Genomic DNA, 54,782 nt, shown 5'->3' on the forward strand with positions numbered 1-54,782 from the left:
ACGACTTAATATTTCAGGGAATAGGGCATATCCTTGGACTGTAAAATATGTTTTTGCATCAGGAGAAAGAACGCTCCATAATTTTACTGTCGCAGGAACTTCACTTGATTCAACATCCGAATCTGAAGCCCACCAAAGACTTTCGCCTTCTTTTAATAGGCTTTTGTAATATTTAGATACAGGTGCAACGGGATTATCCATTTTTCGTAAGGTGTCATAAGGGATTCCCATTTTATCAAAAATAGTTTCCCCTTGTTTCAATTCCATATCAATTTGATAACGAGGATAATGCGTAACCGATATTCCTGATAAGCATTCTTCATAAGGTCTGCTCTTAAATGCAATGGGCAAGCCTAATTTCCCAAATGTTAGATATATTCTTTCAACATTTTGATTTCTTGTTGACTCAAGTATGCTACTTCCGATAGATTTCCAATGGTTTTTATTTGTGCTTTTTACCTCTACACCATAATATTTATTTGCGACAATGTCTGGAAAAGACGCACCTGATACTAATTGTATTGTCCCTTCGAATGGAGTATGAATTGCACATCGTTCCAACGCATCATAAACATCTTCTTCGAGATCTGTGCCATTTCTTTTGGAATAATATTTCTCACGACCGACAGCTTCTTTGTTCAATAATTCATCTGTTGCAGTCATCAATTTACGAAATTCTTCAATAGGTGGTTTTCTATTCTCAGATATTATCATTCTTTTCATCTCCAAAATATAATGTCCAATTTTTTTCAATTTGTTTTGCAATATTATATGCTAAAAGTGGTGGCACAGCATTTCCGATTATCTTATAGGCATCGGAAGCAGATACTCCCTTTTTACCGTTTCTTGACGGTATAATAAAATCATAATCATCAGGAAATGTTTGTATTCTTGCACACTCACGGATTGTTAGACGGCGTTCTTTTAAACCATTTTCTAATTCTTTTTTATGCTTTCCACCGTGTTCTTCACTTAATCTGCGAAATTCAATATTTCCGTGATGTTCCGAACGAATTGTCGGGGAGATACTGTCCAAATTCACCTCGTTTTGTCCTTGACAATGTTTCCCCATAAATTTTGCTTTTGAATACCTCTGCTGTGATAAATCATCCGTTTCATTAGGTTCTTCCAATCCGTAAAACGCCTGGATGAGATTTGTCGGCGGTAATAGGTCTTTCCCCTGAACATTATATGCGTGTGTAGCCGGCGGATAGGGGTCATATTCAGGAGGAATGTTTGAAGATGATAACGCTATTTTCGCTTCTTCTGTGAGTTCCGATTTCTTAAACCCTATAAAAAACACGCGTTCTCTTGATTGTGGCACCCCATAGTTTGCAGCGTGTAAAACTCTTGCACTTACAACCAAATACCCATTGTCTGAAACCGTACGGAAATCATTTTCAATAATTTCTTTTGCATCCGCTAAATTGGTAAGACCTTTAACATTTTCCGCTATAAATACCTTTGGCTCTGTAATAGCAATTACAGCACGCATCCACATATAAAGTTGTCCTCTGCTTTCACCGCTCGGAACTGAATTGTCAAGAATCTTACTTCCTGTATGACTTTTATCAGAATCAAAACCTAATCTTTTGCCTGCAACAGAAAAATCCTGGCAAGGAAATCCTCCGGTTACAACATCGACATTTTTTGGGAAAACATTGATACCGTTTTCTTTATGAAGTTTAACCAAATCAACAATACTATCTAAACAGTATGTGCTCTCACTTATTCCTTTTTTTGAAAAATAGGCTGTCCAAGCAGTTCTAGCGTCTTCTCTAATGTCATTTGCAAATATACTATGAAATCTTGTTTTTGAAAGATGCGTCCACATTGGATTGGTATTTGATGGGATACCCCAATCAGGGTGTATTTTTGTATTCACAGAAGCGGAAAGCACATCAAAATCACCCTCAAAACCCAAATCCATTCCACCACACCCTGAGAATAGTGACAGAACATTTAGAGTTGACAATCTTTTTTCATTTGCTTTTAATTTCTTTTGCTTTGTGGGTTTTTGAGTGCTATACGGAATAAACCATACACCTGCTTGTTTTATTGCGCCTGCAATTCTATTTTCATTACATAAAACCTGAATACGACGAGGAGTTATAGCCCATTTATCTGCCGCCTCTTTAACAGTTATAAAATCCGTCATTTCAACATTGCTCCTTATAAATAGGTATAGTATTATTATATTCGTTTTGGCGAATATTTTCAATAGGCAATTTGTAAACTCTGGAGAACTTTATATTTTAAAACAACACCGTTGACGCCAATGACGCTTATTACATCCTGCTGTACTACGCAAAGAAATCTGTGGGTCAGGAAGTTTCCTGGGCGGAACTTTTCAACTGAACCCCTGTTTCATAAAGATCCCAAACCGGAGCGACACTGACCGTTCCGGTTTTTTGCTGTCCATCTGCAAGAAATGGTGCATTCCTGCATAGAATAAAGACAGATCATCAGAACAGGAGGCATTCTCTATGTGTGGAATCACCGGCATGGTGCATATGGAACAGGATTTGCGGAAACAAGAGACATTGCTGCGGCAAATGCAGACAACGTTAAACCGACGGGGTCCCGATCAGGAGGGCATTTTTCTGGAGGAACACTGCGCATTGGCGCATACACGTCTTGCAGTCATTGACGTGGAACATGGCAGACAGCCTATGGAAACTACCGTCAGCGGCGAGACCTATACCATCGTCTACAACGGCGAGCTGTACAATACTCCGGAATTGCGTGGGCAGCTGGAACGGGAAGGTGTACAGTTCCAGACCCATTGCGACACCGAAGTGATCTTGCAATCTTACGCCAACTGGGGGCCTCGGTGCGTGGAACAATTCAACGGCATTTTTGCCTTTGCCATCTGGGAACACCACGCCCAGCGGCTCTTTCTGGCGAGAGACCGCATCGGCGTAAAACCGCTGTTTTATGCGGAAATTCCGGGTGGTCTGGTGTTTGGCTCTGAAATCAAGGCACTTCTGAAACATCCAGACGTGCCCCACGAGATCGACAAGACCGGTATTTCTGAGCTGCTCCTTATGGGACCGGGACGCACGCCGGGTTATGGTGTATTCCGCACAGTGCGGGAGGTGAAGCCGGCGCATTGCGGCTATTATATGCAGGGTACACTGCATCTGCACCCTTACTGGGAACTCCACGCCGCTGTCCATACGGAATCCTTTTCTCAGACGGCGGAGCATGTCCGGGAGCTTGTCACCGATGCTGTCCGGCGGCAGCTGGTGTCCGATGTACCCATCGGTACGTTCCTTTCCGGTGGATTGGATTCCAGTCTGCTTTCGTCACTGGCGTGCCGGGAACTGCATAGCCGTGGGGAAGAACTGCATACCTTTTCCGTGGACTATCGGGACAATGACCGTTATTTTCAAAAAAGCCACTTCCAGCCTACCAGCGACCCTACCTATATCCGCTGTATGGAACGATATCTGGGCAGTCAGCACCACTGGACGGTGTTGGATACGCCGGCGCTGGCGGAGGCACTTTCTGCGGCAGTGGAGGCAAGAGATCTGCCGGGCATGGTGGATGTGGACAGCTCGCTGCTGCTGTTCTGCCGGGAGATACGTCAGGAAGTTACCGTTGCCCTTTCCGGGGAATGCGCAGACGAATTGTTCGGAGGGTATCCCTGGTATCGTGACCCAGATGTGCGCCGTGTGAATGGTTTCCCCTGGGCGCAGAGCACCGCCTATCGCAGTCAGTTTCTGCGCCCGGAGTTTGCGGCGGAGATCGACGCCCAGCAATATGTGCAGGATGCCTATGAACGTACCATTGCTTCGGCGGAAAAGTTGCCGGACGATTCGCCTCTGGAGGCACGGATGCGGGAGATGATGAAGATGAACCTGGATTGGTTTATGCAGACGCTGCTGGATCGGAAAGACCGCATGAGCATGTACAGCGCATTGGAGGTGCGTGTACCCTTCTGCGATTATCGTATTGCGGAGTATCTGTATAATGTGCCCTGGGAGTATAAGGACTGGAATGGCTATGAGAAGGGCTTGCTGCGGACTGCCATGCAGGATGCCCTGCCCCCGGAGGTGCTCTGGCGGAAGAAAAGCCCATACCCCAAGACCCACAACCCCAGCTATCTGGCAGCGGTGTCCCATATGCTGGAAGAGGTGGTGCGTGATCCCCAGTCTCCGGTATTACAGCTGGTGCGCAAGGATATGCTGGGGCATCTGCTGGAGAGCGAGGAGTCGGTGCAGTGGTATGGCCAGCTCATGACACGGCCGCAGATTATGGCGTATTTTGTGCAGATGAATGATTGGATGCTGCGATATCAGGTGAAGATTGTATGAATAAACGGTGCGCATTCTTTTGGGGTGCGCACCATTTTTGTGAAAATTTCTGCAATGAGATTGCAATTGTTCTGGATTTATGGTATAATATGAAAAATACGTCCGAAAAAAGGAGGATTCAAAAGATGAGGATGTGGAAAAAGATTTGTGCGGTGATGACGGCAGGGACGATTTGTGCCATGAGTTTACCGTGGACGGTCAGTGCGAAGGATTATACTTATGGTGATTTGACGTATACCGTGTTCGAGGGTGGAACTGTGGAGATCACGGACTGCAATGAAAGTGCGACGGAAGTAGAGATCCCGGCGGAGATTGATGGGATGGCGGTGACCAGTATTGGGAAGGAAACGTTTTCTGAGTGTACCAGTTTGACTGATATCACGATTCCGGACAGCGTGACTAGCATTGGATGGAGTGCGTTTTCTGGTTGCACCAGTTTGACTGAGATTACCATTCCGGATAGTGTGACAAGCATTGCAGGGCGTACATTTTTGGGGTGTAACAGTTTGACCCAGATTACCATTCTGGATAGTGTGACAATCATTGGAAGCTATGCGTTTACTGGTTGCACCAGTTTGACTGAGATTACCATTCCGGATAGTATGATCAGCATTGAACATGGTGCGTTTGGTAGTTGTACCAGTTTGACTGAGGTTATTATTCCAGATAGCGTGATCGGTATTGGATGGAGTGCGTTTGGTAATTGTACCAGTTTAACTGATGTTTATTACAGCGGTACAGAAGAAGAGTGGAATGCAATTGAATTATTTACTTCAGGAAATGACTATCTCCTGAACGCTACCATTCACTTCAACAGTACATCATTCGAAATCACCCCGTCCACCGGCGACATCGACGGCGACAACACAGTTGACGCAAACGATGCTTACTTCTGCCTCCTCGCCTATGCGAAAATGTCTGTGGGCAGCAGATCCGGTCTGACCGATGCACAAATTCAGGCGGCAGATGTGAACGACGACGGAACAGTCGATGCCAATGACGCTTACTATATCCTGCTGTACTACGCAAAGAAATCTGTGGGTCAGGATGTTTCCTGGGCTGAACTCCTCGGCTGAATCAGAACAAACTCATAAAAATAACCCCATGTGCAATCTGAACTGCACACGGGGTTTTTGTTTTGCTTGTAATTACGACGGCTGCTCTGCTTCGATCATGGGACGGTTCAGAATCTGCATGAACTCGTCTCCGGTGATGGTCTCGTGCTCGTAGAGATATTTTGCGATCTCGTGGAGCTTTCCCTGATTCGACTGGAGCATCTGCATGGCACGGTCGTACTGGGTCTGAATGATTTCCGTGACCTTCTTGTCGATCTTCGTCTGGGTCTCCATGGAACAGGTGAGACTTGCGTCACCGCCCAGATACTGGCTCTGTACCGTTTCCATTGCCACCATGCCGAATTCTTCGCTCATACCGAAGCGGCTCACCATAGAGCGTGCCAGCTTCGTTGCCTGTTCAATGTCGTTGGAGGCACCGGTTGTGATCTCGTGGAATATCAATTCCTCTGCGGCACGTCCGCCGGTAAGAGTGGCGATCTTGTTTTCCATTTCCGTTTTTGTCATGAGGAAATGCTCGCCCTCGTCCACCTGCATGGTATATCCCAGTGCGCCGGATGTCCGGGGAATAATGGTGATCTTCTGTACCGGTGCGGACTGGGACTGCATTGCTGCAACCAGGGCATGTCCTACCTCGTGGTAGGAAACGGTGAGTTTCTCCTTGTTGGAGAGTACCCGGTTTTTCTTCTGATATCCGGCAATGACCACTTCCACGCTCTCCATGAGATCTTCCTGTGTGGCACAGGATCTTCCCAGCCGGACGGCACGCAGTGCAGCTTCGTTAATGATATTCGCAAGCTCCGCACCGGATGCGCCGGCGGCTGTTCGGGCAATGGCAGAAAAGTCCACATTGCCGGCCAGCTTGATTTTCTTCGCATGGACTTTTAAAATGTCAATGCGCCCCTGGAGATCGGGCAGCTCTACGGGGATCCGCCGGTCAAATCGTCCCGGACGCAGCAGCGCCGGATCCAGAGACTCCGGACGGTTGGTGGCGGCAAGAATGACAACGCCCTTGGAACCGTCGAAACCGTCCATTTCCGTGAGCAGCTGGTTCAGGGTCTGTTCCCGTTCATCGTTGCCGCCCATCTGTCCGCCGTCACGCTTTTTGCCGATGGTGTCGATCTCGTCGATAAAGACGATACATGGCGCTTTTTCGTTTGCCTGCTTGAACAGGTCACGAACCTTTGCCGCACCCATGCCGACGAACATCTCTACGAATTCCGAACCGGAAATGGAGAAAAAGGGTACGCTTGCTTCACCGGCAACTGCCTTTGCCAATAAAGTTTTACCAGTTCCGGGAGGGCCTACCAGCAGTGCACCTTTCGGCATGGATGCGCCGATCTCCTTGTAGCGTTCCGGTTTGTGAAGATAGTCCACGATCTCGGCGAGCAGTTCCTTGGCCTCTTCTTCACCGGCGACATCCTGGAATTTAATACCTGTGGTGGACTTCACATAGACTTTGGCGTTGCTCTTGCCCATGCCGAACATCATGGAACCATCGCCGCCGCCCATGCGCTCTGTCATTTTCTTGCTGAAGAAGCGGAATATCAAGAGCATCAGGGCGATGGGCAGAACATAGCTGACCAAAATGTAAAGCAGAGGATTGGTGCCGCTGTCGATCTCTGACTTGAATTCCGCACCAGATTTGTAAAGGCGGTCGATGAGATCCGGATCATTCAAGGTGCCAGTGCGGTAAATATGTTTTTCGTCCTTATCTGTAAAGGTAATCTGGTTGGATTCGATTTGTACAGAACCGATCTCCTTATCTTCTGTCATGCTGATAAAAGTGTCATAACCAACTTCTTCTATCTTGCGGTTGAACAGATTCGGAAATACAAACGCCTGTAATAGCATAAATACGCAGAGGGCGATGATCCAGTAGGAGATCAATGGCTTCCGTGGTTTCTTTTGTTCTTCCATATACACGCTCCTGTAGAACGGTGCAGCAAAGCACCGAATGGCAATAGCCTATGATAATACATCATATCATATAAATTTGTCGAACGCAAGCGTTCTGTGTGAAAGTTTGATGATAAATTCAACTGGAGTAAATTCAACTGGTGCGCTGGATTTTCATAGATGGAACTGCTGTGCTTTCCAAAGCCGCTCTTGACAGTCATTTCAAAGAATGCTATAATGAAGAAAATAAAAACAACATCGGAACAGCCGTTCGGTATAATGCCCTTCGGCGGCAAGAAACGGAGGAAACAACATGGCAAAGGCAAAGAAAGAAAAAACACCATCCGAACCGGGCGGCACAAGATCCGGGAAGAAACCCGGCGGCGGTGCTGTCATTGGGTCGGTTCTACTGTTTATTTTGACATGTATTCTGGGAATTTTCTTCTTGTGCAGTATGACAATGCACACGGCATTGACCCAGGGCAGTCTTTCGAAGGCACTTTCTAAAGTAGATCTATCCCAGGCGGAGATCACAGAGGGCGGCAAGACTCAGAAGCTGGGTACGTGGATATACGACTGGTATCTGTGGGATGCACCCAATCTATCCCAGGAGTATGCCGAAACAGTCATGGCACAGCCGGAGGTCAATGAATTTTTCTGTGATTATCTGCACGAGCTGAGTGCCTATCTCAACAAGAAGACCGATACCCTGCCGGAACTGGATGTGAATGACATTGCAGATCTGATGCAGGTGGATCTGGCGACACGGATGCAGAAAGAGACCGGCGTGACCTTTGCAGAAGCGGATCGTCAGTCGATCCAATGGAGCATGGGCGATGATATTGCAGACTGGAACGAGAATCTTCAGGAGAAAATCGGTTCTGGTTTCGGGAAATTTTTCGTGCGGTTTTCCTGCACCATGTCAGGTGTGATCACCTTTGGTGTTTACCCAGTTGTTTGCTTTATTCTGTGGCTGTTTCTGGCGATCAAAGGGCACTGGCGCAAGGGCAGATTCCTTACAGGCTATGGCTGTGCAGTTGCCATTCCCAGTTTGCTTGTGCTGGCAGTCAGCGGTATTCTGCTGTTGCTGGTGAATGTGTTTGACATGATCCCAGCGCTATCTTTTGCAGCAGATGGACTTCCCACGCTGCTGCTGCCGGCGGTATGGTCCAGTCTGACAGTTGCACTTTGTGGCATGATCGTGGCATCCATCGGGATCTGCACCAATGCTGTTGTTAAGGCAAAGCGGAAAAAGGCAAAGATTGCGGAAATGCAGCCGGCAGCACCTGCAGCTGCGGCAGAACCAGAACCGACTCCGGAATTTGTCTACACCGAGGCACCGGAAACCAAGGCAGAAACCTCTGCTTCTGAGCCAACCGTGCAGCTCTGTCCTCACTGCGGTGTACAGAATGAACTAGGCAGTAAGTTCTGCGGCTCTTGCGGTCAGAAAATGTAAGGTCACACATACATAAGCATAAAAACAAAACCGGAACGATCGGTGTGGTCGTTCCGGTTTTTTGTGTTATTGTGGTTTTATCTCAGGACTTCCTCCCAAGTCACATCTTGTCCCACAGACTTTTTGGCGTAATACACCAGGATATAGTAGGCATCATTTGCAGTAACACTGCTGTCGTTGTCTATGTCTGCTGCTTTTATTTGTGCATCTGTTAGCCCGGAATCCTGGTTCACGGACATTTTTGCGTAGGCGAGGAGACAGAGGTAAGCGTCGTTGGCATCAATGATGGTGTTGCTGTCAGTATCCCCCAGAAGATAGCCCTCTTGTACTGTGCCGTCTGCAAAATGAATGGTGGCACTTGTTAGTGCTTGGTTGCTGTTTGCCACGCTGATGGCATCCCATGTTTCCTTTGTACCATCGTAATAAACATCTGTCAATGCGTTGCAGCCATAAAATGCACATTTTTCCACGCTGGTCACGCTTTTCGGAATGGTAATAGAGGTCAGACTGGCACAGGCATCAAATGTATAATCTTTCAGGCTTGTGATACCGTCCGGAATTGTAATTGTCGTCAGTCTGGTGTTATACGCAAATGCAGTGTCTCCAATGTATGTCACACTGTCCGGGATTTCCACCTTCGTCAGCCGGCGGCAGCCGTTGAATGCATAGTGTCCGATACTTGTTACGCTGTCTGGAATGGAAACATCAGCTAAGTTGCTGCAGGATAAAAAGGCAAAGCTGCCAATATTTGTGACACTGTTTGGGATGGTAACAGCGGTGAGACTTTTGCATCCACTGAATGTAGAATTTTTAATGCTTGTGATACTGCCGGGAATCGTCAATTCTGTGACAAGATTGTCATTGAGATAGAGCTTTTCTGCATAGTATAGGGGGCTGCTGTCATAGGAGCTGATGTTCATTCTGCACCATGCTGCCAGATCTGTAATATATACAGCCTCTAAATTGTCACAGTCGTAAAATGCGCTTGACGAGATTCCTACCACACTGTCAGGAATGGTGACCGTGGTCAGGCTTGTGTTCTTGTAAAAAGCCCTTCCTGCAACGCCCTTTGTTCCATCTTTGAGTGCTGCGTCTGTTACATCGCCATCGCAGCCAATGGCCCATGTATCTGCATATTTGATGCCAGTCTGATTGTTGAGCAAAGGTGTACCCGAAAACGCATCCTCTCCAATGTATGTCACGCTGTCTGGAATGATAACGGAGACTAAACTTTCACAGCCTGCAAATGCAGATTTGCCAATGCTTGTCACGCCGTCTGGAATGACAACAGAAGTCAGATTGGTGCAGTCCTGGAACGCTTCATTTGCAATTCCCCTTGTTCCGGCTTTGAATTCTGCGTCGGTCACATCGGTATCGCAGTCTATCACCCATGTATCTGCATATTTGACGCCAGTTTGCTCATTTAATAAGGGCGTATTCTTAAACGCATTCCTTTCAATTCTTGTGATACTGTCTGGAATGATGACAGAAGTCAGATTGCGGCAATATTCAAATGCCACATTATTAATAGCAGTTACCGCTAATCCGTCGATCTCAGCCGGAACTTCCAATTCTGTTGCATTGGAAATGCATTGTGTAATTGCAATTGTTCCGCTGAACATCACTCCATATTTGAAACCGTCATCCGTTTCCGCACTCGCCGTAATTTTCATCTCTGGCTGAGCCGTCTGTACAACAGGGGCAATACTAATACAAAGCAGACCGGCAGTCAAAGCTGCCATAACACGTTTCCAAAATTTCACTTTCAAAACTCCTTTTTCATAATCTCCAAATTACAGAATTTCTTCCCATGTGACATCTTGTCCCACAGACTTTTTGGCATAATACAGCAGGATATAGTAGGCATCATTTGCAGTAACACTGCTGTCGTTGTCTACGTCTGCTGCTCTCATCTGTGTATCGGTCAGCCCGGTGTCACTGCCTAAGGATTGTTTTGCGTAGGCGAGGAGACAGAGGTAAGCGTCGTTGGCATCAATGATGGTGTCGCAGTCGATGTCACCGGGCTGTATTTCCGGTGCAATGTCGCCGTCACTGCAATGGATCGTGGCATAGGAAAGTGTGCTATTTCCTGTATCTGAAATGGAAATTGTATGCCATTGATCTATCGTTCCGGCGTAGTATACATTCGTTAGCTTTTTGCAGCCGTTGAATGCATTCGATTCGATCTGGACAATGCTGTCCGACAAGGTCAGGCTGGTGAGATTGGACGCTGCAAATGCATTGCTGCTGATTCCAGTTACAGGCACTCCCATCAGTTCTGCGGGGATTTCCGTTTCTGTTATATCAGCATCACATCCGCTTACGACAAATGCATTGTTTTCTACCTGCTGATAAGAAACGCCATAGTGTATCGCTGCATTCTCCAATGCTTCATTTTCGCTATACAGCGTGATTTTTTCCCATTGGTCTGCGCTGCCGTTGTAGTAAATATCCGTCAGGGCAGCACATCCTGTGAACGCACGCTGCCCGATGAGCGTTACCGTATCTGGAAGAACGACTTCCTTGAGATTCTCACAACCGTAAAATGCCCCTTTCATAATGCTTTCGGTCTTCACCGGGACAATGAAATATTCCAGAGCCGTACAGTTATACAGCATCTCCGAGGGAATTTTCGTCACACTATCGGGAATAGAGAGCCGTGTCAGAGAAGTGCAGCCTCGGAATGCGCTTTCGCCAATTGTGTTAACGCCTTGCGGCAAAACAACTTCTGTCAATCCGATGCAATTCTGAAAGGCGCTTTTCCCGATGTAGACAATGCCTGTAGACATGGTGATCTGTGTCAAACTGGTACAATCCTGAAAAGCGCTGTTCCCAATACTGGTCACACACTGAGGCAGTACCATCTCTGCCAAACCGGTACAGCCTGAAAATGCACTTTCCTGAATGACAGTAACACTCTCTGGTATGGTAATGCCGGTCAGTGCTGTACACTCGTAAAATGCTCGAGGTCCGATTTTTATAACGTCTGCTGGAAGCACCACTTCGCCGGAACAGGTGGTGCCGTCAATCACTACGCTATTGAGGATGACCAGGGGACTTTCTGTACGCTTCATTTCCAGCCAGGCAGTTCCATCAAATACCTGATCGCCAAAATTCGTCAGCGTTTCGGGCATATTGATATCTGTCAAACTGGTACAATTCTCAAATGCGAAATTTCCGATACTTGTTACGCTGTTGGGAATGGTAATGCTGGTCAGCTGGTTGCAATTGTAAAAGGTAAGAAAATTTATGCTTGTGAGGGCTTTCGGCAGGATAATGCTGGTCAGATCTTCACAATGGCGGAATGCACTCCCGGCGATTTCTGTGACACTGTCCGGAATGACAAGGGAGGTAAAATCGCAGGAGCAAAAAGCGTCTGAACCGATATAGGTCAGGGTTCCCGGCAGATTGATCTCTGCTACGCTTGTGGCACGGAAGAGATCGTCTTCAATTCTCGTCAGATTTGCTGGAAGTGTGACATTTGTCAGGCGCAGGCATTCTGCAAATGCAGATTCTTCTATGCTTGTGACGGTGTCCGGAATGACGATTTCTGTCATGCTGGTGCAGTCGTAAAATGCAGAAGCGCCGATGCTCTCCAGACTCTCTGGCAGGATCACATTTCCCAGATCTTCATGAAAATAAAATGCTGCGTGCCCGATTCTTTTCAGACCCTCTGGTAGAACGATACTGGTCAGATCCCGATCAAATGCTCCGGCTGCAATGGTTTTTATGCCGATTCCCGCCGGAACAACCACATCACCCTGCTGTTCACTCTCCAGTAAGAAGCCATCCACCACCACGAAGCCGTCTACAGCCGCCGCCTCTGCCGCTGTTAGAAAAGGGGTGTTGGCAAAGGCATTGGCTTGGATGTCCAGAATGCTGTCGGGAATGGTCACATCCGTCAGATTGGTACAATCCTGAAATGCACCGCCAGAAATCCCTGTCACGGGAACACCGTTGATCTCGCTGGGAATCTCCACAGAAGTCACCGAAGCATCACAGCCGGTGATCCAGATATGCGTACCTGTGCCGGGTTCCAAATTTACGGCATCGTCTGAAAAATATTCATCAAAGTTGAAAATATCGTATGTGTCGTGATGAAGATAAGTTGCACTTGCAGTGAGCTCTGTCTCCGGCAAAATCGTCTGTATTACCGAAACACTGCCAACACAGAGTAATCCGGCAGTCACTGCTGCTATAGCACGTTTCCAAAATTTCATTTTCAAAACTCCTTTTTCATAATCTCCAAATTACAGAATTTCTTCCCATGTGACATCTTGTCCCACAGACTTTTTGGCATAATACAGCAGAATATAGTAGGCATCATTTGCAGTAATGCTGCCGTCACCGTCTACATCTGCTGCTTTCACTTGTGCATCTGTCAGCCCAGAATCCTGGTTCAAGGAAATTTTTGCATAGGCGAGGAGACAGAAATAGGCGTCATCTGCATCGATGGTGTTATCGCCGTCAATGTCACCAGACTGTATTTCCGGTATAATATCACCGTCACTGCAATGGATGGTCGCATAGGAGAGCGATTCGTTTCCTTCTTCAGAAATGGCAATCGTCTGCCACTGTGCTATAGTTCCCGTATAGTAGACATCGGAAAGACTGGAACATGCGGAAAATGCAAGTGCATCAATGCTGGTCACACTGTTCGGAATCGTGATTACCTCTAGCGCAGTACAATTGGAAAAGGTGCTGCGCTGAATGGTGGTGACGCTGTCCGGAATGACAAGCAGCTTTATCAAATTGCAATCCGCAAATGCGCTTTCTGCAATGCTTGTTACCGGAACGCCATAAGCCTTTTCCGGAATTGTCACTTGAGTGGCGTTTTTGGCACAGGAAACGACTTCTGCTGTACCATCATCCAAAATCCGATAAGTCAGAATGATGTCGCCGTCACTGCAATGAATGGTCGCAGCGAAGAGCGGCTCATTTCCTTCCTCTGCAATGGTAATCGTCTGCCACTGTGCCATAGTTCCGGCATAGTAGACGTCGGAAAGACTGGTACATGCGGAAAATGCAGATGCATCAATGCTGGTCACACTGTCCGGGATCGTGATTTCTGCCAACTCAGTACAATTGAAAAAGGTATTGGATTGGATGGCAGTGATGCCATCTGGAATGACAAGCCGCTCTATCAAATTGCAATCTGCAAATGCGCTTTTTGCAATGCTTGTTACCGGAACACCATAAGCCTTTTCTGGAATTGTCACTTGATCAGCATCTTTGGCACAGGAAACCACTTCAGCTGTATCATCTTCCAAAATCCGATAAGTCAGATTATAATGTATATTTGCGTTTAAAAGCGGTTCCTCACTTTTTACACTCCATGTCCTTTCATTCCACGAAGCTTCTGAGCCACCATAATACACGTCTGTCAGATTATCACACGCCTCAAATGCATTATCGCCAATATTGGTCAAAGTTGCAGGAAGAGTAATGGTAGTCAGTGCAGTGCAGTTAGAAAATGCATTGTACTCAATACGTGTCACACCGTCTGGAATGACGATTTCCGTTAAGCTGAAACAGTTTTGAAAAAAGCCATGAATATCAGAAGAAAGCAATTCCGTAATTTGATTTGAAAGTGTTACCGATTGTAGTTCAGAGCAACCGTAAAACATACCGAGGCCAACTTCTGTTACGCTGTCTGGGATGGCAATTGCAGTGAGACTTGTACAGCAGGCAAATGCTCTATTTCCAATACTCGTCACACTGTCTGGTATGGTGATGGAAGTCAATTTATAGCATTCATAAAATGCGAGGTTATCGATACTCGTCACATTGTCCGGAATGGTGATGGAGGTCAGGTTATAGCATCCAAAAAACATAGCCTCATGAATACTTGTCACATTGTTTGGTATGGTGATAGAGGTCAGGCTGGTACACGATTCAAATGCACTGCGTCCAATACTTGTCACACTGTTTGGGATGGTAATAGAGGTCAGATTATCGCAGCCTTTAAATGCAGAGCTTCCAACGCTTGAAATGCCTTCTGGAATGATATAAGTGCTTGATTTCTCGTTGGGGTAAGAAATCAGTTCTGTTTGATCTTTATTGAATAGTACACCATCTATACAGCAATAAGAAGTATTGTTATCTGATACACTGAAAGAAGTCAGGCTGGTGCAGTGACAAAATGCACCGTTTCCAATGGTTGTTACACTGTCTGGAATGGTGATAGAGGCCAGACTGGTACAATCTTCAAATGCCCCGCCACCAATGCTTGTTACATTGTCTGGTATAGAGATGGAAGCCAAGCGATAGCATTCAAAAAACGCATAATTATCAATACTCGTCACACTGTTTGGTATGTCGATAGAAATCAGATTGGTACATGCTTCAAACGCATCGTGTCCAATGCTTGTTACACCGTCTGGAATAATAATGGAGGTCAGTTTGTCGCACGAATAAAACGCTTTATATCCAATGCTTGTCACCGCTATCCCGTCAATCTCTGCAGGAATTTCTACTTCCGCAGCCGTTTCATCACAATCCGTAATCTCAATTGTCCCGTCATCCAATACAGAATACGACAAATCCCCATAAGTATACTCGTCTGCGCTTGTCGCAATCTCTACTTCAGGTAAAACTGTCTGCATTACTGGAACACTTCCCACGCAGAGCAGCCCGGCAGTCACTGCTGCCATAACACGTTTCCAAAATTTCATATAGAAAAACCTCCAAATCTTAATATAGCAATATTATACCACTTTGTCCTAGAAAAGACAAGATTATGACCAGAATTCATCTCTTTTCTTCTTTCGCATCTTTTTCCAGCACGGCAAATGCCTGGCGCAGATTTCGAACTCCAGCAATTTTGATTTGGTATGTACCGCCTTTTAACTCATGTAGGCACTGCTGCGGCACAATACACCGGGTGAAGCCCATGCGCTCCGCCTCCAGTACACGCCGCCGGATGTGAGATATCCCACGGACTTCGCCGCCTAAGCCCACTTCGCCGAATGCCACGGTTTTTTCGGAGATGGGCTTGTCCACCAGAGAGGAAAACAGGCACAGTGCTACCGCCAGATCGCCGGCAGGTTCATCCAGCTTGAAGCCGCCTACCACGTTCAAATACACATCTAATGTGCCGTAAAACAGCCCCAGATGCTTTTCTAGTACTGCAATGAGAATGATCATGCGGCTGTAATCGAATCCCTGAGTCTGCCGCCGTGGTGCGGAAAAACCGCTCTTTGTGGCAAGTACCTGAATTTCCGCCAAAATGGGACGAGAACCCTCTAACATGCAGGTGACGCAGGTGCCGGAAACGTTTTGGGGTCTGCCGTCCAGCAGCATTGCCGAGGGATTGGGTACTTCGTGGAGACCGCTGTCCTGCATTTCAAAGACACCCACTTCATTGGTAGAGCCGTAGCGGTTTTTCACTGCCCGGAGCATCCGGTAGGACAAGTTTCGTTCGCCTTCGAAGTACAGCACTGTATCTACAATGTGTTCCATGACCTTCGGTCCGGCAATGGCACCGTCCTTGTTCACATGCCCCACGATCCAGATGGGGATATCCAGCTGCTTCGCTGTATGCATAAACAGATTGGTGCACTCCCGCACCTGGGTGAGGCTGCCTGGGCTGGAGGAGATTTCTTCCATGTGCATGGTCTGGATGGAGTCGATAATGACAATATCCGGCTTGCAGGATGCAATGGTATCGCAGATGCTCTGGGCATCTGTGACGGTCAGCAGGTACAGGTTTTCTGTGGTAACACTCAGCCGTTGGGCACGAAGTTTGATCTGCTTGGCGGATTCTTCCCCGGAGACATACAGCACCGAGTGCTCTTCGCCGAAATACTGGCAGATTTGCAGGAGCAGAGTACTTTTACCGATACCCGGCTCGCCGCCCAGCAGGACAATGGAACCTCGTACCAGACCGCCGCCCAGCACACGATCCAGTTCACTTACGCCGGTATGATAGCGCACATCGGCAGAGGTGTCCACTTCCTGGAGCTCCTGAATGCGGTCGGTCAGGTCTACCGGTTTCCGCCGGGCATTGCCTGTGCCGGAGGGAACGGGCAGGGGAACATCTTCTTCCAGGGTATTCCATGCGCCGCAGGATGGACACTTGCCGTTCCATTTGGCGCTTTCATAGCCGCACTCGGTGCAGCGGTAGATGGTTTTGGGTTTTGGCATGGTTTATCTCTCCTATTTTGATTCATGTTGCGTCAAAAGTTCAATATGAAGCTGGCGGATGATATCCGCCCTGCAAAGTCTCACTATGATTATACCATATCAAGCCCTTGCTTTCAACTGCACAGATGCAAAAAATGCCGTACCGTTTTCCAACGATACAGCAATTTTACATATTCTGTTTTCTGTCACTTTTGGTCAAAATACTGGTTCAGCCCTGAAAAGATGGTAAATGCCACTTTCTGTTGATATTCCTCCGATTCCAGAAGGGCTGCCTCTTCCGGATTGGACAAAAAGCCGCATTCTACCATGACCGTGGGATTTTCGCTGAAATAGCATAAGTATAGTTCCTTGCCGCATAGCTTCACTTCTCGTGCGTTGTCTGGTTGAATTTGCGCCACAAAAGCGTTCTGCAAGGTCTGTGCCAGGGCACTGCTACCTTTCACATTGTCCGAATAGAACATCTGGGCACCGGAATATGCCGGGTCAGTGAACTGGTTCTGATGGATGGAAATGCAGACGGCGTTGTCATATTTGTTGAACAGCGCCAGCCGATTGTCCATATCGGAGCTTTTCTGGTTGGCAACGCCTTCGATTCCTTCATCGTGAATGCTGCGGTCGGTGTCCCGTGTGACCTCTACCGTATAGCCCTCCATCTGCAGCATGTCACGGAGACTGAGGAGAATGTTCAGGTTGATGCCCTTTTCCGGGACGTCGTTCACAGAGGAACAGCCCCCATCCATACCGCCGTGTCCTGCATCTAAAATGATGATCGGTGTTTCCTTTTCCGGTGCAGACATTGTGCTCACTGCACGCTGGATCCGGGTACCGCCGAAATAAATTGCCGTCACACTGATACCGCTGGCAAGCAGTACAATGCCGGTTCGTTTTGCAATGGATTTCCAAGTCAGTTTCATACCATTTCCCTCCTGCAAGCTGCCGGAATCCATCCGGCTTATCCTGCCTCATTGTATGAGACAGCAGGGGAGATTATGTCTTTTCCCAGCTGTATTGGCTGTACAAAAACGCTTGCCACTCCTCCATTGGCATTCAGAGCGATGCGGGAAAAGTGAGTGCTGCCTTTATAGAATTTTTTTCGTATAGCCTAAAGACAATACCGCACAAAGTATGCCTGACGACTTTGCACTATTGCCTAAATTTTATCTCTATTGCTCAAAACCTTGTTAGCTGCCATCTTACCCATGCTGTCTCCAGTACATCATAGATATACTGATTCGGCGTACCTTTTTCAAAATATTTCCGATTGTCACCGCCGAGCATCTCAACCACGAATGCGCCGACCGCTCTGGAACGTGACTGTCCGGCATAGCAATGGATCAATAAAGTGTCTACAGACTTATGAGATTTGATGAAAGCTATAATTTGATCTGCCATGTCATCAGTGAATAGGACAGCACCTTCGACCTCACGGACAATATCATCGAAATGGAGCGTAAGAACACCTTTGCAGTATTGATTCTCAGTGAACTGCACCCCAAAGCCCTGCGTGTGAGAATCCTGAATGGAGATCACAGCATAGGTATCACTCCGTTCAACTTCTGCCTCCTGACCGAAGGGATAGTAGTGCTGCATGACATATTCAAAAGCACCAAAAACGGATTTTACTAAGATACGTTTCATATACAATCATCCTCTATATTTATTTTTAACACTTTTCTGGCATAGGCAAGGCTCTGTCGAAGTGCATTTTCCTTGTCACAGCCTGCCAGCCGCAGTTTATGGGCATACGCCAGAATCTCCGAAAACTGCTGACAGGGCTTGAGTCCTGCCTCGATCAGATCTTTGCCCATGACATACGGCTTTGCCATTATTTCCACAAATATCTCATAGCGCTGCATGAGAAATTTTTCTGTATTGTTGCGCTGAGGAATTTTCCCCAGACCGTCGCAAATACTCAACTGTATCAGATCAAATGGCTCCACAGCCCGATCTAACAGCTTATTGGTAGATTTCAGCCGTGATCCTGCACCTGCCATCATATTCGGCTGCATATGCAATTTTGTCATATTCAGGACATACTGCACCAGTTTCGTTTCCGATGTGATTCGATGGAGGAACTGCCGAACCAATGGCAACCCCTCTGTTTCATGACCGTAGGAGTGAATTATCCCGTCAACCTCTGTGGTGCAGACCGCCTTGCCAAAATCGTGGCACAAGGCAGACAACATAAATCCCAGGGGATACCGCACCATGTTCCGTCTTTTCGCAGCTTCGTCCAGTACCATCATGGTATGTGTCCATGTGTCTCCCTCACGGTGATGCTCCCGATTCTGGGGGAGTCCGATAAGCGCTTGCAGTTCCGGAAACCAATATCCCAATTGCTCCATGTTTCTCAGTTCCTCAAAGAATACAGAGGGCTTGTCCGATTTCAACAGAGCTTTTTCCATTTCCAGCATGACACGCTCCTTGGAGAGGGGAGATAAGTCAATGCTTCTGCAAAGTTCTGCCGTCTCCGCAGCAATTGAAAAATGAAATCTTGCGGCAAATTGCGCCGCCCTGAGTACTCGCAGGGGATCTTCTGTAAATGTGGTATCATCAATGTGGCGGAGTACCCCTTTCTGCAAATCCGCCTGACCGCCGAATTGGTCGGTGATCTCGCCTGTAAGGACGTTCTCCATCAGGGCATTGATGGTAAAATCTCTGCGTTTTGCCGCTTCATAAGTCCCCATAAAAGGGTCGGAAGTCACTGTAAAATCCCGGTGTCCAGTCCCGGTGCGTCTTTCTGTTCGGGGCAGGGCAATGTCAAGAGAATACCCTTTTAAGCCATAGATTCCGAAGCTTTTCCCGATTTTAATACATTCGCCTATGGAATCAAGGATCTGCTCCAGTGCTGCAGCATGGATACCATGGATCTCAATGTCGATGTCCTTGTTTTCCAGCTTAAGAAGCTTGTCCCTGACATAGCCGCCCACAAAATACACCGTTCCGCCCAGTTCGGCCGCCTTTTCGGCGATCGCCCTTGCGGCTTCCATATCTGTCATGGTCTCACCAACCCTTCATTTGTTGATAGCTTTTTAAGTATTATATCACATAGCGGTTATTTTTTCAATAACATTTGCCTTACCTGAAAGGGGAGGAGGGGATCATTGTATTGGTTATATAAAAACACCCACCGTTCCATGTGCATCCAGAGCGATGCGGGAACTGTGGGTGTTGTTTTTATTTCCGATCGGGAGTTATTGGTCGGTTTTTATTTCCAAATTGGAATCAGCTCGCAGTGGTTCTGGAGACCGCACCCTTGCGGAAGATCATGCTGTATGCCTTTGCGGCAATGGGCAGCAGGACGAAGAGCAAAGGCAGATCAATGGCGAACTCGATCATATTTTTTGCGATTCTTGCCACAATGGCAGAGCCATAAGCCTCCTGGGGAATGAATCCATAGTGCAGATTCAGTTTTGTGTTGATCAGCAGATTGATGAGTACTACATCCAGCAGCCGTGCCACAATTGCCCGTAGAAACAGGGTAATGTCTGTAGATTTTCCGGTGCTGTTGTTGGTATACAGAATGCTGTGCTGGTTTGCCTTTTGATACAGGCAGATACCGTAGATCAGTCCCTGCAAACCGCCTACCAGAACATACATGGGTAGGAAACCGCCGTCCGGGTGTACCAGATAGCCCACGATATCGCAGGCGAACCCAGCCATCAGACCCATGCACGGACCAAACAGCATACCGATCACGGCGATGGCGAGAAATGCAAAGTTCAATTTCGCAAATGCAATGTCGATGGAAAAGGATTCGATGACCATGGAAATGGCAACGAACATTGCAGTGACCACCAGGCTGCGCACCTTGGTGAATTCCTTTGCGGATTCTGTGAAAATAGACAAAAAGCCTCTCATGAAAAAACCTCCTTCTGTCCCTTTGGGACAGCACATAAAAATGATGCTTCGTGCACATAAGGAGTTTTTCTGAGAGACTTCTTATGATGCATTCAGCGGGATGCGGAATCGGCACCGCAAGTGATACGAAGGGATTCGTATCACTTTTCGTTCCGGCAGCAACTCCCCGTCTGCCGGACACTTAACGCACCGTTTCCTACTCTGGAAATGCAATCTATTTTGTTTCGGTTTCCCGAATAGATGCCGTAAAATGAAAAATTACTTGGCAATCACACGGACACGCAGTACGCCGTCAATGGCATTCAGTGCGTCAACCATAGCATCAGTAACGCCATCGATGTCCAGGATCGTGTAAGCATAGTCATTCTTGCTGGTGTTCAGCATATTTTCAATATTTGCACCAGTTTCGCCAATCACAGTTGTCATAGCGGAGATCATTGCCGGAACATTCCGGTGGATGACGCAGACCTTGGTGTATACGGTCTGGAGCTGTGCATTGGGCAGGTTTACGCTGTTGCGGATGTCACCCTGTTCCAGATAAGCCATCAGCTCATCGGCTGCCATGCTTGCGCAGTTGTCCTCACTCTCCGGGGTAGAAGCACCCAGATGGGGTGTTGCGATAATACCCTTTGCATTGCAGGTCTTTGCGTTGGGGAAATCTGTGCAGTAATAGGAAACCTTGCCGCTTTCCAGCGCTGCGATCATATCGTCATCGTTTACCAGTTCGCCGCGGGCGTAGTTGAGAACACGGACGCCGTCTTTCATCTTGGCGATGGTCTCCGCATTGATCATGCCCTTGGTGTCTGCGTTGTAGGGGACATGGATGGTCAGATAATCTGCCGCAGCAAAGACATCATCCTGGGTATTGACAACCGTGACAGCCGGATTCAGGCGCAGCGCTGCACCTACGGACAGGAACGGGTCAGTACCTACGACCTTCATGCCCAGTGCAACGGCAGCATTTGCCACCAGTGCGCCGATAGCACCCAGACCGATGATGCCCAGGGTCTTGGCCTTGATCTCCGGGCCGGCAAACTGGCTCTTGCCCTTTTCTACCTGCTTTGCCACAGGTGTCTCGCCGTCTTTCAGTTCAGAAGCCCATGCGATGGACTCCGGGATCTTACGGGAGGACAGCAGCAGACCGGTCAGTACCAGTTCCTTGACGGCATTGGCATTGGCGCCCGGTGTGTTGAATACACAGATGCCAGCCTCAGCGCAGCGGTCCAGAGGAATATTGTTGACGCCGGCGCCGGCACGTGCAATGGCTTTTAGATTATCGCTGAATTCGGTTTCATGAAGCGAAGCACTGCGCACCAGAATAGCATCCGGATTTTCTGCGGTGTCAGTCACCGTATAGTTTGCATCAAAACGGTCTGTACCCGCCTTGGAAATTTTATTGAGTGTCTGAATGGTATACATAATAAATGATGTCCTTTCCTCAGGCGTTATTCGCCTCAAACTGACGCATGAATTCTACCAGCTTTTCTACGCCTTCGATCGGCATAGCGTTGTAAATGGAGGCACGCATACCGCCTACCGAGCGGTGTCCCTTCAGGTTTACAAAGCCGGCAGCAGCAGCTTCTTTGACGAATTTTGCATCCAGATCCTTGTCACCGGTGACAAAGGGAACATTCATGAGTGAACGGTCTTCCTTGCGGACAGTACCCTTGAACAGCTTGCTCTCGTCCAGGAAATCGTACAGGATCTTTGCTTTTGCAATATTGTGCTTCTGCATCGCTTCCAGACCGCCCATTTTCTTGATCCACTTGAATACCTTGCCGCAGATGTAAATGCCATAGCACGGTGGTGTATTGTACAGGGAATTGGCGTCTGCCTGGGTTTTCCATGCCAGCATGGTAGGTGTATTTTCAATAGGAGTAGTCTCCGGAATGAGATCCTCCCGGATGATCATGATCACAACGCCTGCCGGACCAATGTTCTTCTGTACGCCGCCCCAAATGACGCCGTATTTGGAGACATCCACCGGCTCACTCAGGAAGCAGGAGGAAACGTCAGCCACCAGAGGCTTGCCCTTGGTGTTGGGCAATGTCTTGAACTTTGTGCCGTAGATGGTGTTGTTTTCGCAGATATAAACATAGTCCGCATCATCGTCAATGGGCAGGTCGGAGCAGTCCGGAATATAGGAGAAGGTTTCGTCTTCAGAGGTGGCAATCTTCACAGCTTTGCCGTACTTCTGTGCCTCCTGATATGCCTTTTTTGCCCACTGACCAGTGACAATATAATCTGCCACACCGTTTTTCATCAAGTTCATGGGGATAGCAGCAAACTGCTGAGACGCACCGCCCTGTAAAAACAGGACACGGTAATTGTCCGGGATGCCCATGAGGTCACGCAGATCCTGTTCTGCGGTCTTGATGATCTCATCAAAAGCAGCGGAACGGTGGCTCATTTCCATAACGGACATGCCGGTGCCATGATAGTCCAGCATTTCTTCTGCTGCTTCACGCAGAACTTCTTCCGGCAGAACTGCCGGGCCTGCGCTGAAATTATATACTCTGTTCATTGCTTGGTACCCTCCTGCAAGACATGCGGAATGCCTTGAAAAATGATTCAAAATAGAGCCGTTCGACACGGTACTTTTTATTATACGCTTTTTCCGGAGAATTGTCAAGGTATTGCCGGAATTTTGCCACGAAAAACATATGACATACCGTAATACTTTTGGAGATAAAGCGAAAGAAACTGTAGGGGCGAACTTTGTTCGCCCGAAAATCCCTCGAAATTACGTGGTGGGCGAACAAAGTTCGCCCCTACAATGTGTTTGAACAAAAAGTAAAGTTTTAATTGTGATAACGTACTACATTGTGTTATTTTTACACAGTTTCACCTATATAAAAATTGCGGGCGAACACAAGTCCGCCCTGCATTTTATGATAGTTCTGTCACTTATCCCAGAATACGATATCCATCGTCACGTTCCACTACCAGCAGTTCCAGATCCGATAGAATGGTGACATCATTTCCGTCTCCGTCTTTGCCGGTCATAGTCACTGCAATGTCGTAGATCGCAGCAGCTTCTTTTTGAAGCTGTGCGGTAAATTCCTCGCCGAATGCCTGACTGTAGGCGTTCAGATATTCTGCTACAAAATCAGTGTCCTCTTCGAAATTTTCAGCCAGCACCTCGTCTGCCTGGGCAAATTCCATATCAGTAATGGTAAAATCGTCTGTGCCGGCATAGCTCACCAGGGTCTGGTGATACTGTTCCAACCCTGTCTCCATGCCATAGCCGTATTCTTCCTGGAGGAATGCCTCCATGGATTCCTGATACAGAGGGTCGATCTGTTCCAGATATAAGTTATAATTCTGGGTGTCAATGGCGTAGAAGTACATAGCGATGGTTTTCGCCATATCATCCGGTATCTTTTCGCTTTCATAGGTCAGACTGTAGTCCATGTCTTCCGGGTTGGACTCGGTGACGGTATAGGAATCTTCCGTACTGTTTTCTGCGGAAGTACCAGAAGCATTAGAAGTGTCATCATTTTTTTCGCATCCGGCAAAGGATGTCAGCATCATGCCGGCGAGGAGAAGTGTCAGAGAAGTGTTCCAGATGGATTTCATAAATGGTGATCCTTTCTGCATCAGGAAAGAGCCTGTGTTGCGATGCCATTTGCTGATGCCCAACTCTCAATGGCAGAGCCGGACGGGCAGGTGATGGTGACGTTCAGCGGTTCTGCACCCTCAATAATTCCCCATCTGTCATATTCCAGCGCACTGTTTGCAATGGTCAGGTCGGTGAGGCTGCCGCAGCCGGTGAAGGCTTCTTCCATCACAGCGGAAACAGTTTCCGGCAGGGAAATGGCAGTCAGCATCGAGCAGCCAGCAAATGCTGCACGGTCGATCCGGGAAACAGTCTCCGGAATGGCAACGGTGGTCAACGAACCGCAGTCCATAAATGCACCCTCACCAATGGCAGTCAGCCCATTGGGCAGAGTCACGCTGGTGATATCCCAGTTCGCCTCAAAGGCGTGGTTTTCGATGGCGGAGACCACATAGCCGTCAATGGTCGCCGGCACATTCAGTGCGGTTTCCGAGCCGGAATAGCCGGTGATAGAAATGGTGCCGTCATCGTTCATCTGATAGCTGAAAGCATTGGTCTGCGCAGTATTTTCTGCTTCTGTAGCAGTGTTGTTTTCTTCCTGAGCCTGTGTTACCGAGCCGGGAGAAGACGTACCGGTGCTGTTTCCATCCTGTTCGCCGCAGCCAGTGGCGGTCAGGGCAAAGGCTGCGGTCAGAAGAGCAGCCCAAAGTGTCTTTTTCAGAAATTGTCTCATATTGTTCGTTCCTCTCTGGTATACAGCGGTAAGGCAGTACCGCTGCAATCGGGCAGGAGCGGCATGGCAGCCGCTTATTTGATTTTTCCACGCATTTTTGCACGCTGCTGATTGCTGAGGATCTGCTTGCGGATACGCAGGGATTTCGGTGTTACTTCCAGAAGCTCATCATCTGCCAGGAATTCCAGGCAGTCCTCCAGACTGAGATTCCGAGGCGGCACCAGGCGCAGGGCATCGTCACTGCCGCTTGCACGAGTGTTGGTCAGATGTTTGCGCTTGCAGACATTGACCACCAGATCTTCTGCCTTCGGAGAAGCGCCCACAACCATACCCTCATATACAGGCACGCCGGCGCCGATGAACAGGGAACCACGTTCCTGGGCATTGAACAGACCGTAGGTGACTGCTTCGCCAGTCTCGAAGGAAATCAGGGAACCGGTACTGCGGCGGGGAATATCGCCCTTATAAGGTGCATATTCGTGGAATACGCTGCTCATGATGCCCTCGCCCTTGGTGTCGGTAAGAAATTCGCTCTTATAGCCGAAGAGACCACGGGATGGGATCAGGAAAGTCAGACGAGTGCGGCTGCCCTGGGGGTGCATATCCTGCAATTCTGCTTTCCGAGCACCCAGCTTTTCCATAACAGAGCCGACGCATTCTTCCGGTACGTCAATGGAAAGCTCTTCGATAGGCTCATAGCGCTTGCCGTCCACTTCGTGATACAGAACACGAGGCGTGGAAACGCCCAGTTCATAGCCCTCACGGCGCATATTTTCGATGAGGATGGACAGGTGCATTTCGCCGCGGCCAGCCACACGGAAAGCATCGGTGCTGTCCGTTTCGGTGACACGGAGGGAAACATCACGGAGCAGTTCCCGCATGAGACGGTCACGGAGCTGACGGGATGTAACAAATTTACCCTCCTGTCCGGCAAAGGGGCTGTCGTTGACGCTGAACGTCATTTCTACCGTTGGCTCGCTGATCTTGGTGAAAGGCAGCGGCTCAAAGGCATCCGGTGCACAGACCGTATCGCCGATGGAGATGTTTTCGATACCGCTGATCCAGACAATATCGCCTACGGTTGCAGTTTCTGCCGGCACACGCTGCAAGCCCTGGATCTGAAGCAGAGATACGATCTTATTGCGGCGTGTATTCTCTGGATCGTGGTAGTTGCCCAGGAGCACCTGCTGTCCCACCTGGATAGTACCCCGTGCAATGCGGCCGATGCCGATTCTGCCCACATACTCATTATAATCAATAGAAGAAATGAGCATTTGCAGGGGTTCGTCTGGCTCGCCCTTCGGGGGATCTATATAGGACATGATGGTGTCAAACAGGGGCTTCAGATCCGTGCCGACTTCATAGGGGTAAAAGCTTGCTGTACCGTCACGGCCGGAGCAGTACAGGAACGGGGTGTTTTCCAGCTGCTCTTCGCTGGCATCCAGATCCATGAGCAGTTCCAATACTTCGTCTGCGATCTCGTTCAGCCGGGCGTCCGGGCGGTCGATCTTGTTGACCACAACGATGATCTTCAGGTTCATTTCCAGTGCCTTTGACAGCACGAATCGTGTCTGAGGCATAGGCCCTTCTGCAGCGTCTACCAAAAGCAGGGCACCGTCTACCATACTCAGGACACGTTCTACTTCGCCGCCGAAGTCGGCATGTCCCGGGGTATCAATGATGTTGATTTTGGTGTCGCCATAGCGCACGGATGTGTTTTTTGCCAGAATGGTAATGCCGCGCTCACGCTCCAGATCGTTGGAGTCCATGACACGCTCTGCCACGGCCTGATTCTCACGGAACACGCCGCCCTGCTTGAGCATTTCGTCTACCAGAGTTGTCTTGCCGTGGTCAACGTGAGCGATGATGGCAACATTTCTTAAATCCTCTCGTACCATATTTCTTTTCCTCTTTCCCATGGTTTTATTGGTATCTACAAGTCATACACATGAAATCGAAAAAAAGAACAGGCAAACTCCCGAAGAGTCTGCCTGTTCTTTGGTGGGGGAGGACGGATTCGAACCATCGAAGCAAGAAGCAACAGATTTACAGTCTGCCCCCTTTGGCCACTCGGGAACTCCCCCATGTAACATATGTATGTTTTTGTAGAAATTGGAGCTGGTGGACGGACTTGAACCCCCGACCTGCTGATTACAAATCAGCTGCTCTACCAACTGAGCTACACCAGCGCTGCAACGATAATTATTATATCATAGCTTTTCCAGGATGTCAAGCAAATATTCCTATGTTTTTGAAAAACAAAGTTATCAAAGACAAATCAGAAATAAATAATGCTGTACAATTCTATTTTATGATTATAAAACCATTTTATTTTTCTTTTCAAATCATGGGATTAAGACGCTATGCTGCTCTGCCACCCGTGTATGTGCAAAGTTGCCGGGTCTTTTTTGTACAGTATTGTCTTATACCATTTGCTTTACAAGCAGAAAAAAGTATGCTATGATGTTATATGAAATATAACGTAAATTTTCAAATTGTCGCAGAGAAAGGAATACAACTCATGCATGACATCTGGAATCCCTGGCATGGCTGCAAAAAAGTCAGCGAGGGCTGTGAAAACTGTTACATGTATTTTCTTGATCGGATGCGTGATCAGGATGGTTCGAAAATTTATCGCACCAAGGGCAATTTTGATTATCCGCTGCACAAAAACCGCAAGGGTGCTTATAAGGTTCAGCCCGGTGAAATGCTTCGGGTGTGTATGACTTCGGATTTCTTTCTGGAGGAAGCAGATTTGTGGCGTGATGAGGCATGGGAAATCATGAGAATCCGCAGTGATGTGAAATTTTATCTGCTGACAAAGCGTCTGCAGCGTGCAGCACAATGCCTCCCAAAGGATTGGGAAGATGGCTGGGAAAATATCTTTTTTAATGTGACATGTGAGAATCAGCGCAGGGCGGACGAACGAATTCCACTGTTGTTAGAACTGCCGTTCAAGCATAAGGGTATCAATTGTGCGCCATTGATTGAAGAAGTACGGCTGGAAGAATATCTGAAAACAGGACAGATTGAACAAGTAGGCTGCGGTGGGGAGAACTACGATGGTGCAAGGATCTGTAAATTTGAGTGGGTGCAGGAACTGCGCCGGGCTTGTGAAGCACAAAATGTGACATTCCATTTTTTTGAGACAGGGACACGCTTTGTGAAGGATCGGAAGCTGTACATTCTGCCAAATAAACGGATCCAGTCTCAGATGGCATTGAAATCGGGTATGAATTATCAAGGAAAACCAATGGAATTCAAACTGTGTGATCAACTTGGCCGGGAAATTCCAGAGTGGATGCTGTATACACCACATTTCCGGGAAACTTGTGAGATGTGCGGCAGCCGGGCGTTTTGTAATGGGTGTAGTAATTGTGGGAAGTGTGAGCGATGAGCCGGACTAATTTGCAGCATGCACACCTCAATCACGTAATTTTCACCAAAAAATCAGTTGCATTTTTGTTGTTATTATGTTATAATCTATAGTATGTAATATCAGGCTCTTTTTGCCGTTTGCATACCTACTATGATAGTAATACGAATCCCTCAAACTTCAATAGATAAACTTGCGGTTGTTGCCTTATCTATTTTATTTCCATTTCAGGGATTCGTATGAGATGGGATTATCGTAATCCCAGGGCTTGAAATGAAAGTGAGGCACGATTATGTGTGGAATTGTTGGATATGTGGGAAAGCGGGATTGTACGGATGTTCTTATGAACGGTCTCTCGAAGCTGGAATACCGGGGTTATGACTCCGCTGGCATTGCTGTTTTCCAAAATAATACAATTACTGTAGCGAAATCCAAAGGCCGCCTGAAGGACCTGGAGGAACGAATGGAACAGGAGGGCAGACCCTGCGGTCAGGTGGGCATCGGACACACACGTTGGGCAACTCATGGGGAACCGTCCGATGTGAATTCTCATCCCCACAGCGGCGGCAGAGTGACCATTGTCCATAATGGTATTATTGAAAATTATAAGGAACTGAAAGATTATCTCATGTCCAAAGGCGTGACCTTTGACAGTGATACAGATACAGAAGTCGTGGCAAAGCTGCTGGATTACCGCTATAATGGCAGTCCCATCCAGACCATTTCTGAAACTGTCCGTGATTTGGAGGGTTCTTATGCCCTGGGTATCATTTTCGCAGACCACCCGGAACAGGTCTATGCAGTCCGGTGCGAAAGTCCCCTTATCGTAGGCGTGGGCGAATCAGAAAGCTTCATTGCTTCAGATGTGCCGGCGATCCTGGAATATACCCGGGACTATTACCTGCTGGAACATGAGGAGATCGCTGTTCTGGGCAGAGACGGCGTACATATTTATGACGCTTTCGGTCAGCCAGTGGAAAAGGAACTGAAAACTGCTGACTGGGATGTGGAGGCGATCGGAAAGGGCGGCTATGCCCACTTTATGCTCAAGGAGATCCACGAGCAGCCCACTGCCATCCGGAATACCATTCTGCCCCGGATCCAGGATGGCCTGCCCAATCTGGAGGAATGCGGCATTACGCTGGAGGTGCTTCGGGAATTCCGTCATATCCATGTGGTCGCCTGCGGTACGGCAATGCACGCTGGTACAGTGGGGAAGTATGTCATTGAAAAGCTGGCACGGGTGCCGGTGACAGTGGATATTGCGTCAGAATTCCGCTATCGTGATCCGTTGGTAGGCGAAGGTGATCTGGTGATCATTATCTCTCAGTCCGGCGAGACCGCAGACAGTCTGGCGGCAATGCGTCTGGCAAAATCTTTGGGTGCAAAGACTCTTGCGATTGTCAACGCTATGGGCAGTTCCATTGCCCGGGAAGCAGATATGCTCATCTATACCCACGCTGGCCCGGAAATCGCCGTGGCATCTACAAAGGCGTATATGGTGCAGATCGCTGTGATGTATCTTTTGGCTTTTGAACTGGCGCTGGCTGTGGGAAAGATCGACGAGACAGAGTGCCGTCGTCTGGTGGAACTGTTACAGGAGACTCCCGACAGTATTACCGAGATTCTGGAGCATAAAGAACAGGCGCAGTACATTGCATCTTCTCTGATTACCGCAGACAGCTTGCTGTATATCGGACGCGGTCTGGACTATGCCCTCAGTATGGAAGGCTCGCTGAAGCTGAAAGAGATCTCTTATATTCATTCGGAATCCTATGCAGCAGGGGAACTAAAGCACGGCACGATTTCTTTGATTACAGAAAATATGCCGGTCATTGCTGTGGCGACCCAGAAGGCACTCAAGGAAAAGACCATCAGCAATATTAAAGAAGTAAAAGCACGGGGTGCAAAGGTGATTTTGGTTTGCCGGGAAAGTGATGATGTAGATCCGGATGCGGTAGATCTGAAATTCGGTTTGCCGGAGTTTGACGATCTGCTGATGCCTATGATCGCAGTAGTGCCCTTGCAGCTGATCGCTTATTATACATCCGTGCTCAAGGGCAACGATGTGGATAAACCACGGAATCTGGCAAAGTCCGTTACTGTGGAATAAAGGCAGCACGATAAAAGGCAATACTGTCTATCGGCTTGATAGGATATTGCCTGAACTTTGTGCAGAAAGAAGAGGAACGAGAACATTGATGAAATACAAGAAATTCGCGCTGTTTCTGGCAGCGGCTATGACATTGACGCTGACATTTGCCATGCCGGCTTCTGCGGAGGAAAGCAGCGTGATTGACGCAGACAGCCTGGATGAGGACAGCAGTGAGGAAGTTACATATACCAGCGGTGATTTTGAATACACCCTGACAGAAGAGGGAAATGCTTCGATCTCCCGGTATGTGGGCAGTGATACAGAAGTCACCATTCCCACTCAGCTGGACAGCTATACTGTTACTGATCTGGGCGGCGGCTGCTTTGCACAAATTACAGATATTGTGTCGGTCACCCTGCCGGAGACGCTGAAGACCATACAGGATTCCTGCTTTTTCGGTTGTTCGTCTCTGGAGAACATTGCTGTGGAGGATGGAAATGCCGCCTTTGCTGTTACAGACGGCGTGCTCTTTTCCGCAGATGGTGCTGATCTGATCCTCTATCCGCCGGCTTCTACAGAAACATCCTATACCATTCCGGACGGTGTTGTGGAGATCTGGACATCGGCATTTGCACAGACCAGCCTGACGTCTGTGACATTTCCGAACAGCCTGTTGTATGTGGACGATTGGGCATTTGCCTGGGTATCGTTAGATTCCCTGGAACTGCCGGACTCTGTGACGGAGATCGGGCAGTACGCCTTTTCTTATTGCACCAGATTGACCGAAGTGACCCTTCCGGCTTCTCTGGAACTGATTGAAGCGGCAGCATTTGCCGGATGTTCTAATCTGAAAACGGTGGAGTTCCCAGATGGTCTGACGGAAATTCAGATGGCGGCATTTGCCGGCACTGCCATGAAAGAAGTGACCATTCCCTCCAGCGTTTCTGCCATTGGCTTCTGCGCCTTTGGCTATGAGGAGGATATGGAGACACCGGTGAAAGACTTTGTTGTCTATGGCGCAGTGGGTTCTCAGGCGCAGACCTACTGCACCGATTCGGATTCGGAGAACAACTATTCCAACAACTTTATCTTCCGCAGCGTGATGTCTGAAGAAGTGGAGAGCGAGGATACTGCCGTACAGGTGGAATCTAAGGAAACCAGTCCGTGGCAGCAGTATGGAAAATGGATTCTGCTGGGGGCAGGTGTTCTTGTGCTGCTGATCATCGGTCTGCTGCTGATCTTTGGCGGAAAAGGGAAAAAATCCGGAAAACCGGTGAAAAAAGCAGATGCAAAGGTGAAAGCCAAAAACGAGACTCTGGGAGCGTCTCCAAAATCGGAGGAACAACCGGCAACAGAAGAGGAAACAGAATGAAGCGAACAGGCAGGCTCTGGTGCAGTTTTCTGACAGCCGCTGTGTGCTGCGTTACACTGGCGCTGCCGGGTGCGGCACTGGAAGAAGAGAGCATTGCAGAGGAAGAAAGCGGTATTGCTGTGGATACTTCCGGCGATGCCGCATATGATGTGTTTACCTATCGGGAGAACGACAGCGGCGGCATTATCATTACATCCTGCGATACAGCAGCCACAGCCGTACAGATCCCCACAGAGATTGATGGAAAGCCTGTGACGGAGATTGGCGATGCAGCATTTATAAGCTGTGGCTTTCTGACTTCTATGGAAGTACCAGAGGGTGTGACCAAGATCGGGGAGAGTGCTTTTTCTTCCTGTTCTATGCTCTGTACAGTAAGTTTGCCGGAAGGGTTGACAGAGATCGGAAAGGGCGCTTTTGAATCCTGTTCCATGCTCAGCGAGGTGCAGCTGCCATCCACGCTGACAGTGCTGCCGGATGCGCTTTTTTATAATTGCAGCTATCTGCCGTCTCTGGAACTGCCGGATACAGTACGGGAGATCGGAAACGAGACTTTCTATAGCTGTACTGCGCTGACAGAGATTACTCTGCCGGAGGGGTTGGAGAAGATCGGCGATTATGCCTTTCAGAACTGCCAGGAACTGACTGCGGTGGCATTGCCATCTACCTGTGCAGAACTGGGTACATATGTCTTTGACGGCTGCCAGGCGCTGGCGGAAATTACTGTGGCAGGGGAAAATCCGTCCTATATGGCACAGGATGGGGTATTGTTCACCGCAGACGGCACTACGCTCATCCGCTATCCGCAGGCACGAACGGAGACGACTTATGCTGTACCGGAGGAATGTGAGACACTGGCGGACTGGAGTTTTATTGGTGCTACGACTTTGGAGCAGATCGATCTGGGCGGTGTCACAGAGATCGGCGAGGATTGCTTTTATTACTGCACCAGCCTAAAGGAAGTAACTGTGCCCGAAGGCGTGACGGAACTGAAAGGCGCCGCTTTTGCCTATTGCATGGCAATGAAGCGGATCACCTTGCCATCCACCATAGAGACCTTGGGGAATCACTGCTTTTATTCCTGTGCTGCACTGACGGATATCAATATCCCAGAGGGCGTCACGACTCTGGGCGACCAATGTTTTTACAATTGTGTGGCACTGCTGGATCTGACGCTGCCATCGAGTATTACGGAAATCGGTGACCAGGCGGTGGGATATTACACGCCCTCTACTGCATCGGACAGCAGCGAGTACGAACGGATCGACCTGCTGAAAGTGCACAACCAGGGCAGCAGTGCTGTTGCTGCATATCTGCGCAGCTGGAAAACCAGTTCCTATGCAGTTTGGATCATTGTAGGGGCAGTTGTCCTTGGGGCAGCAGTTCTTGTTGCGGTATTGGTTTTGGTGCACCGGCACCGGAATCGTATCCGTCCCACGAGCCGCCATGCGGCGGAGCATCCCAAGGGAAAAAAGAAAGCAAAGAAACGGTAAGCAATGGATTGTATCCATCACGGAAAGGAATAGAAAAACATGAAGCATCGTGATCATTTCACCCGGCTGGGACGATGGATGGCGGCAGCAGCTGCCGCTGTATTCTCGGCATGTATGCTGGCACCGATGGGTTCGGTTCTGGCGGAGGAGACGGAATCCAGTTCCAATACCTTTGACGATGGGACTCTGACCTATACGATTCTGAACAACACAGAAGTATCCGTGACTTCGTGCACTGCTTCGGCAACCCATATCAGCATTATGCCAGAGATCGACGGATATCACGTGGTATCCATCGGTGAAGAGGCGTTTGCCAACTGCGAGTCTCTTCAGGCGGTGACGATCCCTGGCACGGTGACAGAAATCGGAACAGGCGCATTTTACGGCTGCACCAGTCTGACATCCATCACCATTCCCGATACGGTGACAGAAATTGAAAGCGGTACATTTTTCGGGTGCACCGGTTTGACAGAAGTGACACTGGGCGATGCTGTTAATTCCATCGGCGATATGGCATTCGGTTATTGTTCGTCCCTGACCACGCTGGAACTGCCGGAGACGGTGGAGACCATGGGTGACCAGGTGTTTTATTACTGCACTTCTCTGGAATCCATTACGATCCCTGAAAAACTGACGGAGTTGGGCAGCTATTCCTTTTATGCCTGCCTTTCCCTGACGGAATTTCATATTCCGAAGACACTGGAGGATATCGGTGCGATGTCTTTTGTGGCATGTCCCGGCTTGCAGGAGATCACGGTAGAAGAAGGCAATCCCTCTTATACTGCCGAGGACAATGTCCTTTATAATGCCGAAAAGAGCATTCTCTACCTGTATCCCGCAGGGCGTACAGATACGGCATTCACTGTGCCGGATGGTGTGCTGGTAATCTATGCCGGCGCATTTTTCACTGCGTCGAATTTACAGCAGGTGACGCTGAATGAGGAGCTGCAGTACATCGGCGAAATGGCATTTGATTTTTGCAGCGGTCTGACTTCCCTGACCATTCCGGAAAGCGTCACGACCATCAGTACCACTGCTTTTGCAGACTGCACCGGTCTGACTTCCGTAACCTTTATGGGTGCAGACGATGAGGACGGCGGCGAGGGGGATGACCTGGAGATCGGCGACTATGCTTTTTTCTGCTGTGATGATCTCATGGAAGTGCAGTTGCCTAAGCGTGTTTCCAGTATCGGTACATATGCTTTCGGCTGTATCTCGCCGGAGGATGACGATACCAGCGAGGATATCATTTCTGTGGAATCGGAGTCCGGCGATGCCATTCGGATCAAGGCACTGGATGGATTTCTGCTTATGGGCTATACCGGCGCTGCATCGGACTATGTGAAAAACTGCGAAGTAGACCTGAACTTTAAGTCCGTGAACTTCAATTGGGCAGGGCTTGTGTTCTGGGTAGCGCTTGCAGCGGCAGTGCTGGTAGTGATCTTTGTGGCAGTGCGGATCGTACGTCACAGCATGATGACTGCCGAGGAAAAGATGGCACTGCGTGAGGCAAAGGAAATCCAGAAAACACCCCTTTCTCAGCGGAATGCGGGGAAGCCGGCGGAGGATGAAGCGTTCGACGACGGCTATCGCAGCATCATTGATGAGGATGAGGAGGAAACGGCATCGGAGGTCGTTTCCTATGACCAGACTCTGTCCCATGGCATGACCCATTCCTTTGGACATGCGGATGCGGACAAACCGCAGGATACACCCGATATAAAATAATAATCTATGACGGCATACCGCTGTCCTGAGCAGATATGCGTAACCATTGTTCTGTCAGGCGTCTGGTGTGCTGTTTTTTGATTGTCTCTTTTTCATGCTTTCCCCATGTGACCAATTCCATTCTGCCTGTGTTATTATAGGTGAACGGCCGTGAAACAGACGAAAGGAGGAAACCATCATGAGGGAACGAAATCTCATACATCGTCTCAGATTGCACCAGCCTGAGGCGCTGAAAGAACTGATACAGACATATAGTCCCTATGTAGGAACGATTGTTCGCAATATCATTGGGCAATATCTGTCGGAATCGGATGTGGAGGAACTGACGGCAGATGTATTTGTTGCCGTGTGGGAACATACCGAACAACTGAAAGCCGGAAAGCTTTCCGGCTATCTGGCTGCCATTGCCCGAAATCGTGCCAAAAACCGTATCCGAAGCTACCACGAGACCATTGATCTGGAGGAACTGGCAGAAATCTGCGCCCCGGAAAATGTGGAGGAAGTGATTGATAAAAAGCTTCTGGCGGAGATATTGCAGGATGTGCTGGATACCCTTTCAGCAAAAGACCGGGAGATCCTGGTGCGGTATTATTATTGCTATGAGAGTGTGAAACAGGTGGCAGATGCAGTGAATATGACAGAGTCCGCTGTGAAAATGCGCATGAGCCGGGCAAGAAAAAAGCTTCAGCAGGAATTGGTGGAGCGTGGTTATGCCTATGAGGATTCACCAGCAGTACAGCAGATTCGGTTAGCATCAGTCTGAGGAAAGGAGACATATTATGAAACGGAATTGTTACGATCTATTCGATCACTATGACGCAGAGAAAAATGGTATACCGGAGATCGCTGTTCAGCCCATTGCCACGAATACTATCATGGAACAGGTATTTGCAAAAACGGGAACGGCATCTGCAGAAAAACGGCGAAATCGTTTCCGGCTCACAAAACTGACAGGGGTATTGACTGCGGCAGTGGTGCTTGTCACAGGCGGTACCATGATCACTGCGGCGGCAGGTCTCGGAGGGGTGGACAAATTTTTCCAGAGCCTGTTTGTCACAGAGACACCGGAATCCCCGGAGAAAATGGGAGACCTTGTGACCATGCCGGGGGCAAGCTTTGACAGCACCAATCCAGATGTGCAGTTTTCCCTGTTGGGTATGTATGGGGATGGCAGTCAGGTGATGTTGAGTTTTGAGGTAAGAGCTGCTAATGGCGTGGAGCTGTCAGATGATCTGTTGTCTGTTGTGGATATGACAGCCACTGGTGCGGATGGCGTATCGAAACCGCTAGTGTATTCTGGAAATTGGTATAATCTGAAAGCCAGTGAGACGGAAGAAAACGTGTATCATATGAATCTGTTTCTCCGTGATTCGGATTTACAAGGGAAAACACTGGATCTGACTTTTCAGAATTTTTATACATCGCAGCAGATACAGGCGATACATGACGAGGTGTGTGCATTTGATATGGAGCAGCGGAATCAGTATATTCGAGAAACTCTGGGAGAAGATGCGCTGGAAGGACTAGAGGAAGATACACTCCCAGATACATTCGATCTGGATGCGTGGAAATCTTATCGGCGAGAACACAACTTCGATCAGTTGATAAGTGATAAATATAGCGAGCTGTATAATGCTTCAGATCGTGCAGTTGACGGTATGTGGCACACATCAATTGTGTTGGATTTTGCAGTAGACGAACCAATTACAGCAGAATATATTTACGGTGATGTAAAATTGCAAACGCTGTCTGCACAGTTTTCTTATCCCACAAAGATGGATGAGGTCGATCAAAATGTGGAATTTGTTCTGGTATTGAAGGATGGGAGAAAAGTGGCTACAGATCCCTATATGCTGGAAGGGGCACTAACTGAATCTGTAACCAATACTCTTACTTTACCAGATGGCTATATGAAAACAACGGAGCAATATGCAGAGTGGAATGCGGATCATACGATTGAAACTATCGTCATTTGCTACAGTGAGCCAATCGCACCGCAGGATATTGCAGAAGTCAAGATGATCCAGTATGTATTCGATGCTGATGCTGAAAATGCAGTTGGCGGCTGGACCGTGACAAACGAAGAGACGATTTATACCGCACAATAATTGCAAAACTCTCCGGGAAACGAGAACAAGGATGTGAATGAAGATGGCAAGACAATGGAACCCGAAGCTTTCTAAGGGGATCGCCTGGACTTCTCTGGTGATCTGCCTGGGCGTGCTGACCTTTTCTATCTGGCTGCTGTTTGTGCCCAATGCACATAATCAGTCGGGAACTCCTAGGAATGGTTTCATTGCGACGAATGCAAAAGCAGGGGAGACGACACAGGGGGAGTCGGATGGTTTTCTGGCAGTATTGGAGGGTAACACCATACAGCTGGACAGCAGTATTCACTGGGATACCAGCGACAGTGCTGTTGCGGATGTGGACAAAAACGGCGTTGTCACCGGTAAGATGCAGGGAACCTGTCAGCTGACTTCTCAGGAGGAATGTATTCAGCTGACGGTGCGCCAGCTGGAGGAACGGAACGGCTGTACTTATGTGGACGGCATTCTGATCGTCAACAAGTCTTACGGTCTGCCGGAGGATTACAATCCTGGCTTGCAGCCCGTCGCAGAAGCAGCGTTTGAACAGCTTTGTGCTGGGGCAGCGGAAGAGGGTCTGGATATCTATGATGGATCTGATTTCCGTGACTATGCCTATCAGGTGAAGATCTACAACAATTACTGTGAGTTATACGGCTGGGAAAAGGCGGATACCTTTTCAGCACGTCCGGGGCATTCCGAACACCAGACGGGGTTGACCATTGACTGCAATACCATTGACGATGCCTTCGGCGAAACGCCCGAAGCGGCATGGCTTGCGGAGCACTGCGCAGAATATGGCTTTATCATTCGTTTCCCGGAGGAAAAAGAGGCGATCACTGGCTATCAGTACGAGCCGTGGCATATCCGGTATGTGGGTGTGGATACGGCAAAGGAAATACAGAAATACAACTTGACATTGGAAGAATATCTCGGCGTGGATTCGGTGTATGCAGAGCCGTGGCAGGGGTGAGAACTCCTGCTATTTCTGAAACCCATTGTAGGGGGGCGGATATTATCCGCCAACCAACCGCACGAATCTGGTGTAAATGTAGGAGCTCCCACACATAGATTGATCAATTTTCTCATAGGATAAAAAGTAAGAGACCGTGCGTTTGCGTGCGGTCTCTTTTGCATGTGATATCATTTTGGTTTTGCAAAATAGCAATAAACGGAAATAACCGCCTGACTCCCCAGTAAGGCGGCTATTTCTATAGCGTAAACTTATTTTGGGAGCGACCGCCTTTCGGTGTGCTCTCTTTCTTTTATTATACTATGCCGGGGTGCATTTGTCAAGCGGCATTTTTGAAATGATTGACTTCCCATTCCACTTTCAGGAAAGATAAGGTTGTCACATCAATCCGCAATGACCTCCGTAGGCGTGCAGTTTTTCAGGATGTCCTGTATTTCCCCACACAGCTGTTTTGCTTTACCATTTCCGAAATAGCCGATAGAATACAGTCGTGTACCTGTACCTGTGGATTTGTCTATCGTCAGATCACCGCCGTCTGTTAGGGTGATGCAGCAATCCTCGGAGGAGAGAATAATCGTGGTCGTCTGCCTGTCCATGGTGTAATTACCCAGTGGAATCAGGCTCCTGAAATTGCGGTGATAGGTATATGTGTTCAGCAATGCGGTGATTTCTTCGAATTCCTGGGAATCCGGTGATACTTCATAGGTTTCACTGGTCGCATCCGGTTTTCCCTTTTCCGTCACATGGGAGACAATGACAGCGGCGGAAAGCGCCTGGTTCTCCGAAATATGATTCCCCAGAGACATCGGGAATATCATGTAGACGCAGAAAAGAAGAAACAGTATCATAATAATAAAAATCCCGATATAACGGCGTTTTTTCTTCATGAGAACCTCCAGTGATTCTTGAGTGGATTTTGATACTATTATAGCACAAAACGCCTTGCTTTGAATAGCGATCTGGTTATTTTCACGTTATCTTCTTGTAAAACAAAAAAACCGCCCTTCCCATGTGTGCATCCAGAGGAAAAGCGGTTTTTTTCATTTCATTTTGTTTCTGTGCTTAGCCCAATACGACCTCAACCTCGTTTGTCTCAGCCAGAGAGGCGGCCGGAACATAGTCGCTGTCCAGCTTTGTGCCGTTCAGTGTCAGAGAAGCCACGCCGCTCTGGACATGGTTCGGGTTCTTGACCGTAATAGACAGCTTTTTGCCCCGGAAGGTCTTTTCCATGGTGAAGCCGTCCCATGCTGCCGGGATAGACGGACAGATGTGTAAACCGTCTGCATCCGGGCGCATACCGCAGATACCCTCCACGCAGCCTACCATAACAGTGGAAGCAGTACCTGTCAGCCAGTGTACGTGAGAACGTCCTGCATAGGGAGAAGCAGTAGACTCGGTGAACTGACCGTGAACATACGGCTCCAGCACACGCTGTTCTGCCTTATCGTTCATGGATGCCGGCGAGCTTTCCTCGAAATAGCGGAATGCAGCGTCGCCGTGTCCCAGTAGGCTCTCTGCCAGAATGAGCCAGCCCTGGGACTGGGAGAAGATACCGCCGTTTTCCTTGGTATCCGGATTGAAGATGTGCATGAGCGCACCGTCGAAATAGTGGTCGATATACGGCGGATCCAGCAGCTTTGCGCCATAGGGGGTGTCCAGAATATCTGCAACAGACTGCATAGCCTTGTCGCTCTGCTCCTTGGATGCAAAACCGGAAATAACGCTCCAGCTCTGGGGATTCAGCCACATAGAAGCCTCAGGGTCTTTCTTTGCACCTACCACAACGCCGTCCTCACGGATGCCGCGGATGAAGCGATCTTCATCCCAGCAGTCGGACAGGGTATCGCCCAGTGCCTTCTGTGCCTTGGTCAGGTATGTGATGTATTCCTCATCCCCCCGCTCTGCGGCAAGCTCCAGCATCATGGACATTGCATAGTACAGCTGGAATGCCACGAAAGTGGATTCGCCCTTCTTGCCCAGACGCAGGCAGTCGTTCCAGTCTGCGTGGAGACCAGCAGGCATATTGTGATCGCCCAGACGCTCCATGGAGAAGCGGATGGCTCTCTTCAGGTGGTCATAGACCGTATCCTCGCCGCCGTTTGCATAGACAATGACTTCGTCATAGAATGCCTTGTTGCCGGATTCGCCCACATACTTGCGGATGGTGGGGAAGAGCCACAGTGCATCGTCTGCACGATAGGACGGGTGACCAGTTTCCTTGACATATTCCGGATCGTCCGGGGTATTTTCGTGACCGGCATTGTGGTCGAATTTTACCAGAGGCAGACCGCCGCCGTTGTCTACCTGTGCAGACAGCATGAAGCGGATCTTGTCCGCCGCAAGCTCTGGATCCAGGTGAATGATACCCTGGATATCCTGTACGGTATCACGATAGCCGTAGCCGTTACGCAGACCGCAGTATACAAAGGATGCTGCACGAGACCAGATAAAGGTGATGAAGCACTGATAAGCGTTCCATACGTTGATCATGTTGTTGAAGGACTCGGACGGTGTGTTTACCTGGAAGTTGTCCAGCTTGCCGTGCCAGAATGCCTTCAGTTCCTCCACTTCCTTGTCCACCTTGCCGGCAGTCTCATAGGAAGCCAGGATCTCGTTTGCCTGGGCATTGTCCTTCTGACCCAGGACATAGATCAGTTCCTTGGACTCCCCGGGCTGGAGTACGATGTCGCTCTGGAGCGCACCGCAGGCGTTGGTGTTGTAGTTCATCTCGCCGGTGCACTTGCCCTGTTCCACCACAATGGGGTTGGAATAGGTGCGGTACGGTCCGATGAAGCTGTCCAGATTGCCGTTATAGCCGGAAATCGGTGCGCCCACCATACCGAAGAAACGTTCTCTGTGGTTGGAGCCAGTTTCATCCTTGCCGCTGTTCTCATTGATGTGCTGGAGGATCTTGTTTCCCTCGAAGGTGGTGCGGGTGATGAACAGGGTGTACTGGAGATTGACCTGATCCTGTTCATAGTTGTTGTCGTTGGTGAATTCCACAAAGCCGAATGCGGAGAGGTTTCTGGGCTTGTCGCTGTTGTTAGTGATGACAGCACGCCATACTTCATGAGTTGCACCGATGGGTACATAGTAAGTTACCTCAGAGGAAATGCCGGCATAGTCTGCGGCAATCACGGTATAAGCGGTGCCGTGGCGGCAGACGCTCTTGTAGGTGTCCAGAGGTTTGCCCACAGGCTGCCAGGATGCCGACCAATAATCTGCGGTGTCGTTGTCACGCAGATAAATAAAGCGGCCTGGCAGTGCCATCATGGAATTGAAGCGGAAACGGCTGATTCTGCCGTTTGCGCCGGACTTTACAAAGCTATAGCCGGCGGCATTGTTGGAAATCATAGCGCCGTATTCCGGCGAGCCTAAGTAGTTGACCCAGGGCGCCGGAGTATCCGGATGGTCAATGACATATTCTTTGTTTTTGAGGTCAAAGTAACCGTACTGCATGGGTAGAAATCTCCTTTGCATGTTTATTTTCAATCATTATGTACGAAATGGGAAAAATCAGAATTCCCCTTGTCTTTCCGTACAAAAAAACAGCCGACAGCGGTATGTCGGCTGTACATGTTTATCATACCATAGAACAGGATTTTTTGCAAGGGGATTTGTGAAAAAAATAGAATTGTAATAGATTGCAGTAGGTTTTGCAGGTGCAAGGACAGCAGAATCCCGATCTGCGGGTCGATGTGGGCATCGACCCCTACAAAACGTTATAGAATTCGGGGTGACTTGTAGGGTGCGATGCCCACATCGCACCATTTTCCTATTGGATTTTGACTGCTTGCAACAGCCCGCTTACTTTGGCAGCAATGCCATTTTACCGATAAAAAAGTAGTGGCTGCAAAAACGGGCAGCTGATAGCCGCCCCTACTACTCTGTCACGCCTAAAGCTTCACTTTTGGTTTGAAAACCAAAAGCGTAGGGCGGGGGCTTGCTCCCGCCGTTCCCGAAGAACCTAAGGAGAACCCTTTGTAGGGGCGGATATCATCCGCCCGCCGTATTCCCCACAATTACACAAATTCGGTGCAACTGTAGAGGCGACCATTGGTCGCCCGCACTTCCACTTTCAGCAAAGTGTTAAGTTACAATGGAAGCAAAGGGACAACCTAAGGGGAGCGGGGAAAAAAGAAAACCGTGGCAAAAGTGCGGATTTTCCCCGCTCCCCTCACGGTTTTCCCTCTGCACTCTCTTTCCCTTCACCCCTCACCCCTTTTCCGCACTTTTGCTGGGCGCGGTAATTTGACTTTCTTTGTGCTTACTTTGGCAGCAAATGTAGGGGCGAACTGTGTTCGCCTGCATCCCAGCCAAACAAAAACGGGCGGCTGATAGCCGCCCCTACATGCTGCATATTCTGGACAGTGCCGCAGTTACGCTGACTCATGCCCCTCTTCCACCAAAGCAAAGTCCACATTACCGCTGTTCACATCGATCTTCGTGCACTGTACCCGTACCGTATCTCCCAGACGATAGCACGCAGTGCCCTGTTCTTCCCGGAAGGCAATGCTGTCGTCGTTGATCCAGTCACTCTCCGGCAGAGAAGCCACGTGTACCAGACCTTCCACAGTGTTAGGCAGTGCCACATAAAAGCCGAAGTCCGTCACGCCGGCAACAATGCCATCGAAGATCTCGCCCAGATGCTGCTGCATATACTCTGCTTTGTAGCAGTCATCGCAGTTACGCTCAATGGTAATGGCACGGACTTCTGTGTCACTGGATTGGGCAGATGCTTGTACCACAAATGCCGCATATCGTTCCTGAATTGCCCCAGCATCGGGATTCTCGCAGTAGCTGCTCAGGATACGGTGAATGGCAAGGTCAGGATACCGTCGAATGGGGGAAGTGAAATGAGCATAGTCCTTCAGTGCCAGACCAAAGTGCCCGATGGGCTCCGGTGCATAGGCTGCCTTTGCCATGGAACGCAGCACCATGACATTCAGTACCGGATACAGATCCGTGCCTCGTGCACCATCCAGGATCTGTGCCAGGTGTGTGGGCTTGATGTCTGTGAATACCGGAACCTCTACGCCCAGGCGTAGGAGGATCTTTTCCAGATTCTCGATCTTTTCCGCATTGGGCTTGTCGTGGACACGATAGACAAAGGGCAGGTTCTTTTCCCGTGCCATTTTTGCCGCAGCCTCGTTTGCCAGGAGCATCATTTCCTCAATGATACATTCGCTCTTGCCGCGCTCCCGTGCCACAACATCCACGCAGACGCCTTCCTCATTGATAACAAGCTTTCCCTCGGCAGTTTCCAGTTCCGGCGCACCACGCAGCTTCCGTTCCCGGAGACGGATATCGCATAGCTCATCCATCAAGGGAATCATGTGCACGACATCTTGATACTTGTCCAGCAGCTCCGGTGAAGCTGAGCCGTCCAGGATCTCATTGACTTCACTATAAACACCTTTGACTGCTGAACGAATGACTGTCTTGCGGAAATCATACTTCACGATCTCGCCCTTTTCGTCCAATTCCATGAGAGCCGAAAAAGCAAGGCGATCCTCGCAGGGATTCAAAGAGCAGATGCCGTTGGACAAGCTCTTGGGCAGCATGGGAATCACGTGGTCAGCATAGTAAATACTGGTGCCTCGGCGCAGTGCCTCCTCATCCAGCGGTGTTTTCGGGCGGACATAGTGGGATACATCGGCAATGTGCACGCCCAGCTTGTAGCCTGTCTCCGTTTTTTCCAGAGAGACCGCATCGTCCAGATCTTTCGAGTGGGCACTGTCAATGGTAAAGATCGGCGTATCACGCAGATCCAGACGCTTTTTGTATTCCTCCTCCGGAATGGGTGCATTTGCAAGGCTATCCGCCTGCTGTACCACTTCTTCCGGGAATTCCTCTGTCACGCCGTGGAGTGCTACCATAGCCTGTGCGCAGACGCTGGCACGGGTAGAAGTGCCGAAGCTGAACACGATCTTCACCTTGTGCTCGGCATGGCGCTGACCACGATAGACTACCTCTGCCAGAACCTTTTCTCCTTCGTTGTACAGCACACTGTCCTTGCGCTGGATCTGAATGGGCGTCTTGGACATGGTGTCCGCCCGGAACATCAGTCTGCCGTCCTCATTGACGATAATACCAGTGAGACGGTTGTCCGCTTCTTCCAGAATGGCGAGGACTTCACCCTCAGGCTTGCCGCTTCGGGAGGGAATATTGCCGATGAGTACCCGGTCTTTTGTCATAGCGCCCTGCAAAAATTTTCCGGGGATAAACACATCCATTGCACCCTCTTCTTCCGGCCGTGCAAAGCCGAAGGTGCGGCTCAGGCGGACGATAGTTGCCGGGTAATAGCCCATATTGGCGGAGGAAACATAGCCCCGGCGGCGTTCGCAGATAGCACCCTCGTGCCGCAGTTCATCCACTGCCTTGCGGAAGTTTGCAGCGCCGCCCCGGTTGGTACGGCACTTTGTGGCAAGCTCCCGGTCACTCAGGGGTGTTCGTCCGTTTTTCTTCAGAATGGTCATGATCTTTTTGCGGTAGCTTTCGACGCTCTCTGCGCCGCCGAATTGCGTGTTTGCCATACAATGGCTCCTTTCTCCTGCCGCCCACTGCGGCAGATCTCTTTTTCTCAAGCTTTACTTTTTTATCAGGAAATCTTTGTTTGTATACTGTTATTCCCTACAAAATGAAAAACAAACACCATGTAGGGGGCGAACATGATTTGCCCGTATTTTCCGTCTGCAAATGGTCAATCTGTAAGCGAACACAGTTCGAGTGCGGGCGACCAATGGTCGCCCCTACTACATTGTCACGCTTAAAACTTTACTTTCTGTCTGGAAATCAGAAGCGTAGGGCGGTGGCTTGCTCCCGCCGTATTTATCTGAAATCTTCAATTGTAGAAAGATAAAGTTTTAAGTAGGACTTTGTACTACAATGGGTTTCCTCTTAGGTTTTTCGGGAATGGCGGGAGCAAGCCCTCGCCCTGCGCTTTTCGTTTTTAAGTCTAAAAAGTTTCGTGTGGACTGAGTACTGCAAATGGAAACGCAGAGCGCTCGACAAACAAAAATACACACTCCATCATGCACAAAAAAACATCCTGCGCCTCAGCAACCTTCCCGACAATCCGGGAAAACACCGAAGCACAGGACGAAGAGCCGCTTCGTTTACTTGATGAGCAGCGGCATCACAATATCCATAAACAAAATCAGAACAAAGAATGCAACGGAACAAACGAATGTGATCTTCTTCAGACGTGCTTCCTTTGTGCGACCACGGTTTTTGTCATAGAACGAATCATTGCTTGCACCAGTCAGTGCAGCAGTAGCGTTCTGGGGCTTCTGCTCCTGCATCATGCAGATGATGATGAGAACGACGCTGATCGCCAGGACAACAGCACCCAGGATAATTTCCAATACGCTCATGGAATCCCTCCTCCCGTCGTTTTTATGCAGTTTTCTGCATTTTATCAATATCTCTAATATTATACCACGTTTTCCTGAAGATTGCAAGGGATTTTTCTCGGAAATTTAGACAAAGAAATCCTGTACAAACTGGTGATTTTTTATGAATTTGCCGCATAGAATGAGATGAGCAAAGAAAATACAAGTATGATTTTGATGGAAACTGTGGGAGAGAAACTTCTGCCGTGATAGTAAAATATCAGATCATGCTTAAAACCAGGGAGGTAATTATCATTATGATGAAGAAAGATCTGCCAGCACCGACCGGGCATCACAATCTGATCCTGGAGGATCGATCGAAGCTGACACTGACGGGGGTGACGGATGTGGATTGTTTTGACGAGCGTATGATCAACCTGTTCACCAGTCTGGGGGAATTGACCATCAAGGGACGCAATCTGCACATCAATGATGTCAGCGTGGAAAGCGGCGACATGACCATTACCGGGGATATCTGGCTGCTGCAATACGGGGAAAAAGACCGCCGGGGACCGTTGTCCCTATTGGGAAAGCTGTTCCGATGATGGAGCTGGAGACTTTTTTCACTGTGCCGGAACAGACACGGCTGTTGATCTTTGCTGTACTGTTGGGGATCCCGTTGGGTTTCTGTTTCGATATTTTGCGTACCCTGCGTGTGCTGATCTCCCATGGACGGCTTGCCACAGCACTGGAGGATATTGTCTTTCTGCTGCTTTGGGGAATATCGCTTCTCTGTTTTTCCACTGTTTTGGCACGCGGCGAGCTGAGAGGATATTATGCCATGGGGAGTGCGTTGGGCTTTTTATTATACCGGTGCACCCTGGGATGTGTGACAGTCCCCCTGCTGCGGCGGATCTTCGGTGCGGTGGGATGTTTTCTGCGCTGGCTGACGGCACCGCTTTTCCACGGCATTGTGCGGATTTGCGGTGGTTTGAAAGAGAATTTTGGACATTTCGCCAAACTTTCGGGAAAAGCTTCTTTTTTTTCGCATTTGCCCTTGATTGGAGACGGAAAAATGTTGTATAATAAAACAGACAGATCAGAACAGGAGGCGGCAAGAAGATGGCAAAGGCAGAACAGAAGGAAAAAAAACAATCACGCTGGATCTTCCGGGTCATCAGCCGGACAGCAGTAATTGCGGCGATCGTGGGCTGCACCGTCAGTGTGGTTTCCATCCAGTCCAGCATTGCGGAGAAAAAGACGGAACTTGCGCAGGTACAGAAGCGGATCGATAACCTCACCGCAGAAAACGAGGATCTGGAACGGATCCTTGACAGCGGCGACATCGACAGCTATATGGAACGGCTTGCAAGAGAAGAGTACAACTATGCATATCCGGATGAATTCCGGTTCTATGACACATCGAGAAACTGAATATCGCAGGAAGCAGCGAGAAGAGAAAGGGATACGGAGTTACATGCAGGTCGAAATCGGTAAAATTTATGAGGGCACAGTCAAGAATATCACCAAGTATGGTACGTTTGTGGATATTCACAATCCAGAGGGAGAACGTTTGATGGGCATGGTGCACATCTCAGAGATTTCCCGCAGTTATGTCAATGAGATCCGGGATTTTGTGACAGAGGGACAGCAGGTGCGTGTGAAAGTCATTGGTATCAATCCGCAGGGAAAGATCAGTCTGTCTATGAAGCAGGTGGAAGATGCACCGGATGCCGGAAGTCGTCGTGCACCCCGTCCACCCCGTGCAGAGGGACAGCATCAGGCACCACGACGCAGCAAGCCGAATGTCTGGGAACCGAAGAAAAAGCCCGAACCTACCGAGCTGACCTTTGAGGATATGCTTTCCCGGTTCAAGCAGAACAGCGAAGAGCGTATGTGTGACATTAAGCGTAATACCGAACGGAAAAACCGTTCCAGAAGAAAGTAATTACAAAAAAGCAGCTCCTGATGAAAAGGGGCTGTTTTTGTTGACATTTTCTGTTACATCCTGTATAATAGAAAACAAAGAGAGCATATCGTGTGCGGATACATATTGTGTATGTGTATAGGCGGTCAAATCCTCGCTCCCGGAAGGGAGCGATTGCTATGACATTGATAGAAGTTTTAACACTCCTTAGTCTCATCTGCCAGATCATCAGAATCATGCAGGATAGTAATAAACGGAAATAACCGCCCCAGTGCCTAATTGAAGCGGTTATTTTCTGTAACTACTTATTGGGAGCTGACCGCCGAAGCGATAGGCTCTCTTCTCTTATAGTATAGCTGATTTTTTCAAATTTGTCAAGTATTGATTTTTATTTGACATTTGTTGGAATTTATGATAAAATGAATCCAAGAGAGTATACCAGTAACGGTAGGCGGTCATTCTCGCTCCCACACATCTCATGGTGGATGGGAGGTGATATCTATGGATTATGTGACATGGTCTGACCTGATTCAGGTTGGTACTTTTCTTGTGGCATACAGCACGTTTTTGTACATGCTTTTCCATAATCACAAAAAGAAATAACCGCCCCAGCTACCAACTTGTGGCGGTTATTTCTTAACCTTTACATATGGGAGCGACCGTCTGCCGGTGTACTCCCTTCTTTTATAGTATACCCGATTTTTCCGGGGATGTCAAGGATTTTTGAAAATATTTGTTGACATATTCTGTCACATCCTGTATAATAAAGCAGGAAGAGAGCATATCGTGTGCGGATACATATTATGTATGTGTATAGGTGGTCAAATCCTCGCTCCCGGAAGGGAGTGATTGCTATGACATTGATAGAAGTTTTAACACTCCTTAGTCTCATCTGTCAGATCATCAGAATCATGCAGGATAGTAATAAACGGAAATAACCGCCCCAGCAGCCAAACTTGGACGGTTATTTCTATAATCTCTAAACTTGGGAGCTGACCGCCGAAGCGATAGGCTCTCTTCTCTTATAGTATACCCGATTTTTCCGGGGATGTCAAGGGTTTGGATTCGCTTTTTGAAAAAATGTATTCTGCGGAAAAACAGCGCAGGCGGCGTTTTTTATCTTGCCAAACCCTTTTTTCTATGGTATAATTATCGTAACATTACTGTGACCACACGGTAATGAAATGTCAAATGAAAAAATGTTTCTGATCTATAGGAGGTACATATGGGTATTATTCGTGCTGCTGCCGGTGCAGTCGGCGGCTCGTTGGCAGATTCTTGGCTGGAATATATTACAGCAGATAACATGGGCCCCACCACCGTAATGACAAAGGGCGTACAGGTGACACGGGGAAAGCGCAGCAGTAATCGAAAGGGAACGCCGGATATTATTTCCAATGGTTCCCGCATTGAAGTGGGTCCCAATCAGATGATGATCCTGGTGGACAGCGGCAGGATCGTGGACTATACCGCAGAAGAGGGCTGCTATGAGGTCTATCTCTCCTCTGCCCCCTCTATGTTCAATGGCGAGTTGAAAGAATCCGTCCGGGAGACATTCGAGCGTTTCAGATTCGGCGGTCAGCCCGGCAAATCCCAGCAGGTCTATTTCATCAACTTACAGGAGATTCGAGGTGTGAAGTTCGGTACACGTAATGCACTCCAGTATTTTGATGGTTTCTATAATGCAGAGCTGTTTGTGCGCTGTCACGGCTCTTATTCCGTGAAGATTACCGATCCGCTGAAATTCTATATGGAAGTGGCTCCCCGCAATGCAGAACGGTTGGAATTCAGCGATCTGGGTGATCAGTTTAATGCGGAATTCCTGACAGCGCTCCAGACGGCGATTGGGCAGATGGCGGTGGATGGCGTGCGGATCTCGGCGCTGTCGTCCAAGAGTATGGAACTGTCCAAGTATATGGCAACGGTGCTGGATGAGGACTGGACTCAGGCACGTGGTATGGAAATTTGTTCCGTGGGTATCGCCAGCATCAGCTATGACGACGAGAGCAAGGCACTCATCAATATGCGCAACCAGGGTGCTATGATGTCCGACCCTACTATCCGGGAGGGTTATGTTCAGGGGGCAATTGCAAAGGGTCTGCAAAATGCCGGTTCTAATACTGCCGGTGCTGGTCAGGCGTTTATGGCAATGGGCATGGGCATGCAGAACGCCGGAAACTTTATGGCAAGCGCTTCGGCGACCAATGCCCAACAGATGCAGCAAATGCAGCAGAATCAGCCCATGCAGCAGCCGGCAGCAGGCAGCTGGACTTGCAGCTGCGGTGCAGTCAATACGGGGAATTTCTGCACCAACTGCGGCAATAAAAAACCAGCTCCGGCAGGGGGCTGGACTTGCAGCTGCGGCACTGTCAATACAGGGAATTTCTGTACTAACTGCGGCAGTAAAAAGCCGGAGACATCTGGCAGCTGGACTTGCAGCTGTGGAACATCCAATACCGGGAAATTTTGCACCAACTGCGGAAAACCCAGAAATTAACGGATGCTGTCGTGCATAAGACTTGCAAATATTGATTTGCCTTATGAATTAGAGAAAGGGGTACAGGATTGAATACCGTACAATATAAATGTCCCAACTGTGGGGCAGAGCTGACTTTTGATCCGGCACACCAGAATTTTTCCTGTGAATACTGCGACAGCACCTATACCGAAGCGGAAATGCAGACGCTGTACCAGCAGATGGAGCAGCAGGCAAAGGCGAGTGCCGATCCGGAGGCGGATACGCTGGAGAGCGAAAAGGACGAAAAAGCGTTTGAAGAGGGCACACGGCTCTATACCTGTCAGAACTGCGGCGCACAGATCATTGCCGAGGCAGAGACAGCTGCTACTTTTTGTTATTACTGTCATGCACCGGTGGTGCTTGCCGGACGGCTTTCGGGGGAATATTGTCCGGCGTATGTGCTGCCCTTTGCCCTGAACCGGGAGGATGCTTTGGATAAATTCCATAAGTGGTGTAAAAAACGCTGGTTTTTGCCCAAAGGCTTCACGTCGGAAAAACAGCTGGAAAAAATGTCCGGCGTCTATGTGCCCTTCTGGCTCACCAACTGCCAGGCAGATACCTATGTGAGCGGTATTGCAAAGCGTGTGCGCAGCTGGACAGAGGGAAACTATCGTGTTACGGAGACCCAGGAATATCTGGTGGAACGTGCTGCCATGATCCCTTATCGGGCTGTTCCGGCAGACGGCTCCCAGAAGATCGAGGACGCCCTGATGGACGCCATCGAGCCGTTTCCCTATGGAAAGATGAAGCCCTTCAGTATGCAGTATCTCAGCGGTTTTATGGCGCAGAAATACGATGTGACCTATGAACAGGTGCTGCCCCGTGTAAAACAGCGTGTGGAGGAAGCCAGCGTCAGCTTGCTCCGGAACGATATTAAGGGCTATTCTTCCGTTGCGCTGAGCCAGAAGCGTGCTGTGCTGCAAAATGTCCAGCATGACTATGTACTGCTGCCGGTGTGGTTCATGCACTATCGGTATCAGGGGAAGAACTATAACTTTGCCATAAACGGACAGACGGGCACCCAGGCGGGAACACCGCCCCTGAGTCTGCCGAAAGCACTGGTATTCAGCGGCGTGCTTGGGGTTGTGGTAATGCTGATTTCACTTCTGTTGGGAGGGATAATGTTCCGATGAAGCATTTTTGGAAAATCACCGGGGCAGTGCTGTCCCTGGGCATTCTGAGTGCCATGGCGGCGCTGCCGGCATCTGCAATGACGGAAGATCAGACGGATACGGTGTATCTCTGCGATGAGGGAGGCTGGCTCACGGACTCGGAATTTGATGAAATCATGGAAGATCTGGAGGAAACTGCGGCGGAAACCGGTATGTACATCGGTGTATGGATCGGCAGCGAACCCATGGGGGAGAGCCAGACCATTGCCTTCTGCGATGATACCTATGATGAACGCTTCGGCATCAATACGGACGGCGTGTTCCTCTATCTGGATATGTCCGGCGAGGCGGACTTGTTCGACTATATCTCCACCAGCGGCAAGGGGCAGTTCTACTATACCAACTCCTCGGAATATGACCGTATCAGCGAGATTTTCAGCGATATGAATCCCTATCTGGGACGTGGGGAAGAGGATGTCCCCATGGCGGTATATAAGTTCTGCTTCGATCTGAAATATTATGCAGAAAAGGGCGCACCCAGCGACACCTATTACACCTATGACAGCGGCACGGGAACCTATCTCATCATGGAGGACGGCGTTGTCCAGGAGGTCAGCGAGCTGCCGGAGGAGTATACTGCACTTGCAAGCTGGGGCACGATCATTCTGGTGTCGATTCTCCTGGGACTGGCGGCAGGGTGCATCGCATTCTTCACAATCAAGCGCAGCTATCGCTTCAAAAGCCCGGGCAGTATGCAGCACTATCTGGAAAAGGGAAATATACACTATTCCAACCGTACAGACCGGTTTCTGCGGCAGTATCGTACCCGGACAAAAATCGAGACCAGTTCTGGCGGCGGCGGTGGCGGCGGAAGCAGCCATAGCAGTTCCGGCGGCGGAAGTCACGGAGGAGGTGGAAATCACCGATGAGCACAGTTATTTTTCGTCCGCTTTGCCCAGCGGATGAACGGGAATTTTATGCCATGGCAGAAGAGTTTTATCATTCTTCCGCAGTGCTTCACCCCATTCCGCCGGAACGACACCAGGCGGCATTTCAGGAGATGATGACCTCTGACCGATATTTGTCGGGCTATCTCTTTGCCGATGGGGAAAAGGCTGCTGGCTTCGCTGTGACAAACCGTATGATGCAGCACGAGCTGGGCGGCGTGGTGGTTTGGGTGGAAGAACTGTATCTCCGTCCGGATTATCGTTCTCAGGGGCTGGGCAGTCGCTTCCTGACCTGGCTGGAGCAGGAACTGAAGGGAAAAGCGGCGGAGATCCGTCTGGAGACAGAACCAGAAAATGCACGGGCACGGGCATTGTATCAGCGGCTTGGCTATGAACCGCTGGGATATTTGCAGATGATCAAGGTGCTGTAAACTTACAGAAATTTGTGCAGGTAATATATTGACGTAAACCATAGTATTTAGAGAGAAACGATAATATGGCACCAACTAGATCTCCTACTTATCGTAATGGCTGCATGATTTCATAGAGTACCAAAAGAAAAACGATCAAATGACGAAAAAACCACTATCGGATGACGTGTGCTGTCCTTAGAGAACAATTCAATATCTTAATATATCCCTGAGAGCATAGGAGAGCTTTCAGGGATTGCTTTTTATCAGTTCATAACTTTAATCATCTCCGTATCCACTATCCATGCCATCGATCTTACTTAGTACCCTTATCAATCTTCAGATAATCATTGTCATTGATTATCCAGATGGTATCCTAACAGTTTGCCTGCTTTGATCAGCGAAGTGAATTGGATCGCAGTTGTGTCTGCGGTGGTATTGGCAGGAGTGTTGTCAGTGCTGACGTCAGTGGCAGGGCTGCTGGAAGTGGAATAACATATATCAGAAAGGAATGATGTTTTATGGTAACAGTAAAAGCAAAGGGCATTGATGTGTCCAAGTATCAGAGCAGTGTGGATTTCGCAAAGGTGAAAGCGACCGGATATGATTTTGTGATTATCCGTGCTGGTTACGGTAAAGTAATCAATCAAAAGGATCCTATGTTTGAGACGCATTACAAGAATGCAAAAGCCGCCGGGCTTGGCGTAGGCGTGTATTGGTATAGTTATGCAAAAACTGCCGCAGAAGCCAAACAGGAAGCTGCGGTGTGCATGCAGGTGATCCAGAACAAACAGTTTGAATATCCTGTTTTCTTTGATTTGGAAGAAAAGTCTGCATTTGCGAAAGGCAAGAATGTTTGCAGTGAAATGGTGACAGCATTTTGCAGTGTGTTGGAAGAAGCCGGGTACTTTGCCGGACTGTACATCTCCCGCAGTCCGCTTCAGACGCATATCACCGACGAGGTTGCGAAACGGTATGCGCTGTGGATCGCTGAATACAACAGCAAGTGTAATTACAATGGCAGCTATGGGATGTGGCAGCACTCCAGTACCGGAAAGGTTGACGGTGTAAACGGCAATGTAGATTGCAATTATTGCTATGTGGACTATCCAACCACGATCAAGAAAATTGGACTAAATGGGTATACCAAAGCGGCAAGCGCTGCTGCAACAGCGGCATCCAGTAGCAAGAGCAGCTACGCCAAGGGCGCAAAGATTACGCTGTCAAACGCTACACTATATGCTTCAGCTGCGGCAGCTTCTGGAACAAAGAAATCCGGCACGTATTATATTTACGACGGACAGGTGGTCAATGGCAGGATACGCATTACAAATTCTGCTGCGAACGTTGGGAAAACGCCTGTAGGTTCGTATGTAACCGGTTGGGTGAAACAGTCGGAGATAAAGTGAAAACATAGTATGTAATAGGAAACCCGGCGGTACTGTGTGTCTATCCGCACAGTACTGCCAGTTTTTTTGTATTTAGAATGATTCGTCAAGAATCGACAAAATAGGTATAGAAAAGATATATATTGTATCAGAATGTTTCTGTTATTCTATAAAAAGAGGACATCGCTTTTTGGAAAATGAAATATAACAGGAGCATATTGAAATGGGAATTTTGAAAGAAAAGTCAAAAACGCAATATTCATACGAGGAAAAGATTGCAACGAGGATGATCCTTCAGATGGGAATCCAGGCAAATCTAAAAGGATATTCTTATCTGAGGAAAGTGATTGTTTTGTCGGCACAAAATCCAGAACTGCAATGTAATCAGCTATATGGCATCGTTGCCGAAATGTATGGCGTGAAACCGAAAAGCGTGGAAAGAGCAATACGCTATGCGATCGAGCTGGCTTATGACGTTAACCCAAGACAATTGCAGAGTTTCTTTCCGTATTGCATTGGAAAGCCGGGCAATTGGGAAGTAATTGCACTGGCTGCGGATAGGGTTCGGCTGGGAGGCGGATAAATTTCAAGAGCTTATATTTATATCAATGCTTATAAATTTGTAGCATTGTCGAGATTAATTACCAATATACATATAAAAAATGATGGTCTCCTGATGAAAGAAACCAGCACTTTTTCTAAAAAACTTTGTGGAGTTGTTTTGGTAAGATTCGTTAGAGTCTCCATATACATAGTAATTTCCTTGTGGCTGAATATCAAGATGTTTCCAGAGCAAAAAAAGACAATTCTCCGCTGAATCTCGTTTCTCAAGCGCAATATGAGCGGATCAGTAAAAAACGTCTCATGTTCAAAGCTGCTCTTGAACCTACTCTTTTTCTTGACATCCTTTTTGATCTCGTTTCTGTTTCTCCTAGTATAATAATGATATAGTCAAAAGACGGTTCTGAGATAGACAACCG

Annotated in this window: 42 protein-coding genes, 2 tRNA genes and 1 riboswitch (1 of these 45 cut by a window edge); of the genes, 21 read left to right on the top strand and 23 right to left on the bottom strand. The window is 48.7% G+C overall.

What is annotated here, in order from left to right; genetic code table 11:
• On the bottom strand, nucleotides 1-714 hold the 5' portion of the coding sequence (locus QZ375_RS02115; protein ID WP_295214523.1) for a hypothetical protein. Its footprint begins 357 nt before the window's first position; only the first 714 of its 1,071 coding nucleotides appear in the window; it begins with the start codon at nucleotides 712-714; its stop codon lies off the left edge, out of view.
• Nucleotides 701-2,158 (bottom strand): DNA (cytosine-5-)-methyltransferase, encoded by a 1,458-nt coding sequence (gene dcm, locus QZ375_RS02120; RefSeq protein WP_295214527.1) that lies wholly within the window; start codon nucleotides 2,156-2,158, stop codon nucleotides 701-703. Before dcm ends, QZ375_RS02115 begins: the two co-directional genes overlap by 14 nt.
• 328 nt (nucleotides 2,159-2,486) lie before the next feature.
• On the opposite strand from dcm, the gene asnB reads away from it, so the two are divergent.
• Together asnB and QZ375_RS02130 are read left to right on the top strand one after the other, a co-directional pair.
• Nucleotides 2,487-4,319 carry an asparagine synthase (glutamine-hydrolyzing) gene (asnB, locus tag QZ375_RS02125; RefSeq protein WP_295214531.1) on the top strand — a complete coding sequence of 611 codons (1,833 nt, stop codon included), beginning with the start codon at nucleotides 2,487-2,489 and terminating at the stop codon, nucleotides 4,317-4,319.
• Nucleotides 4,320-4,444: 125 nt separating this feature from the next.
• Complete coding sequence (locus QZ375_RS02130) at nucleotides 4,445-5,395, top strand: leucine-rich repeat protein (protein ID WP_295214535.1); 951 nt, start codon at nucleotides 4,445-4,447, stop codon at nucleotides 5,393-5,395.
• Between the two features lie 72 nt (nucleotides 5,396-5,467).
• Here QZ375_RS02130 and ftsH read toward each other — a convergent pair whose 3' ends face one another.
• Nucleotides 5,468-7,312 carry an ATP-dependent zinc metalloprotease FtsH gene (gene ftsH / locus QZ375_RS02135; protein WP_295214538.1) on the bottom strand — a complete coding sequence of 615 codons (1,845 nt, stop codon included), beginning with the start codon at nucleotides 7,310-7,312 and terminating at the stop codon, nucleotides 5,468-5,470.
• 292 nt (nucleotides 7,313-7,604) lie between these two features.
• On the opposite strand from ftsH, the gene QZ375_RS02140 reads away from it, so the two are divergent.
• Nucleotides 7,605-8,747 (top strand): zinc ribbon domain-containing protein, encoded by a 1,143-nt coding sequence (locus QZ375_RS02140; protein ID WP_295214542.1) that lies wholly within the window; start codon nucleotides 7,605-7,607, stop codon nucleotides 8,745-8,747.
• A 77-nt stretch (nucleotides 8,748-8,824) separates the two neighbouring features.
• Here the strand turns inward: QZ375_RS02140 and QZ375_RS02145 are convergent, their stop codons facing one another.
• From QZ375_RS02145 to QZ375_RS02215, 15 genes are all read right to left on the bottom strand, one after another.
• Entirely contained in the window at nucleotides 8,825-10,510 is a 1,686-nt protein-coding gene (locus QZ375_RS02145; protein ID WP_295214545.1) for a leucine-rich repeat protein, read from the bottom strand.
• A gap of 30 nt (nucleotides 10,511-10,540) precedes the next feature.
• Nucleotides 10,541-12,967 (bottom strand): leucine-rich repeat protein, encoded by a 2,427-nt coding sequence (locus tag QZ375_RS02150; RefSeq protein ID WP_295214548.1) that lies wholly within the window; start codon nucleotides 12,965-12,967, stop codon nucleotides 10,541-10,543.
• Nucleotides 12,968-12,997: 30 nt separating this feature from the next.
• Entirely contained in the window at nucleotides 12,998-15,421 is a 2,424-nt protein-coding gene (locus QZ375_RS02155; protein WP_295214551.1) for a leucine-rich repeat protein, read from the bottom strand.
• Nucleotides 15,422-15,497: 76 nt separating this feature from the next.
• Nucleotides 15,498-16,892, bottom strand: coding sequence for a DNA repair protein RadA (gene radA / locus QZ375_RS02160; RefSeq protein WP_295214554.1), 1,395 nt, complete (start codon nucleotides 16,890-16,892; stop codon nucleotides 15,498-15,500).
• Nucleotides 16,893-17,077: 185 nt separating this feature from the next.
• Entirely contained in the window at nucleotides 17,078-17,806 is a 729-nt protein-coding gene (locus QZ375_RS02165) for an N-acetylmuramoyl-L-alanine amidase (RefSeq protein ID WP_295214557.1), read from the bottom strand.
• A 256-nt stretch (nucleotides 17,807-18,062) separates the two neighbouring features.
• Complete coding sequence (locus QZ375_RS02170) at nucleotides 18,063-18,530, bottom strand: hypothetical protein (RefSeq protein WP_295214560.1); 468 nt, start codon at nucleotides 18,528-18,530, stop codon at nucleotides 18,063-18,065.
• Complete coding sequence (locus tag QZ375_RS02175) at nucleotides 18,527-19,891, bottom strand: tRNA nucleotidyltransferase (protein WP_295214564.1); 1,365 nt, start codon at nucleotides 19,889-19,891, stop codon at nucleotides 18,527-18,529. Before QZ375_RS02175 ends, QZ375_RS02170 begins: the two co-directional genes overlap by 4 nt.
• A 226-nt stretch (nucleotides 19,892-20,117) precedes the next feature.
• Nucleotides 20,118-20,753, bottom strand: a complete 636-nt coding sequence (locus tag QZ375_RS02180; RefSeq protein ID WP_295214567.1) for a folate family ECF transporter S component — start codon at nucleotides 20,751-20,753, stop codon at nucleotides 20,118-20,120.
• A 91-nt stretch (nucleotides 20,754-20,844) separates the two neighbouring features.
• Nucleotides 20,845-20,959, bottom strand: a riboswitch (THF riboswitch).
• Nucleotides 20,960-21,011: 52 nt separating this feature from the next.
• On the bottom strand, nucleotides 21,012-22,172 hold the full coding sequence (locus QZ375_RS02185; RefSeq protein WP_295214570.1) for a phosphoglycerate dehydrogenase: 1,161 nt from the start codon (nucleotides 22,170-22,172) through the stop codon (nucleotides 21,012-21,014).
• 19 nt (nucleotides 22,173-22,191) lie between these two features.
• Entirely contained in the window at nucleotides 22,192-23,277 is a 1,086-nt protein-coding gene (gene serC, locus QZ375_RS02190) for a 3-phosphoserine/phosphohydroxythreonine transaminase (RefSeq protein WP_295214573.1), read from the bottom strand.
• A gap of 383 nt (nucleotides 23,278-23,660) precedes the next feature.
• Nucleotides 23,661-24,332, bottom strand: coding sequence for a hypothetical protein (locus QZ375_RS02195; RefSeq protein WP_295214576.1), 672 nt, complete (start codon nucleotides 24,330-24,332; stop codon nucleotides 23,661-23,663).
• Nucleotides 24,333-24,352: 20 nt separating this feature from the next.
• On the bottom strand, nucleotides 24,353-25,045 hold the full coding sequence (locus QZ375_RS02200) for a leucine-rich repeat domain-containing protein (RefSeq protein ID WP_295214579.1): 693 nt from the start codon (nucleotides 25,043-25,045) through the stop codon (nucleotides 24,353-24,355).
• Nucleotides 25,046-25,119: 74 nt separating this feature from the next.
• A complete protein-coding gene (typA, locus tag QZ375_RS02205) occupies nucleotides 25,120-26,943 on the bottom strand; it encodes a translational GTPase TypA (protein WP_295214581.1) in 1,824 nt (607 codons plus the stop codon).
• A 101-nt stretch (nucleotides 26,944-27,044) separates the two neighbouring features.
• Nucleotides 27,045-27,129, bottom strand: a tRNA-Tyr gene (locus QZ375_RS02210).
• 29 nt (nucleotides 27,130-27,158) lie between these two features.
• A tRNA-Thr gene (locus tag QZ375_RS02215) sits at nucleotides 27,159-27,234 on the bottom strand.
• A gap of 332 nt (nucleotides 27,235-27,566) precedes the next feature.
• Here QZ375_RS02215 and QZ375_RS02220 point away from each other — a divergent pair.
• The 8 genes from QZ375_RS02220 (at nucleotide 27,567) to QZ375_RS02255 (ending at nucleotide 38,166) form a co-directional block, all read left to right on the top strand.
• Nucleotides 27,567-28,442: a DUF5131 family protein gene (locus tag QZ375_RS02220; RefSeq protein ID WP_295214584.1), complete on the top strand. Its 876-nt coding sequence runs from the start codon at nucleotides 27,567-27,569 to the stop codon at nucleotides 28,440-28,442.
• A gap of 271 nt (nucleotides 28,443-28,713) precedes the next feature.
• Nucleotides 28,714-30,534: a glutamine--fructose-6-phosphate transaminase (isomerizing) gene (gene glmS / locus QZ375_RS02225; protein ID WP_295214587.1), complete on the top strand. Its 1,821-nt coding sequence runs from the start codon at nucleotides 28,714-28,716 to the stop codon at nucleotides 30,532-30,534.
• An 88-nt stretch (nucleotides 30,535-30,622) separates the two neighbouring features.
• On the top strand, nucleotides 30,623-31,888 hold the full coding sequence (locus QZ375_RS02230) for a leucine-rich repeat domain-containing protein (RefSeq protein WP_295214590.1): 1,266 nt from the start codon (nucleotides 30,623-30,625) through the stop codon (nucleotides 31,886-31,888).
• Nucleotides 31,885-33,378 (top strand): leucine-rich repeat domain-containing protein, encoded by a 1,494-nt coding sequence (locus QZ375_RS02235; protein WP_295214593.1) that lies wholly within the window; start codon nucleotides 31,885-31,887, stop codon nucleotides 33,376-33,378. Before QZ375_RS02230 ends, QZ375_RS02235 begins: the two co-directional genes overlap by 4 nt.
• Nucleotides 33,379-33,417: 39 nt before the next feature.
• Complete coding sequence (locus QZ375_RS02240) at nucleotides 33,418-35,106, top strand: leucine-rich repeat domain-containing protein (RefSeq protein WP_295214595.1); 1,689 nt, start codon at nucleotides 33,418-33,420, stop codon at nucleotides 35,104-35,106.
• 178 nt (nucleotides 35,107-35,284) lie between these two features.
• On the top strand, nucleotides 35,285-35,869 hold the full coding sequence (locus QZ375_RS02245; RefSeq protein WP_295214598.1) for a sigma-70 family RNA polymerase sigma factor: 585 nt from the start codon (nucleotides 35,285-35,287) through the stop codon (nucleotides 35,867-35,869).
• A gap of 16 nt (nucleotides 35,870-35,885) precedes the next feature.
• Nucleotides 35,886-37,214, top strand: a complete 1,329-nt coding sequence (locus tag QZ375_RS02250; RefSeq protein WP_295214601.1) for a hypothetical protein — start codon at nucleotides 35,886-35,888, stop codon at nucleotides 37,212-37,214.
• Nucleotides 37,215-37,257: 43 nt separating this feature from the next.
• Nucleotides 37,258-38,166: a M15 family metallopeptidase gene (locus tag QZ375_RS02255; RefSeq protein ID WP_295214603.1), complete on the top strand. Its 909-nt coding sequence runs from the start codon at nucleotides 37,258-37,260 to the stop codon at nucleotides 38,164-38,166.
• A 383-nt stretch (nucleotides 38,167-38,549) separates the two neighbouring features.
• Here the strand turns inward: QZ375_RS02255 and QZ375_RS02260 are convergent, their stop codons facing one another.
• The 5 genes from QZ375_RS02260 to secG form a co-directional block, all read right to left on the bottom strand.
• Complete coding sequence (locus tag QZ375_RS02260; protein ID WP_295214606.1) at nucleotides 38,550-39,053, bottom strand: hypothetical protein; 504 nt, start codon at nucleotides 39,051-39,053, stop codon at nucleotides 38,550-38,552.
• A gap of 175 nt (nucleotides 39,054-39,228) precedes the next feature.
• Nucleotides 39,229-41,625 (bottom strand): glycosyl hydrolase family 65 protein, encoded by a 2,397-nt coding sequence (locus tag QZ375_RS02265; RefSeq protein WP_295214609.1) that lies wholly within the window; start codon nucleotides 41,623-41,625, stop codon nucleotides 39,229-39,231.
• Nucleotides 41,626-42,433: 808 nt separating this feature from the next.
• On the bottom strand, nucleotides 42,434-42,559 hold the full coding sequence (locus QZ375_RS02270; RefSeq protein ID WP_295214611.1) for a hypothetical protein: 126 nt from the start codon (nucleotides 42,557-42,559) through the stop codon (nucleotides 42,434-42,436).
• Nucleotides 42,546-44,702 (bottom strand): ribonuclease R, encoded by a 2,157-nt coding sequence (gene rnr / locus QZ375_RS02275; RefSeq protein ID WP_295214613.1) that lies wholly within the window; start codon nucleotides 44,700-44,702, stop codon nucleotides 42,546-42,548. The genes QZ375_RS02270 and rnr overlap by 14 nt, the downstream gene beginning before the upstream one ends.
• Before the next feature lie 582 nt (nucleotides 44,703-45,284).
• Nucleotides 45,285-45,542 carry a preprotein translocase subunit SecG gene (gene secG, locus QZ375_RS02280; RefSeq protein ID WP_295214616.1) on the bottom strand — a complete coding sequence of 86 codons (258 nt, stop codon included), beginning with the start codon at nucleotides 45,540-45,542 and terminating at the stop codon, nucleotides 45,285-45,287.
• A 275-nt stretch (nucleotides 45,543-45,817) separates the two neighbouring features.
• On the opposite strand from secG, the gene yabP reads away from it, so the two are divergent.
• From yabP to QZ375_RS02330, 10 genes are all read left to right on the top strand, one after another.
• Nucleotides 45,818-46,105, top strand: a complete 288-nt coding sequence (gene yabP / locus QZ375_RS02285; RefSeq protein ID WP_295214621.1) for a sporulation protein YabP — start codon at nucleotides 45,818-45,820, stop codon at nucleotides 46,103-46,105.
• Nucleotides 46,102-46,695 (top strand): spore cortex biosynthesis protein YabQ, encoded by a 594-nt coding sequence (yabQ, locus tag QZ375_RS02290; RefSeq protein ID WP_295214624.1) that lies wholly within the window; start codon nucleotides 46,102-46,104, stop codon nucleotides 46,693-46,695. Before yabP ends, yabQ begins: the two co-directional genes overlap by 4 nt.
• Entirely contained in the window at nucleotides 46,623-46,934 is a 312-nt protein-coding gene (locus QZ375_RS02295; protein ID WP_295214626.1) for a septum formation initiator family protein, read from the top strand. Before yabQ ends, QZ375_RS02295 begins: the two co-directional genes overlap by 73 nt.
• 43 nt (nucleotides 46,935-46,977) lie before the next feature.
• Nucleotides 46,978-47,448, top strand: a complete 471-nt coding sequence (locus QZ375_RS02300) for a S1 RNA-binding domain-containing protein (RefSeq protein ID WP_295214628.1) — start codon at nucleotides 46,978-46,980, stop codon at nucleotides 47,446-47,448.
• Between the two features lie 1,204 nt (nucleotides 47,449-48,652).
• Nucleotides 48,653-49,924 carry an SPFH domain-containing protein gene (locus QZ375_RS02305; protein WP_295214630.1) on the top strand — a complete coding sequence of 424 codons (1,272 nt, stop codon included), beginning with the start codon at nucleotides 48,653-48,655 and terminating at the stop codon, nucleotides 49,922-49,924.
• 68 nt (nucleotides 49,925-49,992) lie between these two features.
• Nucleotides 49,993-51,078, top strand: a complete 1,086-nt coding sequence (locus QZ375_RS02310) for a TFIIB-type zinc ribbon-containing protein (RefSeq protein ID WP_295214633.1) — start codon at nucleotides 49,993-49,995, stop codon at nucleotides 51,076-51,078.
• Nucleotides 51,075-51,986, top strand: a complete 912-nt coding sequence (locus QZ375_RS02315) for a hypothetical protein (protein WP_295214635.1) — start codon at nucleotides 51,075-51,077, stop codon at nucleotides 51,984-51,986. Before QZ375_RS02310 ends, QZ375_RS02315 begins: the two co-directional genes overlap by 4 nt.
• Complete coding sequence (locus QZ375_RS02320; protein ID WP_295214638.1) at nucleotides 51,983-52,435, top strand: GNAT family N-acetyltransferase; 453 nt, start codon at nucleotides 51,983-51,985, stop codon at nucleotides 52,433-52,435. The genes QZ375_RS02315 and QZ375_RS02320 overlap by 4 nt, the downstream gene beginning before the upstream one ends.
• 500 nt (nucleotides 52,436-52,935) lie before the next feature.
• Entirely contained in the window at nucleotides 52,936-53,823 is an 888-nt protein-coding gene (locus QZ375_RS02325; RefSeq protein WP_295214639.1) for a glycoside hydrolase family 25 protein, read from the top strand.
• A 202-nt stretch (nucleotides 53,824-54,025) separates the two neighbouring features.
• Nucleotides 54,026-54,385: a sporulation initiation factor Spo0A C-terminal domain-containing protein gene (locus QZ375_RS02330; protein WP_295214641.1), complete on the top strand. Its 360-nt coding sequence runs from the start codon at nucleotides 54,026-54,028 to the stop codon at nucleotides 54,383-54,385.
• Nucleotides 54,386-54,782: the final 397 nt, after the last annotated feature.

Origin of the sequence: Ruminococcus sp., assembly GCF_019417665.1 — a bacterium.
In the GTDB taxonomy this organism is placed as follows: domain Bacteria; phylum Bacillota; class Clostridia; order Oscillospirales; family Ruminococcaceae; genus Ruminococcus_C.

What these genes read in the sequence shown, in the direction of transcription:
- QZ375_RS02295 (WP_295214626.1), top strand. Translation starts at nt 46,623, where the DNA reads ATGGCAAAGGCAGAACAGAAGGAAAAAAAACAATCACGCTGGATCTTC.
- QZ375_RS02130 (WP_295214535.1), top strand. Translation starts at nt 4,445, where the DNA reads ATGAGGATGTGGAAAAAGATTTGTGCGGTGATGACGGCAGGGACGATT.
- QZ375_RS02315 (WP_295214635.1), top strand. Translation starts at nt 51,075, where the DNA reads ATGAAGCATTTTTGGAAAATCACCGGGGCAGTGCTGTCCCTGGGCATT.
- QZ375_RS02330 (WP_295214641.1), top strand. Translation starts at nt 54,026, where the DNA reads ATGGGAATTTTGAAAGAAAAGTCAAAAACGCAATATTCATACGAGGAA.
- QZ375_RS02170 (WP_295214560.1), bottom strand. Translation starts at nt 18,530, where the DNA reads ATGAAACGTATCTTAGTAAAATCCGTTTTTGGTGCTTTTGAATATGTC.
- QZ375_RS02270 (WP_295214611.1), bottom strand. Translation starts at nt 42,559, where the DNA reads ATGAGTCAGCGTAACTGCGGCACTGTCCAGAATATGCAGCATGTAGGG.
- secG (WP_295214616.1), bottom strand. Translation starts at nt 45,542, where the DNA reads ATGAGCGTATTGGAAATTATCCTGGGTGCTGTTGTCCTGGCGATCAGC.
- QZ375_RS02140 (WP_295214542.1), top strand. Translation starts at nt 7,605, where the DNA reads ATGGCAAAGGCAAAGAAAGAAAAAACACCATCCGAACCGGGCGGCACA.
- QZ375_RS02150 (WP_295214548.1), bottom strand. Translation starts at nt 12,967, where the DNA reads ATGAAATTTTGGAAACGTGCTATAGCAGCAGTGACTGCCGGATTACTC.
- QZ375_RS02250 (WP_295214601.1), top strand. Translation starts at nt 35,886, where the DNA reads ATGAAACGGAATTGTTACGATCTATTCGATCACTATGACGCAGAGAAA.
- QZ375_RS02320 (WP_295214638.1), top strand. Translation starts at nt 51,983, where the DNA reads ATGAGCACAGTTATTTTTCGTCCGCTTTGCCCAGCGGATGAACGGGAA.
- yabQ (WP_295214624.1), top strand. Translation starts at nt 46,102, where the DNA reads ATGATGGAGCTGGAGACTTTTTTCACTGTGCCGGAACAGACACGGCTG.
- ftsH (WP_295214538.1), bottom strand. Translation starts at nt 7,312, where the DNA reads ATGGAAGAACAAAAGAAACCACGGAAGCCATTGATCTCCTACTGGATC.
- QZ375_RS02300 (WP_295214628.1), top strand. Translation starts at nt 46,978, where the DNA reads ATGCAGGTCGAAATCGGTAAAATTTATGAGGGCACAGTCAAGAATATC.
- QZ375_RS02235 (WP_295214593.1), top strand. Translation starts at nt 31,885, where the DNA reads ATGAAGCGAACAGGCAGGCTCTGGTGCAGTTTTCTGACAGCCGCTGTG.
- QZ375_RS02200 (WP_295214579.1), bottom strand. Translation starts at nt 25,045, where the DNA reads ATGAGACAATTTCTGAAAAAGACACTTTGGGCTGCTCTTCTGACCGCA.
- QZ375_RS02165 (WP_295214557.1), bottom strand. Translation starts at nt 17,806, where the DNA reads ATGAAACTGACTTGGAAATCCATTGCAAAACGAACCGGCATTGTACTG.
- QZ375_RS02220 (WP_295214584.1), top strand. Translation starts at nt 27,567, where the DNA reads ATGCATGACATCTGGAATCCCTGGCATGGCTGCAAAAAAGTCAGCGAG.
- yabP (WP_295214621.1), top strand. Translation starts at nt 45,818, where the DNA reads ATGATGAAGAAAGATCTGCCAGCACCGACCGGGCATCACAATCTGATC.
- QZ375_RS02260 (WP_295214606.1), bottom strand. Translation starts at nt 39,053, where the DNA reads ATGAAGAAAAAACGCCGTTATATCGGGATTTTTATTATTATGATACTG.
- QZ375_RS02180 (WP_295214567.1), bottom strand. Translation starts at nt 20,753, where the DNA reads ATGAGAGGCTTTTTGTCTATTTTCACAGAATCCGCAAAGGAATTCACC.
- QZ375_RS02155 (WP_295214551.1), bottom strand. Translation starts at nt 15,421, where the DNA reads ATGAAATTTTGGAAACGTGTTATGGCAGCAGTGACTGCCGGGCTGCTC.
- QZ375_RS02305 (WP_295214630.1), top strand. Translation starts at nt 48,653, where the DNA reads ATGGGTATTATTCGTGCTGCTGCCGGTGCAGTCGGCGGCTCGTTGGCA.
- QZ375_RS02195 (WP_295214576.1), bottom strand. Translation starts at nt 24,332, where the DNA reads ATGAAATCCATCTGGAACACTTCTCTGACACTTCTCCTCGCCGGCATG.
- typA (WP_295214581.1), bottom strand. Translation starts at nt 26,943, where the DNA reads ATGGTACGAGAGGATTTAAGAAATGTTGCCATCATCGCTCACGTTGAC.
- serC (WP_295214573.1), bottom strand. Translation starts at nt 23,277, where the DNA reads ATGAACAGAGTATATAATTTCAGCGCAGGCCCGGCAGTTCTGCCGGAA.
- QZ375_RS02245 (WP_295214598.1), top strand. Translation starts at nt 35,285, where the DNA reads ATGAGGGAACGAAATCTCATACATCGTCTCAGATTGCACCAGCCTGAG.
- QZ375_RS02325 (WP_295214639.1), top strand. Translation starts at nt 52,936, where the DNA reads ATGGTAACAGTAAAAGCAAAGGGCATTGATGTGTCCAAGTATCAGAGC.
- QZ375_RS02240 (WP_295214595.1), top strand. Translation starts at nt 33,418, where the DNA reads ATGAAGCATCGTGATCATTTCACCCGGCTGGGACGATGGATGGCGGCA.
- QZ375_RS02265 (WP_295214609.1), bottom strand. Translation starts at nt 41,625, where the DNA reads ATGCAGTACGGTTACTTTGACCTCAAAAACAAAGAATATGTCATTGAC.
- glmS (WP_295214587.1), top strand. Translation starts at nt 28,714, where the DNA reads ATGTGTGGAATTGTTGGATATGTGGGAAAGCGGGATTGTACGGATGTT.
- QZ375_RS02175 (WP_295214564.1), bottom strand. Translation starts at nt 19,891, where the DNA reads ATGACAGATATGGAAGCCGCAAGGGCGATCGCCGAAAAGGCGGCCGAA.
- QZ375_RS02230 (WP_295214590.1), top strand. Translation starts at nt 30,623, where the DNA reads ATGAAATACAAGAAATTCGCGCTGTTTCTGGCAGCGGCTATGACATTG.
- asnB (WP_295214531.1), top strand. Translation starts at nt 2,487, where the DNA reads ATGTGTGGAATCACCGGCATGGTGCATATGGAACAGGATTTGCGGAAA.
- rnr (WP_295214613.1), bottom strand. Translation starts at nt 44,702, where the DNA reads ATGGCAAACACGCAATTCGGCGGCGCAGAGAGCGTCGAAAGCTACCGC.
- QZ375_RS02185 (WP_295214570.1), bottom strand. Translation starts at nt 22,172, where the DNA reads ATGTATACCATTCAGACACTCAATAAAATTTCCAAGGCGGGTACAGAC.
- QZ375_RS02255 (WP_295214603.1), top strand. Translation starts at nt 37,258, where the DNA reads ATGGCAAGACAATGGAACCCGAAGCTTTCTAAGGGGATCGCCTGGACT.
- dcm (WP_295214527.1), bottom strand. Translation starts at nt 2,158, where the DNA reads ATGACGGATTTTATAACTGTTAAAGAGGCGGCAGATAAATGGGCTATA.
- radA (WP_295214554.1), bottom strand. Translation starts at nt 16,892, where the DNA reads ATGCCAAAACCCAAAACCATCTACCGCTGCACCGAGTGCGGCTATGAA.